The organism is Lentilactobacillus sunkii DSM 19904, assembly GCF_001435575.1.
Lineage (GTDB): Bacteria > Bacillota > Bacilli > Lactobacillales > Lactobacillaceae > Lentilactobacillus > Lentilactobacillus sunkii.
Map to the genome: position 1 here is coordinate 1 of NZ_AZEA01000019.1, position 43,123 is coordinate 43,123.

Genomic DNA, 43,123 nt, shown 5'->3' on the forward strand with positions numbered 1-43,123 from the left:
ATTGAAATGACAATTAGTAAATTTGTTCAAAAATTAAGAGCAACTTAGTTGAAACGCCACTCTATCGCCATTCTGTCGCCTTTTAATACAATTTTTTTAATTAGCTTTCTGACAACGTCTGTTCTTTCTTCATAGGATCCTGTCTTCATAATCGTTTTAGCAGACTCCAAAGTTTCTCTGATTGTGCTGATTGACTCCGTATTTGTTTCATCGGTAATTTTCTGAACTCGTTCCTGAAGATTGATACGCTCCTGAGTCAATTGGTTAGCTTTGGTGTTAATAACGTCCAGTGGAACTGAACCGGCAGTGTATAGCTCCATGATCCTACCTAATTCATTGCTGATATCTCGTATGCGACGTTTTAATGGGGTGGGGTCGTCAATTACATGCCCATTAGCATTAAGCAGTTTGTCGACTCGTTTGGGGTCATATGCGAGCTCCAAGATTTTTTTCATAACTTTATGCTCCAAATCACTTAATACATAAGTTTTAGAGCTACATCGTTCATCTGGATTCAAGCCCTCCTTAAGTAAAGCGCTTGGCTTACGATGATGGCAAGTATAGTATCGGTTCAGGACTGACCTGTCTTTATGAGCCTTGCTAATAGACACATCAAACCATGAACCGCACAGACCGCATCGCAGCAATCCCGAGAGCATGTATTTTGCTCGGAATGGCCTAGGATTATTAGTCAGTTTTGCATTCTTAATTTGTCTAACGGCGAGTTGTCGTTGAGTTTCATCAAACACAACCTCGTCGACAATTGGCTTCTGAATCCCTGGATACCATTTCTTTCCATAGGCTACTTCACCGATATAAGTGCGATTGGTCAGCAGATACCTGAGTACATGATAGCTCCATGGTAATTTCCGGCCAACGTGACCGGCTGAATCATATTTCATTTTCAGCTTGTCAACACTATATCCATGATTGTAATCATCGAATATTTCACGCACAATCGGTGCAGTGATTGGATTGGGTACAAGCCGACTATCAACATAGTCGTAGCCGTAGGGGACTTGTGAACCATTAAAAAGACCAGCTTTGGCACGTCCAACTCGTCCCATTTGCATCCTTTGAGTGATCTGTTCTCTTTCGAGTTGGGCAAATACTGAAAGGATACCAACCATCGCTTTGCCGAATGCCGTTGATGTGTCGAAATTTTCATTCAAGGAAATGAAAGAGCAATCATTTTTATTGAAAACATCTTCAATTAAAAAAAGGGTGTCTTTTTGTGATCGTGAGAGACGATCCAACTTGTAAACTAGAACCGTATTGATGCGATGCTCTTTTACATCATCCATCATTAGTTGCATTCCTGGCCGTTTGATGTTACTTCCAGAAAAGCCGGCGTCTTTGTATACTTTAGCTACTTGCCAATCCTTAACGTCACAGAATTTGGTCAGTTTGTCAACTTGTTCGTCAATCGAATATCCTTCTTCTGCCTGACCCGGGGTTGAAACCCGTACATATATACCAACAATTTGTTTATCCATTTCATATCCTCCCTCGAAACCGAAATTTACCTGATTATGATAAACCTTTGTACCCTTGTGACCGTTCATTTTCCCTTAGGACTTTTCTCAATTCATTTAATTCAGATTGTTGCGACTTTTGCTCGTCGGTTAGCTCGTTCTTATCTTTGTCTGAAATCGATATTACATACTTTACCAGTTTTACAGCTTCTTGATAGTCTTCTTCGTTTTCAGGAACTGGATAATCAAACATGAAGAAAGAGTCATCAACACCGGTATCTCGCTGCAAGGCTTTGTAGAAGCTCTCTAGGGTCATGTAACTGGTTGGTTCATACATATCTTCAGTAAATTCTCTTCTCAATTTTATTTCCTCCTATGAACGTATGTTCTTTTCACTGTTAAATAAAAGCCCAAAAAGGGCGATTATTGAATTGCCAATAAATTAGAAAAATCATGAATCGAAAACATTAAGACTCCGGTAATATGTGAGGTGTTGATGTCGGTATTTTTAATCAAAATTGGATCGATTTGGATGTTTCTTGAAAATGGATAAAGAACAATTTCAGTTTTGTATTGGCCTACTCTCAACAAAGCAATCTCAGTGTGGCCACTTATATTCAGTTCATATTTTACGATTGAGCCATCATGGATATATTTAGTCTTATCCATCTTGTCGAACGTATTAAATTCCAGAACACAGGCATAATCGCCATTCTTTAAAAACGGATTATCCTTTACCGTGTCAATCAAAGTCATATGATAATGCTCTTTATCTTGCAGTGCATCCAAGATGTTAGCGATTGAAATTTGCTCCATTGTCTACTATCTCATTTCATTAAACTTTATGGTACAAGTTAGGGAAAGGGGTACTTGAGGTTGACCTACTCCCATCTATATAAACCCTAATTAACCCATGTCCGACAAATTTTACAGTCATCCGACGATCAATGCCATAATCGCCAGGACAAGCACCATGAATTGAGTATGCGTGCCTGCCAACCTTCCGCCAATATGTACTTTTTAGGTACGTCGGGGCTGATTGAGTAAATCCGCAAATCACTGAGTGAGATTTGGCTTTAAAAAACGCATGAGCTGAGAAACCCAACGAAGAGGAATATACATTTCTTGTGTGCCAGGTTCCTCTGACTGCACTGGGTGTTCCGTCCCACCAGGTATGTGCTGAAACGTTGGATGTGGTGGCTAAGGTACCCACGGTTCCTAGTGATAATGCTGTAATAGCAAGTGCTAACGAATTCTTAAACTTCATGATTCCCTCCATTACATATTTTCTAATGCTTGTGTGGTTGCGCTCCGAGGTTCCCATAGTACCAGTACAATCCTACTCCAATAAGTATTGCAAAGATGATCATATACGGGTACGAGAAACTTGTCAGGATAATGCCGACGAGTAGAATACCCCAAAAGTATTTAAAGAAAACCGCAGTAGCCACTCCCATATACATAATAAATAAAATTAAAGCAACAATCCCCAAAATAATGATATTGATCACCCCTCCAATAATTTAATTTATAGATTTGAAATGGTACCCATACATGAGTCCCACGTGATGCAAATACTCTATTTGAATGCCGAGATCATCGGCAATCTCATAATCTTCATCAACGTGTTGGCGTTCAATCTCTTTAAGTTTTGCTTTGGATATGCAATGTTTCATTCCCCAATTTCGTGCTCTGTTCTCTTGTTGATAATTGTTTCCAGCCCAATAATCCGTGATATCCCCCGAGGATGTCAAAGCGTGTCCAATCTCTTCATATAACCATTGTAATTTCTCTTTATCGGACAATTCTTTGTTGATCATAATTTTCCCGTTTATCGTTAGGCCATCTAATCCATCGGGCATTTCCATGAATCGATAATCAAACTGAGGATACTGAGCCATTAATTGGTCGATACTATCCATAGGCATCAGTCCTTTTTATCTTGATGTTCTTTCAGGTAACGTGCTTTTTGAAATTCAATGAACTCCTGAATGCTTTTTTTCTGTTTATCTGTAAGGTTGTCATCCATATGAGCGGCAACCGTCAGATCATCATTTGTTTTGCGGCCAAGGAGATAATCAGTTGTTACATCAAAGATGTCAGCAAACTTATTTAGTTCTTCAGCAGAAACTCTGCGAGTTCCACTTTTGATTTTGCTAAATGCAGTCCTGTCCATTCCCATGCGACGAGCAATTTCCGCTTGAGAGAGATCCGACATATCCTGTAGATAGGATATTCTTTTTGCTAATTCTTGATCTATTGACGATGTCACATTCACACCTCCTTGTGCGCTAAACGCACTTTAAGAATAGCATATGTGCGATAAAAGAAAAATAAAATGTGCGAAATTGGCAAATTACCATTGACTTTGCGAATATCGCACGCTATACTTAGTTCATAAAGTTGCTAATATCGCACAGAGGAAGTGATACATTGGAAACCAAGGCAATTGAAAAACGGAGTATTAATTTGACATATGTACGAGAACTTCGACAAACAAACCATTATTCTCAAGCGAAGGTTGCAAAAGTATTGGGTTTGAATAGTCCTGACAAATATACTCGTAGGGAAAGTGGAGAGTACAACTTTCAGGCGGATGAAATCTTAGTTCTTTCAGAGTTATATAAAATTCCCATGGAGCGTTTTTTTAAATAAAATGTTGCTATAATCGCACAAGTTGAAAGGATGGTGTCTTAATGGAGCAAGAACTAATTGAGATCTTGATTGCTTTAAATGGCATTGACGTTTCGAAGAAAAAAGAAGCCAGTGAAGCTATGCTCGCTGGCGCGACCAGGCTAACTGAACTGGCACACAAGATAAGCAAATAGTTTCTGAATGATTCACATCGAAAGGAGGTGAGCAAATGAACTACGAGCAGAAGAAGCGATTAATTATTGATACATTGAATTTAACGCCGGAACAATTTGAAGCCATGACAATGCAGGATACCCGTAACGAGCGGTTAAACAAACTAACCAGTATGGCAATTAATCAATGTGACAAGGAATTAGAGCAGGAAACAATCGAACTTCAATATGAATTGCTCTAACTTTACTTTATCAATTTAGATGGAAAACGTTTGAACAAGAGTTTTCGAGGGGGTGATCAGAGTGAAAGATGAAAAATTTGCCAGGCAGCTGAGCGATAAGCTCCAAGGCATTAAAAAAATGAAGAGCTTTGCCCAGGCTGCCGATAATGTTCATCTTGCGAAGAGTTCCTTAAGTAATATCAAATCTGGTCGAAAGGGAACTAGCAAGGAAGTTCGGGAATCAATTGTAAAACGGCTCTGGTCGTTGAAGATGGCACTTTCCTCTGGCCGTGCTGATTACGGCATTCCGTCATTCTTAAATGATAAGAATATGCGTCTTAATCCATACGTGACGGCATACACACAACGTAAGGAGGAACAGGAAAGACGGAACGCTGAGATTAGTTATTTGCAGGCGATTTCAAAGATTCCTGAAAAACGAACAAGTGAGGATCTTCAAGCAATTGATACGTACTTCAAGGAGTATCTAGAGGAAATTGGTTCAGAAGAAACTGACTTTGATGTGAAGGCCAAAGATGCAGGGCTGACCGACCAGGAAGTCCAAGATATTGTTTCAGAGTATAACGACCAACTCGGTGGTTAAGAAAGATAGGAGTGATAGTAATGATTCAAGAAATCCACAGTTTTCGTCATAAAGTTCAGGGTAATGACCATTGGATGACCGATGAAGAGTTTCGTGAGTATAACCAGAAACATCCGATCGCAGATGAATCGATTCTGAAATTCATCATTGATCTTACAGCGAAACACAAGGAGAACCATGGGAAGAGGGATGCAGGATGATTACTTTTACAATCAGTGGCATTGTTTTTTATTCATTTTTCTTAGTGATTGCCTCAATTGTTTTCAGCAATCCAAAGAAGTATTTTGACGGCGGTTTATCGAAAGGAGATCTCAAAAATGGGATTAAGAAGTATTTTGAGCAGGTTAAAGCAGACATTCGAGAAATTCAAGGCAAATAAAAAGACAGTCATGAGCGGCCACTCACAACTGTCTAGGTTGAGCATTGAACAAAATATCTTTCAAGACAATTCTAGCGCGAGTTTGCGTCAGGTACAAGCACGAAATGGAGGTCATCAATTATGAAACAAATTAAACTGATCAGCATCTCTTATCACAATTTCAAGGGTATCCAAGATTTTCAAATCGAACCGGATGGTAAAAATGTCAACATCTCTGGTAAGAATGCCGTTGGGAAAACAACCTTGTTTGATGGCTTCTTATGGTTACTATTTGGAAAGAATAGCGCCGAATTATCCAAGTTCAATCCAAAGCCCTTAGATGACAGTGGCAGAGAAATCCTGGGATTAGAGCCAGAAGTGGAAGCAACCTTGGATATTGACGGTAAGACCACTACTTTACGCCGGAAACTAAGTGAGGTTTGGAGCAAGCCGCGTGGTCAAGCCGAAAAGATTCGTAAATCGGATAAGACCGAGCTGTATGTTGATGAAGTCCCTTACAAGCTGAAGGATTACACGACATTTGTAAATTCGATGATTGATGAGGATTCTTTCAAGCTTCTGACTAATCCCATGGCCTTCAACAATCTTAAATGGCAGGAACGTCGTGAGATTCTGCTGTCACTGATCAAAGACGTGAATGATGATGCGGTAATCAAAGAGACCAGCCATCCAGATGAATTGAAACAGATGCTTGGTGATCACACCGCTGAAGAACAACGCAAGATTATTGTCGCACAACGCCATAAGTTAAGAGCTGAAATTGATGGCATTCCTGCCCGGATCGATGAGGCTAACCGTGCCATTCCGGAGACCTCCAGCACTTCCAAAGAGATTCTCGAAGAGATGCTGAAGACTTATCACGAGCAGCTTAATGAAGAGCAGGCCAACTTACAAGCGCTCAGCACTTCAACCGGTTCACTGGATGCACGGAACAAAAAAGCCGAACTGGAAACTGAGTTAAATTCCAAACAGGCTTCTTATCAATCTGGATTCCGGTTAACTATTAATAGCTTGCATGATGATTTGTCAAAGCTGAAGATGCAACGGCATAATTTACAGTCCGAACTCAATATGAATCAGCAGGTTCTTGATCAGCTTGGCCAGACACAAGCACGTGACATGGACACCAAACAGAAGTTACTTGACGAATACCACGAAGTTAATGGTCAAACATTTGATGAAGAATCATTGACTTGCCCAACTTGTGGCCAAGCTTATCCAAAAGAGAAACAGGATGAGTTGCGCGAGAAGTTCAATACCAATCGTTCCGAGCAATTGGCGACCATTATTCAAAATGGTAAAGAGATTGCTAATCGGATTAAAGATGAATCGGCCAAAGCGACTGCCTTATCCAACCAAGTGGCAGACCAGGAGACTCAGCTAAAAACACTGACTGCCAAAGTTGACCAGGTCCAAGCCGAATACAACAAGCGCGAAAGTGCCATTGTCCCGTTTGAGCAAAGCAATATGTACAAGGAACTGCAGAAACAAATTGCTGAATGTGATCAACAGATTCAATCCGGATCAGGCTCCAATACTGAAGCTAAGCAAGTCGTCCAAGACAAGATTGATAAAGTCAACCAAGGAATTACCGACGTGACTAGTGAGATTGCTAAGTATGATACCGCTGACGCCCAACAGAAACGCATGACTGAACTCAAGGACGAAGAGAAGCTGCTCAAACAAACTTATTCAGAGCTTGATAAGAAGTCATTCATTCTTGACGAATACGTTCGTACAAAGGTTCAGGTACTTGAAAAACGCATCAATTCGATGTTTGGAATCGTGAACTTCAAGTTGTTTGAAACTCAAAAGAACGGCGAAATAAACGACGTCTGCGAGGCGATGGTCGATGGTGTGCCTTACAGTACCGACCTCAACAACGCGGCCCGTATCAACGCAGGATTGGATATTATCAATACCTTATCCAAGCACTATCAAGTAACTGCGCCAATCTTTATTGATAATGCTGAATCAGTGAACCAGATCATTCAGACGGATGCACAACAAATCAAATTGATCGTTTCAAATGATGAAAAATTAACCGCAAAAGTGGGGGAGTAAATCATGAAAAATGAAGTTAGTTTAAACGCCGTTAGTAATTATTTTGTACCACAGATTGAGAATCAACTTCGCAAGAGCGCCCTGGACATGACACCTTATCAGAAAATGTGTGTCACTGGTGCTATGCAGCAAATTTACCAGGTGATGATCGATAACGAGATGGACCCTAACGAGACTCGCAATAACATCTCTGATATCTTGCTAACTGTCGCTGCTTTACAGCTTAATGCCAATGCTGAACCCCGAGAAGTTTACTTTCAGACTCGTAACTTCAAGGATCGTCAAGGCAACTGGCACAAACAGATTGAAATGGGCATAGAGGGCGATGGTAATGATGCTTTGCTGAGTCGTTTTGGTCGCAACGTGGCCTATGTCCATCCATTCTGGCTGGTCCGTCAGGGTGACAACTTTGAATATCCCAAACATATGGGTATTAAATTAACACCACCGACGTGGGAACCAACCGGTGACACGGATAAGAAAGTCATTCGGGTCGTTTATCCCATTGATATGTATGTGGGTCCAGATTATGGCAATGACCAGGAACGTGAAACCACTACCGAATATTTCATTACTGAACGTGAGCAAGTCAAGAACAACCTATTAGCTCACATGAGTAACAACCTTATGCGTGAAAAAGACAAAGCTGAACGGCTCAAGCAGATTAAGGAATTTGCCAAAGATCACACATTAGACGAAATTCTCGACAGTGCCGAAATGATTAGACTAGGTAAGATTTCACCGGCTTGGAGAGAGCCTCAATCACGTGAAACCATGATTATCCGGAAGATGCGTAACAATATTGTTAAGAAGATTCCCAAGGACTTCAACAACGGTCTTGTTCAACTCAAGTATGAAGAAGCCACTAATGATTCGCTGAAACAAATGCGTCGTGACGTGACTGAAGAAGCCAACACGGAAGACTTTGACGAAGCAGTCCAGGACAAGCAGCAAACTGCTGACCAAAATGGCGAGATTGTTGACCATCCTAAACCGGCTAAAGTACCTGAGCAACCAGTAGAAACGCCGAAAACCCCAGAAGCTCCGGTAGCCCCTAAAGCGCCAGAACAGCCAACTGTACCAGGTCAACCCATGGACGAAGGTGATCCGTTTTGATCAAAGTTAAAGTCTTTGGATCAGGCAGCAGTGGCAATGGCTACCTGGTAGATGATGGACAGTCACAGTTGATGATTGAAGCCGGAATTCCATTTAAGAAAGTCGAACCAGAAATGAATTTTGATTTTTCTAAAGTGGAAGGCATGCTGATTTCTCATGAACACGGTGACCATACGAAGTATTTATCTCAGTTCGTTAAGCGGACATCGTTTCCAATCTATGCGACCAAAGGGACTTTCGATTCTTTAGACATGGCAGGAGCTCGTTATGAGGCCATGGACAAGCTCGAACCTGTTCGGATAGGTACTTGGACCGTGATTGCGTTTCCGGTCAAGCATGATGCTGCAGAGCCGGTTGGCTTCCTGATTATCAGTAGCATGGGAGAACGGCTATTGTATGTGACTGATACTTACTTCGTTAAGTACAAGTTCAACCACATTGATTACATGTTGGTTGAGATGAACTACAGCAATGAGATTGCGACCGAAAATGACCAAGAGGGATTGCTGAACCACGGGTTACATAACCGGATTCTTACCAGTCACTTTGAAATGAAGAACAGTTTGGACTTTATTAAGCACAATTTATCACCGTCACTCAAATGGGTGGAGCTAATCCATTTGAGTGACAACAACAGTAACGCTGAACTATTTAAGCACAAGACACAAGCATTAACTGGTGTGCCAGTGATGATTGCTCCCAAACGTTCCTGGTAAGGGGTAGCTAAAGGAATCATATGCCTGTGAGGGAAAGCAAATCGGATGTTGAAACAATTAAAACGATTGGAGCAAAAGGGGACTATGGCAAGACTAATCAAAAAAACTCGTGAAAACTATACGAATGTTAGCAACCAGTTGGTTCGTGATCAGCGTCTCAGCTGGAAAGCTCGTGGAATCTTTGTCTATTTGTGGAGCCAAGCAGATAATTGGCAATTCTATGTTGGCGAAGTTCAACAGCATGCCACTGATGGTAAAGATGCATTGCAATCTGGTTTGAAAGAATTGGAAAAGTTGGGTTACCTTCTGAGAAGAACGAAATTTACCGATAGCGGGAAAATCCGCGGAATCGACTGGATTTTGTCTGATTTACCCTCAAAGGGAAATTCCCTCCAAGGGGAAACACCTCCAAGGGAAAAGCCCGCACTAAGAACTAACAACAATAAGAATTATCAACAACAAGAAATAACAACTACAAGTAATAAAGAAGAACATAGTCCGGCTAAAGCCGAACGGAGTTTTCCTTGGGAATCGGTTATTGATTATTTGAATGAAAAAACAAACAAGAATTATCACCACACCGATGCCAACAAGCGTCTTTTACTTGCTCGACATAAAGAGGGCTTTACAACTGATGACATGCGTCGTGTGATTGACAACCAATGTTATGAGTGGTTGAACGATACGAGTATGAATCAATATTTAAGACCTTCCACACTGTTTAGAGCATCGAAATTTGAAGGTTACTTGAATAACCGTGCAACGGCAACACATAAGCCACAAACAAGGAAGGACTGGTTTGGATGATGAAACCCATTAATCTTAAATCTGATATTAACCGGATCATCACTGATAAGCATATAGACGTGAATCACTTACCAACCAAAGAACAACGTGACCAATGGTTCATTAAAATGGCTTTAAACAAATTGGCTTACCAAAAAGTTCACCAGTTCTATCGGGCTTCCGTTTGGTCAGGTAACAAGCCTTTAAGGTTTACCTTCAATGATTGGGATGTTACTAAGCAAGCCAATACCGCACAAGCTAAAGCCTTGGGGAATCACGCATATAAGCTCGCAAAACAGCTTCAAATTAACGACTTTAATGTTGTCTTAGCAGGTGACAGAGGCGTTGGTAAGACTTCACTAGCACTTGCAATGATGTCGCTTCTAATGGATGCGGGAAGAAGTGTGATGTTTGTATCAACTGCCGAATTGCTGCACCTTGTAAATGAAAAGTACAACGATGACGGCATCAAAATCCGCCTTCAGAGCATTACTGCCGCGATGAAAGAGGTTGAAATCCTGGTCCTTGATGATTTTGGAACCGAAGGTGGGATGACTGGAAATATCAAGCCTGTCCACAAGGATTTACAGAATATGATGTACCAGGTGTCGAACGCACGAGTGAATTTTGAAAAAAATAAATCTCGAGGTGCAACGATTATCACTACAAATAACAACAAGCAGGAGCTTAAACAGATGTACGAAAACAAATTAATTGATCGAGTTTATCCAAAGAATCCGAATCATCAATTGCTATTTGACAAAATGGAAGGAGTACGGAACGTATGAGTGAAAAATGTAAATTATGTGGTGGCACTGGTCGAGTATACGTGGACCTTGCCTTTGGATACACAGTTGAGGCATGCCCTAATTGTAACCAGAAATATCGACGAAGGATGGAGAAAAAATTCGGGGAAGCATTGTCTAATTGCACGAATGCTCACCATTCAGAAGAGTCCGACGCAAAGAAACAGGTTACTCAAGTTCAGAATCAATATTTGGTCGAGTAATCGGTCAGACTGAAAGAAAATACGATAATCAAAGAAGGATAAGGGAAATGTATAAAGCACTTGAATTAGGAACGGGCAAGCTGATTGCGATTGGGGAACATAAGAGCGACGTGTTCCGGCATCTTCAGGCCAATCACCCAAGCTTAAAGATTACGAAAAAGTACAGCCACAAGGGAAAAATCCAGAAGATTTATGACAACCCGATCAAGATCATTCAAGATCGGATGACTCCGGACGATGTGGCGTTGATAAGATACACGAATGCTAGGCATCCGGAACTTTTGGAGAAATAGGAGATGACTGATATGGATCAACTAATCAAGATTTTAAATCACAAAGGGAACATGGTCGTCAGTGGCCGGGACCTATACGACTTTCTGGGTATCAAGACACCGTATACGCAATGGATGGAACGAATGATCAGTTACGAATTTGAGGAAAACGTTGATTTTGCCGTGATTAACAAAAATGTGAAAGACGAGAGTGCCTTTGGTAATGTCCGTAAGATAACTGACCACGCCTTAACGTTGGACATGGCGAAAGAAATTGCCATGATCCAAAGAACTCATAAGGGTAAGCAAGCTCGTCAGTACTTTATTCAAGTTCAGAAAGCCTATCAACAACAAGCACGCTTACCTAAAACGCCGGATGAGAAGATTCATTTGCTGCTCGAAAACAGTGATCAGGTTAATAGGCAGGTTAAACAAATTGATACACGGGTTACCAAGCTTGAAGACGACCAACCAATTGCACCTGGTGAATACAGTTACATCGGTACACGCGTGAAGCATGCAGTTAACGAGTATGTAAGCGCCCATCACCTGGTTTTGAACAACAAACAGCGTAGCAAGTTGTATCAAGACATCAATCGAGGAGTCGCGGAAGTTACTGGTATCAAGACCAGGACACAACTCCGCAAGAAGGACTTTGATGTAGCTGACGAATTTATCACAAATTGGGTGCCTTCAACGGCCACGCTGCAAATCATTAAGCAGTTGAGCGGGGTTTCTGAAGGACAAACTGAACTGGTATGAAGGTGATCGTATGAGGCACAGAGATCGGGATCGAATTTTCAAAACATTTGTGCAATGGAAATTAGGCTATCCAACGCAGATTGATAAGATAGCAGCTGGTCAGTACATCGTGCAGACAGATGCTAATGTGGCAACATTCTTGTATGACGTTCATGGCGGCTCGATTCAAGTTGTTAAACGGGATGCCGTACGTCAATTGAGGTGATTAAATGTTCGGCAAGCTAACCGCAATTCGTGGAAATCAAATAACTATTCAACTGGACAATGAACTTAATCACTACAAGCTTGCGAAATGGGCAAATGGGAAGCAGCCAACGGTAGAACTGCATGTGGATGACAGTCGAATGATTAGTCCTGATCAACGGAGGAAGATATTCGCTATGCTCAACGATATGGCTCATTACTGTGGGTATGAGGCGCGAGACATGGAAGCCGAGATGAAGTTTCAATACTACATCAAGACTGGCTCAGAAGAGTTCTCAATGGCAAATTGCACCATGTCTCAAGCAAATGAATTTCTCACGTTCTTGCTCGATTTCTGCTTTCAATTTGGAATCCCGTTTAAGACGCGCACCTGGGATATGATTCCAGATACTTACCCGAAAGCGATGCAGTGTTTGCGTCACCGACAATGCGTTATCTGTGGGAAACTTCACAGTGATATCGACCACTTCACTCCAGTGGGAATTGGGTCACGGAAACTGGTAGACCATCGTAAATTGTACTTTGAGTGCCTCTGTCGTGAACACCACCAGGAAAGACATCAACTTGGAGCCAAGAGCTTCATCGCAAAGTATCATATCAAGCCTATCAGGCTATCTGAACAAGATTTAATCAATTTGCACATTATGACAAGGAAAAGAATGAATGAAATAGACGAAAGGATAGAACAAAATGAAGAACAGCAAACCAGAATTAGCATTAACAGGGATCCTATATAATTTTGAGCAAAAGTTTGGCAAACAGTACGACGTTCGTGACAGCCTGTTTGGCTTCTATTTGGCACAGGATGCCGTTGCACAACATTTGAGTAAAGAGTCATTTTTGAAGTTTATGGAAACACAATATAACGACGCTCTTGTGGGTCGAAAGGAGGATTTTCATGAAAAAGTATATTCAGATTAGATCAGATACCGATGAGGACCAGTTCATTGAGATTATTGGTGAAGACAAAGTGACTGGCAAACCTGTTTCGAGTGGCAATACCGTCTACATGCCAAGTGGAATGCACAAGCAAATCTTTGATATTCCATATCGTGCTATTACTGGCCGGTATTACAGCAAAGATGAACTTTGGGATAAGTACGAGGAGGAAGTCAGGCCATGAAATCAAAACAGGAAATTATAGATGGTTTGGTTGACGAGCAAGCACAACTGAATGTCAAATTCCTAAAACTAGCGATTGATATGAACACTATAGAGTTTGAAGATTTAGAGAGTCAGCAGAAGGTTTTACTTAACGCCCAAAAGAGCACTCTTGAAACTTACAGCATGATTCTAGTCGCTCGGCTTAATGATCTAACTAGGGAGGACTAACATGAGCAGAGAAATTAAGTTCCGTGCTTGGGAGAAAGAGACAACTGAGCCATTCCCTTGGAAGGGCGCTGAACAGGATGAATGCATTTTAAGCATTGATAACGATGGAACTATTGATGCAAAGTCGCTAGATGATGTTTGGGGTGACCATGGCGAGCATTCTGAATGGGTTGATCATGATGTGGAAGTTGAGCAATTCATTGGGCTACAAGACAAGAACGGCAAAGGCATCTATGAAGGCGACATCATCAGATTCACTGAAGAAGACACAGCTTCATTTGTCGGGCCAGTTGAGTACATGGCGGATGATGACTACCCGGCGTTTGATATTCCAGACAAATACATTCCTGAAGGATTCTATATTGAAAGCAACGTGATTTCGAACGGCGTTGCTCGAGGAATTCTTGAAGTCATTGGCAACGTTCACGAAAATCCGGATTTGTTGGAGGTAAAGAAATGACAAAACGCTACGCATTAACTTATGAGTTTAATTGGAATCAAGGATTCACAATGGCAAATGTTAATGTTTACGATTCTGGATCAGAAGCGTTGAGACAACTCCATGTTCTTTGTAGAAGAATGTTTCCAGAAACAAAAAATATGAAAGAGGTTTCTCGCATTCCAAAGGACGGTGAGGTAACTTGTGGATTCCCATTTAGAGGAATTGCCGCACGTTACTTAACTGATGCTGAGATTAAGATATACAAGCTTTATGGTAATCAGTCTCTAATTGATCAAAAACAAATGATGATTGTCTCGCCGGTTGAGGAGGCAGACAAATGAGTGAAAAGGTGAAGGTACCACAATGGTTCAGCGAATGGTATCTAGGAATTGATACTGAAGGGTTTGGTCTTAGTGCATCACGCCAGCAGATGGCTCTATACAAAATTGCTCGCCAAGATTTTGGTTACAATTTTTATGATTCAATATCAGACGAAGATGATGACATTGTCGTAACTTCGGTAGAAAAAGCAGTTGATTATGTTGAAAAACACCGAGTGGAACTTATTCGGGCAATCATTGATGGATATGAGGTTAAAGAGCCAAGGTATCTTATCAAGATTGTTCCAAATAGATTCTTGGCAATGTATTGGTCGCATGGCGAAGCAGTCTTATACACAACGGCACTTCCATATGCGGTTTCAAACCAACCGAGTCAAGATTATCGATTCAAATTCACGGAATCTGACTACCGGGAACTATGGAACCATAACATAACTTGGCAACCATTCCTGCCGCCGTTTGATGAAACTGATCCACATTTTGAGAAAGTGAGTGATGATAATGATTAAGGCTGAATTACCTATATATATCACTAATTGGATTGATGATTATTTTGACTTCTTCGTAAAAGGGCAAGGACAGTCAGAAAAGAAATTCTATTTAATGATGATCCGTAATGTTTGTCAGATTGCACTTGGTGAATCGGATAATCCTGAGCATGACAGAATTAATCGGGTTGGAAAATTCATCATTGCGCATCCTGATCAGTGCATTGACGAATTACTGTTCAAACTGTCGAAAGCGAGTGATGAAGATGGATGATAAAGAATATTTCAAATTTTTGCATTCGGCTCAAAAGTGCAAGGACAATGGATTTACCACCGATTATCAAATGGGTGAGACCTATGATGAGTTTCAGATCAGAATTAAAAATCGACAGCAGTTCTCAAGAATGGTTATCAAATTATTCTTGAATGAGTTCAATCGACGGCATCATTCACATATGACCGTTAGTGAATATTTAAAGTAAGGCAAATAAAAAGCTCCCGTTTCCGGAAGCTGGTGTTACATATTTAGCTCGACACTTAATTATATAACGCTATCAAACTGAAAATAAAGGGGCCTAGGGATGAAAACGAGAACGAAAAGAATAATCGAAGAATACTTACGAGAATATCCAGAAACGAACCGTTACCTCAAAGAACGTACCTTACAAATCATTTATCCATACAAAACGCCTGATGAAAACGTGGGCGGCGGAAAACCTCAGTACAAGTACGATGAGTCGGTGGTTTATACGGCAATTAGTTTGAAAGAAGACAAGATCCTCAATACCTTAAAGCATCACCGAGACATCATTGATGATTGTCTTGATGATTGTGGCGAGGATACTCAAATGATTATCTCCGAGCTGTACTTCAAGCGTCATCAACAATACACAATGGATGGCCTAATTGCGAATGAGCTGATTCACGTTAGTCGTACCCAAGCATTTCGATTGAGAGATAAGTTTATTCAAGAAGTTGCCGAAGGTTTGGATATCTATGATTTGTCTGATGTTGTGTAATTGGGATTAATTTGGGACTTTGAGGGGGTATAAGCGCTCTAAACTGGTAATGTGGGACTCATCGGATGATGGTTTCATTTTTTCTCCTTTAGGGGTGGTTGTAACGTACATACGAAGAGGGCGGCATCGCCGTGTTGGGTTCGATTCCCAACCAACCACTTTGTGCTTTGATTAGCACACCTTCAATGTTTAACTTCAAGCGGGCTGCAGTCTGGCGACGAGATATGGGTTCAATTCCCATTTGCAGCTTAACTCAAATGGCGGAATAAGTAGACGCTACTAATTGTGATGGGCAACTTGGTTGTTGTGGCTTCATAATTTGGAGGCTGGACATATAGCTCAGTTGGTAAGAGCGCATGCCTGATAAGCATGAGGTAACGGGTTCGAGTCCCGCTATGCCCACTAAGGCCATGTTGGGTGTAAATCCCAGCTTTGAGTATTGAATATTTTGTAAATAATGGGGGCATGTAACGTGGAAACTTTAATCAGCTTAATACTTATCCTGTTGCTGCCTTATTTATTTGCTGAGTACGGCCATAAGCAAGGGTGGTGGCACTAATGTCACCAATGCGTCGAACCGCTTATGGTTATGTCTGCACAACAGAAGAACAAATTGAACGCAAATTAGATCTTGAACTTAAGAAGCGTCGTGCTAAACAGCATGGCGCTTTTCGTTTACACAAAAAGGAGAAAAGACATGTTAAAAAACAACGATGAGGAACATTTGCGAAAGGATCAGGACTTCATACCGGTTTATCGCGCAGCAGAATCACGGTTATTCATTGATGGTCAGGAAATCAGTCACTTCTCACCGGATAAACCGATGTTTGGGATTAAGAATGGCCGATTGTTGATTACTTTGCTGATATTAAGATATCAAAATTGGGGAAAGATCATGCATGGCCATACTTTTAAAATTGTTTCTCCAGTCGATGATTCGAATGAACTTGTGATTTCTGGCAAGTACGATTCAGCCAAGGCATCAACTGATGGAGATATCATTTTTGATGGGACTGTTCCAGCGGTTACTATCTTGTTTGCCCTTGTTGGAGGATTCCAGGTAGATTTTGAACCAATTCCTACTAGGGATGTTATCTCATGACCAGCATATCTGGATTTGAACGTTTAAAAGTGGGACAAGCAAAGCCACTTAACTAAGGAGTTTGAGAGAAACATTGAGTAAACATAATAAACATACTAAAAGTCATAAGAAATCAAAAATCAAGGAGCGCAAGCGAAAAAGCTTAGCTGCTAGAAAATTGAATGAATTTAAACTAAAGGAGAAAAAGTTTAATGACATACGTTAGTTCAGTCAAAAGAGAAAGCTTCAATGGCCTTTTGGAAACCATTAACCATGGGGATGCACGTATTCAATTGCCACGACACTTCCAAAAGATCAATCTTTATAAAGATGATGATAGGTGGAGGAACTCCAAGGTCTATCAATTTAATAACGGTTTGTACCTTCAAGACGCCAATGCCGACGGAAAGATGTTATATGACCCATTGATTGATAGTTACAATAATTACCAACCTAACGCCCTACAGATTCATCTAAGTTCCCAACATCAACGTTATCTTGTAGAAGAACTGAATATTGCTAGTGGCCGAGATGGTTCTGAACTGGGGCGGATTATTGCTGATCAAAACATTAAGCGAAAGTATGTCACAATCAAGAATCTCAATCGTGGTTTCATCAAATCAATTAAGAAACACGAGAAGAACATCACCGTGATCAAAATGTACGACGGCTCAGAAGTGCGGTTGTTTACGTTGCCCTCTATGAATGGCATGGCACACATTGATGATGAGTTTTGGAGTTAACGACAAATAAAAAGGCTCCAACTAAGGGAGCCCCAGGCCAAGTGCCTATCTATTTGTCAGAATGCACAACGAAGCACATTCGGTGCTTAACACCTGTGATTTAATAATACTACAAAGGAGAAAAAATATGACAGAAAGAGAAAATTCGGATTATCAACGAATTGTTGATGAACTGGCTAAGCTTAAACCAGAAGTATCGAAGATGATTATGAGTGATAAGGTAACTACTTCGGCAATTACACAAGAATTAAAAGACGGGGACATTGATAAAGCTATTAGCAATCATGCACAAATCATGGCAAAAGCTTATGACCAATTCTCCAACATTCCTTTGATTGGTAGCAATTACGACTACCTGTTATTTATTATGTTGAAAGAAGTTTGGGGCGATATACCAGTACCATATGGTTCGAATAACTTCGTCCAATAAGTTTAACGGCTGTCTTTTACCGACAGTCATACATATTGAATTCTTAAGAGGTGAAATCACAAATGGCTAACACTGGAAAATCACATAAAAAATACTGGCTATCTGATGATGGAATTTCGATTATTGCATCAATGGCCCGCGACGGCATGACTAGCGAAGGAATTGCAAAGAAGATAGGTATTGCGTCTTCAACGTTTTACAAATGGCTTCACGAAAGCCCTGAATTATCGGAGGCGGTCATGGCAAACAAAGAGATGGCTGATAGGACTGTAGAAGCTGCCCTCTATCAATTGGCAACTGGCTTTAATTATTATGAAGACAAAGTCAGTGCCAGTGGCAAGCGTCTCAAACATGTTGAACAACACGAATCGCCAAACATCACTGCAATTAAAATGTGGCTGAACAATCGGCAACCAAAGAAGTGGCGTGATAAGCGAGAGATTGAGCTCTCAGGGCGGGTTGATTCATCATTCGATAACTTAGGCACGGATGAGTTAATCAAGCACCTGGAGAAGCTGGAAGGTGATAAGGATGGCTTGGAACCTGAATGATCCAAAAGAACAAGCAGAGTACGGCATTGAACTGGCTCTAGCCCGTCGACAGTACGAATATTATTTCACTTTATCGCACGAGAACCGTTATAAGCTTTATCCTCACGTTAAGTTGATTTGCTCTTATCTGCAGCGAATCATCAATGGGGAAAAGCTTTTTTTGTGCGTTGAGATGCCACCACGTCATGGTAAGTCAGCCAGTATCACTGAAACATTCCCAAGCTATTATTTGATGAAGAATCCGGATAAGGAAGTCATGATGGCCGCCTATTCAGAGGACTTATATACAAAGTTTGGCCGTAAGAATCGTGACAAGTTCCAGGTGTATGCCCCACAAATGTTTGGCTTGCAACTATCCCAGCAAACCAGTTCTGTTTCTGATTGGGGTATTAAAGGTCATAATGGCGGTATGTATTCGACTTCAATTCTTTCTGGTGCTACTGGTCGTGGTGCTGACCTGTTGATTATTGATGATCCAATTAAGAACGCGCAGGAAGCTATGTCAAAGACGATTCGTGACAAGATATGGGAAGAATGGCAGTCAACTTTCTCAACCCGATTACATGCTGATTCATCCTGCATTGTGATCATGACCAGATGGAGTGATGATGACCTAATTGGCCGTCTGCTTAAACAGAACGCTCGGCCATGGATTGAGCTTAAACTACCGGCTGTATGTACTGATGCTGATGATTTGTTAGGTCGAGAAATTGGCGACACACTGGCACCACAAGCACCACTTAGATACGACAAGGCATGGGCAGAACAGACCAAGAAAAGTGTGGGAACTCGTACTTGGGCAGCTTTATATCAGCAAAACCCTATCCCTGAAGGCGGTGGCGTCTTCAAACCGGACTGGTTGCGTTATTATGTGCCGAATGAACAGATGAAACATCAACTAGGGTTAGATGATAGTGTGGCAATCTTGCCACGCTTTTTTGATACTCAGGTACAGTCTTGGGATGCCACGTTCAAATCACGAGAGAATGATGATTACGTTGCCGGTCAGGTTTGGGCCTCACGTGGTGCTGATCGTTATCTACTACATCGAGAGCATGCCCGAATGGACTTCACACAGACGCTCAATGCCATCCGGCGAGTTACCAAAATGTATCCTAAAGCAACACGTAAGTTCATTGAAGATAAAGCTAACGGTCCAGCTATCATTAATACCCTACAGCACGAGATCGGTGGCATTATTCCGGTTGAGCCTCAAGGTGGCAAGGAAATTCGAGCATACGCAGTTACAGCACAGTTTGAGGCTGGTAACATTTATATTCCACATCCGAGCTGGCGCCCTGAAATTGGTGACTATATTACTGAATTAACCAGCTTCCCAACAGCCGCCCACGATGATGAAGTTGATAGTACAACCCAGGCTTTAACGTATATGGAGAAGTCTAATAACCTATTTGCCCGATATGGAATGTGAGGTGAGATTACTTGGCAAACAAACGAATGAAGAAAAAACAGAGCCGTCAAGATTCATTGGAAGCCAAAGTGAAGATTGCCGATAGTATGGCTGATGATCATAGCGCTTCACCAAAGAGTTACAGTAATTTGGTACCTAATGGGGTTACACGTCAATTAGACGACGCACAGATTCAAGCACTAGACCACGATAATCACATAGCTCATATGGTCATTACAATGCCAACCACTGACATGACGCGCAATGGCTGGGAGTTTACCTCAGATAACGAAGACTTGGATAGTATCATTAATCAGAAGCTTAAAGACTTAAACAGTCAGAATGTCTTTGCTCAGTTCTTAGCTGACAGGCTTAAGTGGGGCGACTCATTTATCGCAATCGGTGGCATTGAGGGGCAGAAGATCGATTCAGATCAACCACTAAATGAAGATAATCTACTTGACGTCCAATACATCCAGGCTTTTGACAGACGGATTGTTGGCAACATCATCACTGATAAGTGGCCGTTTAGTCCAACATACGGCAGAGAGGCCAATATTCAAGTTTCTGTCGGCAACTCTGCCTACGACATGGCAGCTAATAAACAAACTGATAACGGACTGATGAAGACCATTGATGCCTCACGGTACATGCATGCTGAGTATGGCAGGGATGAAAGCGACGACCAGGGTCATTCACTATTTGAGACTATCTTCGATGCCGTGAAGCTGGTTGATACAGCCAATTGGTCAGTTGGACAAATCATGAACGATTTGTCGTTCAAGACCTATTCATCCAACAGTGTTGATACAGCCAGTGCGGATCCAAAGCAGCTAGCCAAGTTAGCCGGTGTCATGAGTTATCAGTTCACAACTGAATCCCTGGCATTAATTGGTGAGAATGACCAGGTTGCAAAAGTCGGTACTCAATTATCTGGTGTTGATTCACTAATCAACTTTATGTGGGACAATCTATCAGCGGCAACTAATATTCCAAAGACCGTTCTACTAGGTCAGCAATCTGGTAAGGTATCTGGTACCCAAACCGATGTTCAGAACTACTATTCCTACATCAAGTCTCAACAAGAAAACGTCTTACGCCCATACTTAGAGCGTTTAGTGCGGTTACTGATTAAAGCTAAAAAGATTGGGAACACCGATCCTGACAGTCTTGATTGGCAATTAAATTTTAACCCGCTTTGGGAACAAGATTCATTGACGAATGCTCAAACTTCTCTGGCAAAAGCACAATCTTTAGCTCAACTTGTTCAGTGTGGTGCATTAGCCCCAGATGAGGCTCATGACGCGTTCCTGGATACCGACAAGGATAATGCCACCAATGCATTTACAGGTGACTCAGCAGACACTATAAAGCCATTCAAGGAGTTGACTGATGATGAAAAAAACGAGTTGGTCAACAAATACAATGGCGAGTCCAAAAAACATAAGAGTTGGTTCAAAAAGCTGTTCAAGTAGGTGATGTTATGGGTAAGTTAATCAAGATTCCTAAAGAGCTGTTGCCACGCATTGCACCTACTCGATTCTGTTATGGTTTAGAAGCCCGTTATCAGAAATATCTGGATAACATGCTGAAACAATGGTTCAAAAAGGCCGACCAGATTTGGAAGTATTCAATTATTCCAATCTACAAGCAAACTGCTATCTACCAAGATGATGATAGCAATGACAACGTGGCTGATCAGCTTAAGGCTTCAATGCAGTATCTTGAGGTTCAACTGGAATCTGGGATGAATGACATCGTGGTTGAAGCCTGGGTTAAGCAGTTCATTAAAGACGTTGATCAGTGGAGTTACAACGGGCTCAAAATTCAGATTGCTCCAAGAGGTATCGACCCAATCTCTACGGACCGCTTCTTACGCCAATACACCCAAAGCAAGATTGCTGAGAATGTCAGTCGAATTACCACTTTGCATGATCAATACGCCCAACAAGTCGAATCCACCATCTTTAATGGTGTAACCAAAGGCCAGGGCACTCATGAGATAGCACAGCAGATTTATAAGATTGATAGTGCCACTAGGGAGCATGCTGAATTAATTGCTCGTGATCAGACCGGCAGTATCCTTGGACAGATCAACGCTCATCGACAACAAGAAGCGGGTGCAGATTACTACATCTGGCAAACAATGGAAGATGCACGGGTTCGGGAAGCTCATCAGGAACTTGACCAGACCTTACAAAGATATGGTGATCCTGATGGTGGTGATGGAGGAATGGTTCCTGGCGAACCAATTCGTTGTCGTTGCGTCGCTTTACCTGTCTTTGAGGATGAGTTAGAAGAATACAGGAAACAAGGCTTATTAGCAGCATAAAGTGACTAATGCTCAGACACATGGTGGTGCAAGCCCACATAGTCACGTTACTAGGAATGGTTAGGCGTTCAGCGATGAACGCCTTTTTTCATGTCTCAAATTCCTAGCAAATATAGAAAAAGGGGATCTTAGTATGGCACAAGATAACAGTTCAACACCCAGTGTGGCTCCTGTTGATGAAGTCTATTCGAGTGATCTATCTCAACGTGCAAAGCAAGTGTCTCAACACTTTGGCAACTTGCAATTGACCAATCAACAGAAGAACTTCTGGATTGATCATCCGAATGACTGCACTTACTACGAAGACAAGGCATATCAAGTAAAGCCAGGAGAAATGCTTGCTGATGTAGCTAATCACTTCGTACGTGGCTCTGAGCAACTCCGTTGGTACAACGGCATTGCCCGATACCGGAATCTGAAGCCGGGTCAAACTATTTATGTTCCAGATCGCTACTTCATGGTTCCATTGGGCGAATAGGGGTGACAGCATTGAAAACTGTTACCAGATATGACCGAATGGCCATCATGGATTCGGCAATTGATGACGATGGTTTTCTCAATATTACTGCCTGTCCAATTGCCAAACCAGGTGTTTTTCCGTATCGCTTTTCTGACGGATCGGAGCTTATGGAAGCCAAACTACCGGATGATATTTTTTCACCCGGGACTGTCGAGTCGGCCAATTCAAAACCCATCACTAACGATCACCCTAATGAAACCGTAAAACCTTCTAACTACAAGAAATACGCCGTAGGGATGACTCATAATGACGCAACTAGCGATGGTCGACATTTAAAGGTATCAATGACAGTTGCTGATCAACATACACTTGATCAAATTAGGGATGGCAAACATGAGCTGTCCATTGGCTTTCTGGCTAATGTTGACGAAAATCCTGGTGAATTTCAAGGAACTCGTTATGACGCTTCTCAAAAGAATATCAAAATCAATCATATTGCCATTGTTGACTGTGGGCGTGCTGGACATGATGTCAATCTATTTGGTGATTCCGCTGAGATGGTGCAAGACGATAAGAAACAGAATGGAGGGAATCAAATGACTAAGTTAATGCTGGATTCAGGCGACGAAATCGAACTTGAATCTGAAGCTGCGAAAAAAGTTCAAGCCCAATTTAAGACATATAAGCAACAAATTACCGATGCCAAAGAACAAGCCAAGAAGAGCAAGCAAGAAGCCGAAGAATCTGACAAAAAAGCCAAAGCTGCTAAAGACGACAAGGACAAGGCCGAAAAAGAAGCCAACAAGTCTAAAGCTGAAGCTGACGCTGAAAAGGATAAGGCAAAGAAAGCCAAACAAGATGCTGCTGACAGCATCCAGAAGGCCGTTAAAGCGCGTCTATCCCTTGAAAAACAAGCTAAAAAGGTTCTTGGTGACTCTTACGACTTTGAGAGCAAGGACGATAAGCAAATTAAAGTTGATGCAATCAAGCAATTGAATGACAGTTTTGATGATAAAGGTAAGGACGATGTTTATATCAACACGTACTTTGACGCGATGCAAGATATTGCTGAGACTAAGGGCTTTGATAATGCTGGTGGCGAATTCCATAAGGATGGCGCCGACGTTAAAGAAAACAACTTGGATTTGTATGATAAGAAATTTGGAGGTGAAAAATAATGCCTAATTTCATTCCACAAGGAACTGGTTATGTATCTGGCCCACTTGGTGCCGGAACCATTGCCACCAACCAACCATATGTTGTGAACACGGACCACGCAGGTGATGTAACGCCATTTGGTGTGGCTGTTACGAAGTCTGGCAATGTCATTGCTCCAGCCGCTGATGGTAAGAACGTTTACGGTGTTACCTTAAACCGCTATTACATCCAAAGCTGGGACTCACGCGACACTGAACAATGGGATGCAAAGGACGAAATTCCAGTTATGCGTTCTGGTGCTGTCGCTGTTCAAATAAGCGCAGATGTTAAAGCTGGTGACCCAGCAACGGTTGGTGCAGGTGGTGTCTTTAAGACTGCTGCTGATGGTGATACGGTTGTTGGTCAATTCTTAGATGACGGCAAATTCAATGCTTCATCAGTTTCATCCACCGACTTTGGCCAGGTATCTACGGCCCCAGTTCAACTAAATTTGGGTGGTGCATATGCAATCACCACACCAGCGAGTAAGTGATGTCGTTGGTACCGCAACGGTCGGTAACGCGACTGCAAAATAGAAAGGAAGTTAACTAATCATGGCAATTGTTTGGAAGAATGGCGATGTGATTTCCGCCGACAAGCTCAATAATATGCAATTAATTTATTCAACGACTGATGTTAAGACCAACGATGCTACGGATTTGCCTGATGGTGCTGTAACTTTGGACCTTAATGGCGATCTGTATCAAGCAGCATCCGGTAAGCAAACTTTGTTAGGCTCATTTAAGGGCCCGCAAGGAGACAAGGGCGACAAGGGTGATACTGGCGACGCCGGAGCCGCAGGCCCTGCTGGTCCTAAAGGGGACACTGGTGCCGCTGGCCAAGATGGCCTAAGCGTCAAGTCTGGCACAATTAATGAAGATAAGAACGGTGCTGTTACTGGTGCTACTTTGAAAATGTCAGATGATTCAACCATCAACTTGACTCTTAACAAAGCGACTGCCTAGTTAGCAACCACAAATAGAAAGGAATGATAAAAGCATGGCTAATTCTCATGTAATGCTAGAGGCCAGAGATTTGAAGGCAATTGATAAGACTATTTATCAAGCACCTCAACAAACACTTTTAGCTCGTAGTTTAATTAAGCCTTATACGGATATTCCACAAGGCGCCACATCATACCGTTACTATGTTTCACGTAGTTTTGGTAAAGCAAAGTTGGCTGATGAACGCTCAAACGATATCCCAATGGTTGACACTGACTTAACACCGGTTGATCAATCACTGTTCCGGATCGAAGTTGGTGCAACTTGGACGGATGAAGAGCTCCAACAAGCTCATTTGGCTGGATTTACTCCTAACCTTACCAAGATTGCTACAGCGGCCCGTGCAATTGCGGAAAAAGAAAATCAGATTGTGTTCCTTGGCGATGACACTAAGGGCATTAAAGGGTTGTTTAATTCACCTGATGCCACAGTCACAACCAACGATGCTGGTCCATTTTCTAAAATCACTGATTCGGGAGCCATTGTTGAAGTAATCCGAAAGGCACGTAAGGCGTTGACCTTAATCAATGGATTTGCCAACATTAAGCCTGTTTTAGGACTTGCTCCTAATGCTTATGAAGAACTTAACCGTCGTTATTCAGACTACGATTCACGTTCGATCATGGCAGTTTTGCAAGCGAACGGCTGGTTCTCAGACATTGTTTCGATTCCTGAGTTAAAGGGTGCTGGTGATGGTGGCAAGGATTCGTTGGTCATCTTTGATAATCAACCGGATACGATGCAAGTCGCTATCGGAACTGAAATGACTCGCTCACAAGAAGAAATTGTGAACTTCTGGACCCACCGAATTGCTCTTTATGAACGGTTAGGCGGAATCATTTTGCGTCGTCCATACTTGGTTAACCGAGTTGACAACGTTTAGGAGGCACTACTTTGGTTAAAGTTGAAAACAAAACTCAGTTTAACCGAGTCATCAATGGCGTAATGGTTAAGCGGGGGCTCAATAACCTACTTTCTGCCGATGCCGACAGACTGAACCAAGGAATCAATGATCCATTAGTTCAAAGCCTGGTCAAAGCTGGACAATTGGTCATTGAATCAACCCAGCCACAACCAGCTCAAGCATCTGCTACATCTGCTAGTGTTACTGAGCCGGTTCAGGATCCTGACGTTGCCAATATGAACGTTGCTGATGCCACCAATGCCATTAACACTATTTCTGACAAGACTCTTCTAAAACAGTTACTGAGAGCCGAATCTGCCGGTGCTAACCGCAAAGGTGTTGTCGATGTTATCAACGCAAGATTGAAGTAAGGGGATGATCTGAATGGCAAGTAACTACACAACCGTTGAGGCTGTTAAGAATACAGTTCCGGATACATTTGAAGACGTTGCCGATGCTACCATTCAGCAATACATTTCTGATTCTCATCTCAAAGTGACTCATGATAGTTTCGCAACGAGCGATCCCGATATTCTGGAGCAAGCGGAACGGTACTTGACGATTCACAGGTACATCATTGGTACGTCGTCGACATTGGTATCCACTGAGAAAGTTGGCCCGATCCAAGTTAGTTACTTTAAGGCCGGTTCACAAGACTGGTTAAAGTGGCTGCAGTTAACTACTTGGGGTGCTGACTATTATCGCTTGTGGTCAATGTATGGTGATAACGGTATGCCACGGATTAGTTTGGCGGTGTTGCCTCAATGAGCTACAACAACCTGAAAAGAGGAATCCCAGAGTTACGTAAGCTCATGGGAAAGCAGTTGTTTGTCGGCGTACAGGGTAGCGAAGGAAAGATTGCTATGATTGCCCATGTTATGGAGTTTGGTGCTCATATCAAACCAATCAACGGCAAATATCTCACCATACCAAGTGAGAACGTACCGCATGGTCGGAGTGCCAGGGACTATAAGGATCTGCACTTTGTGACACGGGGAAATGGTAAAGGAATCCTAATCAATAAGGACGGACAAGTAATGTTCTACCTTGTACCAAGGGTAGACATTCCTGGCCGTCATTATTTTACCGAAACATACGATACGCATATTGTTGAATGGACGCAAAAATATCGAAAGCAGGTTCATGAGATTCTGATGGGAAGACAAACTGCTGATGGCTGTATGGAGTATATGGGGCAAGTTGTGGTTCGTGATATCCGAAAGGCCATTGTGGACTGGAAAGTGCCACATAACGCTCCAGCAACTGTTGCTCGTAAGCATGGTGTCGACAATCCTTTGGTAGATACAGGTCGATTGGTAGCATCGATTACTCACGAAGTAAGAAGGTCTTAGTATGCATTTGAAAATGGGTCGAATCATCAAGAAACAGGGAGTACCAGTTCAAATTTACAGCGCTGATAGTGATAAGGGAACGTCAGATGGCGGGTTCAGAACACCACAACTGATTGCTCAACGAACTCCTGATTTAGAAGCTAAATGGGTGCTGGTTCCCGCTGGAACGTATGGTGCAATGACCTTTCAGCGTAATGATGGTACTGATATTGATTACGACATGGAACTGGTTGGAACCAAGGCGTTTCCTGAGAACTCTGTGGTAATTGATGTCCGAACCGGCATTAAGTATTGGATTAAGCACATTGAGGACCTTCAAGGCTATTCAGATGTCATGATCTATGAACTGAAAGCGAGTGATAAAGATGAGCCAATCATTTAGCCACCTGGATTTCATGAATCATATTATTGGGGTTATCAAGGAGGCTACTGGATTAGAGACCACCTATGGTAATAGCAATGATAAACGGCCACCATTTCCGTACTTTGCAATCGTTCCGTTTAATTCACATCAGGCGTTGACCGTTGATGTTGTTGAGAATGAGTTGTTCTTAACAGGTGTTCAAATTGAATCACATGCACAGTCGCCTTATGAGGCTCAAGACAATCTTGAAGCCGTTCGTAAGGCGCTTTTTCGTCCGGACATATTAATTGAGTTTAGCAAGGCTAAAATGCGTCCGTACACGATGGATTCAATAGTCGACAACACCGTTTTGGCTGACCAAACTCAAGACTTCAATTTCCTGTTCACAATCACCTATATCGTTCGTGATAGCTATGTAGTGGCGGACCAATATAAACCACAAATTACTGAAACAAATATTAAAGAAAATAAGGAGCGTGATTAATAATGGCAACTTCTGTTGTGCCACAAATCGCCGATGTTGTTATCAACATTCAAGAAATCATTCCTGTACCAGCAATTGGCTACGGGAATTTATTAATTATGACTGAACAACCAACTGCATCTGCCACTGCTGGCAGTGCTGTCGCTGGTCAATCAACTGTTGCTACCAGTTCTGCACCAGATGATTCAATTGCATCTAGCACCGGCGGCAATTACAAGGAGTACACATCACTTGATGATGTTGCGGTTGATTATGATGAATCTTCAGCAACGTATATCAAGGCTAAAGGATACTTTGATCAATCGAATCACGGTAATTACCTGATGATTGTTCAATATCCAAAGAACAAGGCCTCAGACACATTAGCTGACTTCTTCTGGAATGGATGGTATTTTGCTGTTTTGGATAATTATGATGCTGACGTTGCGACTGAACTCGCCAATATGTTTGAAGCTAATGCCGGTAAGTTCTTATTACTTCAAGTTGAAGACTATAAGACACTACAAACCCTTGGTTCACAGAATTACACCATCGGATTACAGCACCCTGCAAACGAACCGCTGGATGCTGGGTTGGTTGGTTCCGTGGCCTCTTTAACTGTCGGGTCCCAAACCTGGAAGTTCAAGAACGTTGCTGGTGTCACACCACAGAAGTATAACAACACCGACTTTACAGCTATGAAGAAAGCCCACGTGATTGTGTACTTCACCACGACTGGTAGTTCCGTAGGTGAGACTTCTGAAGGTTTCACATTATCAGGCGAGTACATTGATAACCTGCATGGCGAGATCTGGATCAAGGTTGAAATGCGTAATCGAATTCAAGCGCGATTGCAGGATCCAACTACCGGCAAGATTTCATATGACAAAGTCGGTATTGACATTCTGGAACAAATTGTTCGAGATGTTTTAAGCGATGCTTGGAATAACAGCATTATCTTGACTGGAACTGACGGAAAAGGTGCTTACGATACTAGTTTTGGAACTCGTGAGCAGCAGTCAACCACTGATATCTTGGCCCGTGCCTATAACGGTGGAACATTCTGGTATACCCGTTCTGGCGCTATTCATGATGTCACTATCAACGGCTCAGTGATGAACTAGGAGGGAAACATAATGCAAAATAATGATAATTCAGGCTTGATGAGTATTTACAACGCCAAAAATGTCTCAATCATTGTTGACAGTACGTCCCTCTTTGGGTTCCAAGCTGGTGATATGGTTAGCTGGACTCAAGCGGAAGATAACGTCAACTTGGTAATTGATGCCCAAGGCACTGGTACCGGTTCAGAATCTAATGATAAGCACGGTACCGTAACCATTCATCTGTCTCAAGCATCACCAAAGATGAAGGACTTAAATGATTTGTTGGCAGCATCAAAGTACTTCTCATTCACTGCCAAATCTGACAACGAAATGATTGAATCAAAACATTCATGGGTAACTAAAGCGCCCGATGGTTCATTCTCAAACACTTTAACCGCTCGTGATTGGGGACTGACTTGTGTAAACCTCGGTTACACAGTACTGACAGCTTAATAATTTAGTTACTCAAAAAGGACTGCTATTTCGATAGCGGTCCTTTTGAGTACATACAAATATAAAAAATAAATGGAGGAATTCATCATGACAGAAACAAAGAAGACTACCGCAACTAACGACGTAAAGGTTCGTTTACGTCAACATAAATTCACATTTGAAAGTGCACCACTGAAAGCTGACGGAACCGTCGACGAAGCCAACAAGAAGGAAATTTCAGTTACTGAACAATTCCCAGGGCGTCGTGACGCCGTGGCCATTCTCGATGATGCCCGCGGTGCGGCGGGGATCGTTCGTGAAAGCAACTTCCTGGATGCTATTTTTGACAAGAAAAGCAACATTTTGATTGAACCTCAAACTCTGGGTTGGGAATATTTCGATACTCATACCGGCTTGGGTGACTTCTACGTCGAAACACTTTCCTTTCTTCAAGGCTAGTTTTGGGGAAGCCAATACGTTTCTGGCTGAAAAAATGGCTCAAGACGATGAGACCTATTGGTACATTCATGAAGCTTTGGGTGTGGAGTTAGATCAATTAGAGAACGCAACTGCAACTGAGTTAGCCTACTACATCAAGTTAGCAGATCTGCACTATAAGCGATTGCAAAACGTAACGGCCAGTGGAGTTAACACCGGCCTTTTTGGTAAGTAAGGGGTGAGAAGATGGCTGGCAATTTAATGCGGGATGAAGGAATCGGCATTCGTTTTGAGAGTGACCTCGCCCCTTTAATCAAAGCAAACGATTTAACTGACAAATTGGTTGATAAATGGGCAATTATCAACCGTGAACTCTCTAAATCAGGGGACACAACTAGTTTCAGTCGAGGGATGGCCCGTTCCAATGATCAAATCAAACGTAATATCGACTCCACTGGTCGGTTACGCTCTCAAATTAATGAAACTACCAGTGATATGCGGCGAATGGGCAACCAAGGCAGTAATGCAATGAACCAGGTTGCTCATGACGGATCAGCACTTGGCCGTACGTACTCTTCAGTAAAAGACAAAGCGTCTGGTATGTGGCGTAAGGTCAACGACAGTGAAGCGGCACGAAAGACCAATGCTGATCTTAACAAAGTTCAAGATAATTTATCACAAGTTGGAAATTCTGCGAAGAAGTCTAGCAATCGGGTGTCTGAATCGCAACGCAAGACTCGTAGTGAGACTGAACGGACTACAACAAGTTTCGGCCGATTAAGAAATGCCGGCAGTCGCCTGGCTAACATGGGTAATACAATTGCTTTAGCAATGCTGCCGGTTGCGGCTGCCTTCAAGAAATCAGCTGACGAAGCAACTGAGCTTGAAAACCGTTACAAGACAATTCAGAACTTACTCCACACCGGTGGTGAGTCAGCTGCGGCTTCTAAAGCACAGTCAAAGGCAATGGCCAAGGAGAATAATGGCTTTGCTTTGCAGTACGGTGTTTCGCCAACTGAAATGGCCAAAGGTGGCGAAGAACTTGTTCGTCGTGGTTATTCTGGCGCACAGGAACTGGCATCACATAAGTACTTCTTACAAGCTGCACGTGCATCTGGTGACTCATACAACTCTGTTGTGGGTTATGGTGCACCAGCACTTGAGCAGTTTGGATACAAGACAAAGGCTGGTAATTCTCGCAAGAAAATGGCAGCTTATACCAAGATGGTGTTGAACCAAATGGCATATGGTGCCGACCTTTCTGCCACCAACTTTAGCGGCATGGGTGAATCGTTAAAGTATGCGGGAGCTACTGCGAAGAGTGGTAATCAATCACTTGCCAGCACCATCTCTGATATTGGTGTGCTTTCCAACAATGGGCAAGACGGTTCAATTGCCGGAACCGGCTTAAAGAAAGTGATTAACTCTTTACTCGCTCCTTCAAGCGGTCCCAAAGGACAAGGTGCTCAAGCATTGAAATCCCTCGGGCTCACCCCGGATGATTTACGGGATTCCAAAGGCAACTTGATGTCGTTGGACAAAGAATTCCAGTTACTTAATAGTCATATGACCGGTATGAACGGGACTCAAAAAGCCACTATCTTCCACAAGTTATTTGGAGCAACTGGACAAGAGTCTGCTTTGATTTTGTCGGCAAATGTTAAACAAATGAAGGACTTGGATTCTCAAGTTGCCCGTGCTCCAAAGTATGGTAAAAATGGTTATATCCAGAATCTTGCACAAAAGAACATGTCATCATGGCAAAACCAAATTGATGTGTTTAAGCAACATCTGAATGTTATGGGCTTGGACTTTACCAAGACTGTTCTCCCGGGATTTACCAAGTTGCTTTCTGTTGGTAATAAGTTTTTAGGTGCCTTAATTAAAATGCCTGAACCAGTTAAGAAGTTGGTGGGGTATACGACTGCTGTTGCTAGTGGGCTAGCAGTTGCTTATACAACATCAAAATTGTTTAAGAAGGGATTCAACTGGTTAAACGGAACTTCCTCTGGGACCACTGTTGCCAACCGAGCAACCGACGTTGTGGAAGATGGTTTGGGAGAGGCTACTCGTACTGGAACAACTCATTATTCGGGTGGCAGTTTAGCCAACTTACCAAGCAAGTTGAATAATGCCACTTCTATACACACTGGTATTGGTAAGATGGCGGCGGTTGGAACTGGTTTAAGTATTGGTGTTAGTGCGGTATCGGCAATTCACGATGGACTTGATTCTAAAAAGGGTGGTCGAGAAATGTGGTCAGCCGGTGGTCAAGCTGCCGGAGCCGGAGTCGGCTTAGCACTTAGTGCTGGTAATCCGGTAGCTGCGGCAATTGGTGCATCGATTGGTGGGAGTATTGGTACTGCTTTTGCAGATTCCCCTGCAGTAAAGCAGCTGGGTACTTATCTAAAAAGCATTGATACGATTGAGTCGAGTAATCAATCTACGAGTGATCATGGTAATAATCACACTTATGGAAATCATACTCAGCAAGCTCAATATGGACAGAATGTTCAACATACTAAGTCGCGACGAGGATTGACTGATGTTTACAGTACTGGATTGACAACTGGCGGCAATACTCATAAATCTAAATCAGCCCCGCGCAAATTGACCTTGGCAGATAACATTGCTTCAATGCAGGCGGCAAGTAATGCCAACTTTAAGAAAATGGCTGGAGATTCCTGGGGCTTTATCAGCAAGTCACTTTCTCTTGAGAAAAAAGCGAATAGTGAATGGGCATCAAGTACCAGCAAGAGTTACAGCGCCGTCAGCAACACGTATCGACGGCTTGACACACTTGCTCAAAAGTATGCTGGTAAGCAGGAAGCCACGAACAAGAAGAACCTATCCTATCTTGAAAAGAATGGGTTACTAACTAAAGCACAAGCTCAAAATGATTACAAGACCACTAAAGGCTATTACAGCAAACGATTGTCAGCTTTGCATTCAAACATCAATAGTTTAATTAACGATGACAAGAGTGGTGGCAAGAAGCGAATAGCTGACATTCAAAGGGTCAACGCTGAAATTCTTTCGTTAACCGATAAAGGCGGACAGAAACAGAAAACGTTACTTTCACAGCTGAATAATCGTTCACGAAGACTAACTGTGGCCGGATATGGAAAGATTATCAGTGAGAGCGACCACGCCTATAAGAAGACGACTTCAAACGCCAAGAAACAATACAACACTGAAGTGAAGAGTGCCAACGATCGATACAAGAAGGCTGTTTCGATTGCAAGGAATACCAAAGGACTTTCGGCATCTCAACGGGCAACCATTATTTCCAATGCAAAAAAGCAGAAAAATTCATCGGTTGCTAATGCCAAGACTCAATACAGTGGCACATTGAAGTGGGCAAGGCAACAACGCAGAGATGTTGTTAAACAGGCTCAGATTGAAGCAGGATCAGCCAAGGATGCCTTCAGTAAAGCTGCCAAGGACGTTGGTAATAGTATTCCTGCCCTGATTACGCAGAATTTGAAGATTGGTTTGTCTACTGCAAACCCGAAATTTCATTCTGGTGACCTGACTAATAATATTGCTAAAAATAATGGTCGATCCAATGCTGGTTCAACTGGATCACCAAAACGTCCAAAGTCATATAAAGGCCCATACAACGGAGCTGACCTGACTAAGTTCGCTACTCACGCAAATGGTGGCAAGATTAGTCGTACACAGACGGCCCTTGTTGGTGAAGGTGGCCCTGAGTTGGCATATACAGTCCGCGGTAAGAATGCACGCCTATTGGGTGTCAATGGTCCTCAAATGGCTCGATTAAAGCCTGGGGAACATATCCTTAACGCCATGTCTACTAGACGGGTATTGGCTGGTAATTATGGTCAATCACTGCCTGGATATGCTCAAGGAACAAATGGCTTGAAAGCTTCGTCAGTGGGTAGAACCATGAGCAGGGCTTCGAATGACACGACCAAGTCAACTCACAAAATGAAGCGGAATACCCTTAAAGACTTTGATTCTATGCAAAAAGGAAGCACTGCTTCACTCTCAAAGCTTTCTAAGCATAACCGATCATCGTGGGGCGGTATTTCGTCCAAAACGGGTCACTACACCAATAACATCCGTAAGAGTTCTGTAAAAGATTTTGACTCGATGCAAAAAGGCGTACAAGGTCAAATGAATCAACTGCGTAAAGGTGTAACTAATGCTGCAGATGATACGGCGGTTGGCTTTGGCCACGCCCTGGGGCGGATGGACAATTACGCACATAAAGCGATGTCCAACACCATCAGCCAACTCAACAAAGGGATCAAAGGAATTGATAAGTCTCTTGGTCAATTTGGTGGTAATAACTCCGTCATTAATCCAATCCATTACGCGGCTGGATCAAACGGACAATTAACCGAAGACCAAATTGCAATGGTCAACGATGCCCCTTCTGGTCCACGACAAGAAGGAATTGTTCGCGGTGGGCAATTATATGCACCCAAGGGCAACAACCGTGTCCTTGGTCTTCAGCGCGGTGATGCTGTACTGAATGGTAGTCAGATGCAACGGCTGATGCGTTCAAATGGTATTACTCACTATGCCAAAGGTTCTGGCGTTTCTGATAGTGCACTACGTAGTATTGCTAAAACAAATGCCAAGAATCCAGCATCATTCTGGAATAAGAACTTCAATGTAAATGTTAAAGTTCAAGGCCCCGACTTGCAGAAAGGTATTACAAAGACCGCCAAGTCAGGGATGACCAAATATGGTGTTCCATGGGCAAATGCTGGGTGGAATGTCATAGAAGGACTCATTCAGAATACCGTGTCATCAAACGCTGGTATGGTTAAGGCCATGAAGAAGTATGGCGCTGGTCATCCATATGTTTGGGGTGGAAGTGGTCCTGACAATTTCGATTGTTCCGGACTGGTTATGTATGCTCTTAAACATGCTTATGGTATTTCTGTTCCTCACAATTCAGGCGCCCAATACAGTGACACTAGCGTTTTCAAGCACATTAGTCCAAGTAGTGCTGAACCTGGTGATGCTCTGTTCTGGGGTCCAGGAGAACACGTTGGAATTTATGAAGGCCATGGGAAATATTATTCAGCATTTAGTGACACACCGCCTCACGGTCATCCACAAATTGGGTCATACCCAGTTCATGGATACGGCGGAACTGGTCAGCTACTTGCAGCCAGAATCAAAGGTGTCCCAAGTGGTGCTTCAAATAAGAAGGCTTCCAAGGGAAATCCATTGGCTCGCCTTTTCAAGAAAGAAATTGGAAACAAGGCTTTAAAGTGGGTTGAAAACAACCTGGAAGTATCCGGTGGAAGCTTCGGTGGACAAATGGGCGGTAGTTCGATCACGAAAGCCATGATTGAAAAGGCTGAGCAAGTCATGAAGATTCCTCAAAGTATTCGTGGAAAGATTATGTCGAATATTCTGAAAGTTGCCATGTCTGAAACTGGGAATACCAATGAGATGCAAAAAATTCATGATATAAACTCTGCCAGTGGTAATCCTGCAGGTGGGCCATTGCAGTTTACTAAGTCAACTTTTAATACCTTTGCTGTACCTGGTCACAAGAACTGGGCTAGCCCTTATGATCAAGTACTCGCATATTTGAACAATAGTCAGTATCGCACTGCAGCGGGCATGACAACCATTAGAGGAACAACTAAATTCGATTGGTTAAATTCTGGGCCACATGGGCATCCACGTTTTGCAAAAGGTGGCATTCCAAAGACGAACCGGGCTTCATTAGTAGGCGAAAGAGGTGCTGAGCTATTTATGCCAAGCGTGTCAGGTCGTGTGTTTACGGCTAAAGATACCGCAAATATGGCATATAACATGGCGAAGGCTTCTTTAAATGTCATGAAGATGCTTCGAGAGCTTGATGCCGTAATCCGTAGGCCATCGACAGTTCCTACAAGAAATCGACGATCCATTCCGGCTGGTTCCGCTATCCATATTGAAACCCATGACAAATTCGAGTTCCACATTGGAAGCGGTACTGATTTGAATGAACGATCAGTAGCCAAGATGATTAAGGAAGCTGTCAAACGTGAGCGTCAAAGTATGGCTCGTCAGATCATTGAACAATTTGGAGGTGCCAAGTAATGGCGAAGAAAAAGAAATCCAAATATTTGACTGATAAACAGCTTAAAAGTGCAATCAAAAAAGACAGCACCCGTGTGCAGCATGAGAGTAATCAGATTGCGAGGTTGGATAAACACATTAAGGCCGATCAAAAGAAGTATGACAAGGCATCTGGTAGTGAAAAGACATCTTTAGGTAAGCGAATCAAGAAGTATGAGGGTTCAAAGAAAGCCCATACCGCCACAAAGAAGAAATATGCTACCAAACTCAAAACCGAAAAGGCAACTTTAGCCAAGAGAAATCTGAACGCCAAAGTTGAAGCTAACAAAAACAAGCTAGCCGGCAAGATTGCTGCCAACAAACCAAAGTTCAATGTTGGTCACATGATGCTTTATCGCACGGATAATCATAGCAGTGCCCTTGTCTTTATGTCTTCAGTTCCTGAGTCAGAAGACAATACGATCCAGGTGACACCCAACGCCTTACCAAAAGGTGAACCGACAGCCACTCATTCCCAACAGCAAGAGAAAGATATTTCAATTACTGCCCGAATTATGGGCACTGATGCCCAACAACGAACTGCCTACAACCAAATGCTTAAGTGGAAGGCAGAAGGGTGTGAGATGACGTATAAGGGGCGTATTTACTACAAACATTGCCTCTTTACAGCCCTTCACCGAGAGTATAACAAAGACGAAACTGCCTTGACGATTACTTTTGGTTTGCAGTTTATCGATTGGTCTGAGCTTAAGACAAGCGGTAAGAGTGCCAGCAGTGGTTCGAAGAATAAAACTGAGAATAAGTCGACCGGCGTTAAGTATGTGACAACTAAAGTTGGAACTACTTATGCCAGCCTTGCAAGTGACTACAACACAACTATCGCCAAGTTGGTTTCAATGAACCAATATAAGTCGTATGTGAATAACCTGCCAGCAGGTGTCAAAATTCGAGTTGCATAGGAGGTAATTATATGGCACTTCTAGATACTCTCGATGTAAGCCAAGAGGATTATGGTAAACCGTTTGATGTTATTCTAGGTGGCCGATTCTATGAGATGGAGATTGATCTAAACAAATTTGCAAACTTTCTGACGGCCTCTCTTTGGGATGCTGATGGCAACGCACTGGTAAACGGTGAGAAGTTGGTTATCAATCAACGTTTGTTTGCCTCGCTTAACTCAAACGATTTTCCGATTGAAGATATTGTTCCAATGGATGAATCTGATCAGGAGATAGAATGCAATGGTGACAATTTTAACGATACAGTCAAGCTAACCTTTGACGACCGGCCGGCTGATGGTAACGGATTTGATACACCGATTGCTGATAGTAATGAGACCAGTAATGCCGATTCGGATGATGAGACTGATATTGATCTGGCAGGTGATAGCGATGAGTAACAAGTTGCGATATCCAGTTCTTTATTGCACCATTGCCACTAAGACTGGTAAGAAGTTAGAGCTGGAGAACAACTTACGACCAGGTTCAGACTTACTGTTCACGTTTGATATCAACTTTAATATGGACGCAACCCCACCGGAATCAAGTGCTTCGTTCATTAATTCGAGTCAGCATATTCGTAACTACTTGAAAGCCAAGAATAAAGTTGCTTTCTACATCAAATACGAAGCGTTTGGTAAAACATTAATTGATGAGGGTGAGATCAAGTCTGTTGATCCCATTCAGTATGATGGTGTGACAACGACCGTTCCAATTACTTTCTCGTCTGGAAATGACTATAGCAGTATCCCTGCTAAGTCGATCCAGAAAGAAAAAAATAAGACGGAAGGCCATTACAAACGCGCCAAGGTGAAAGTGAAGGGCAAAACCGTTAAGCGACGTGTCCATTACTACACGGTTGAGGATGGCAAAAAAGTTGGCCACTACAAAGAAGGCCATGTCCACGTCGATGGTAAGACTGAAATTAAGCGGACGCGATACACAGTTAAGAAAAAGGTGTATACGAACTTATCTTTTAAAAAAGGCGTTAAGCCATCCGTTGCGATTAAGAAGATTGCCCACGAAGCTGGCATTAAGATTGCATCAATGAAACTTGCCCAAGATAAGCCTTTTAAAAAGGGGTACACCGTTTCAGGTAAGCCTTTAAGTGCCATCAACAAGCTGGTTAAACGATGCAAAAGCAAGATGTTCTATGAACGTGGGCAGCTAAAGATTGATGATCTTAAAAAGAGCAAAAAGACTCATATAATTCTCGACTATACGTCAGGATTGCTGAATGAACCATCTTATTCTGATGATTCGGAGTCTGGTGATGAGTTGTATGAGTCGACGTCATATCTATTGCCACAAATCACTGTACGAAGTACGTATGAGGTTCGTGGTGATTTCATTAAGAAGACGTTGATCGCTCAAAGCGGAACCTATAGTTTTGATGGCACGCAACCAACGATGACCGTTGACGGGTCACCGGCTAAATAGAGGTGTTCAATTTGGCAAAGATAACGAATCCATACAAAAAAGCTGCCCAAGCAATTGCTGAGGCAGCCTCACGGGACAATCATAATTGTCTCGTTGGTAAAATTGTGAAGTATGATAAAACTCATCATCTGGCCGATGTTCAACCATTAGTGGAGGACTTATCTGGTGACAAGATGGGAATTATCAATAACGTCACTGTCCCTTTTAGTATCTATTGGCTTGATGAAGTGTGGGAGCACATGGCTGATTATTTAACACCAGTTTGCCCTAAGGATGGGCAAGGCACAATGAAGATTACTCCACCGCCAAAAAAACTGGTGAAAGGTACCGAAGTCACTTTGATCATCCATGACTATTGCCTAGATGACTATGAGGTTGGCAAAGGTTATTTTGGTCGAGATGAAGACCCTCGTGAACATGATGTAAGTGACGCGATTATTGCAGCAATCAATTAAAGGGAGGTGTTCAAAATGCGTGATTTGATGATTACACCCTCTGGAGATACTGTTCAGGATGAATTAACTCATGATCTCACTGAAGTCTCTGGAACTGATGAACTAATGCAGTCAAGTGCTGAACTCCTCGGAATTGAGCAAGGTGAGATGGATGAACTCGCACCAGATTGTGGACTCCCACTGGATAATATTCTCGGGAAAGCCTATGACGACAACTATGCTGCCCAAGACATCTCCAACACGTTGATGAACCAAGAGCCTAGAATTGATGCAGTTGATGGCATTCAGATCACTCATGATTTGTCACAACGTAGGAGTACAATTGCTGTCAACATCCATTCATCTCAGATTCAGGATTCTGGCAATCAGTATGACGATCAGGGAAATTTAAAGATGACAGTAGGTGAGAATAGTGGCATTTGACGACACAGGTTATTACGTTGAAAGCTTTAATGAAGAAGTCAGTAAACAAACCGACGTTTTCAAAAAGTTTTTAGGGGATGATATTAATATTGACCCCCAATCGAACTATGGACGGATCATAAGAGCCGTAGCATACAACAACTGGAAAGAGAATCAAAAACAACAACAGGTTTGGTTGAATGGTTATGGCCAGTTTGCTGCTGGTGTGTCCCTCGATTACTTGGCATATAACCGAGGGATTTTCCGTAACCAGTCACAGCAAGCAACGGCAACTGTAAATATCACTGGGAGTAGTGCGGTTCTTCTTGAAGGTGGAACAACGGAGTTTATGACTGATGATGGTGTTTATTTTGTGCTTGTCGAAGATACCGTGCTTTCAGATGTTGATGGTGACGGAACTTTTACGGCAACTGCATCAGTTGTGAGTGAGGACTACTCCAGTGACACAAATGTTCAAGCCCATACAATTATTGAATTTGCAACTCCAGTTGATGGTGTTGATACCGTTGATAATCCGGATCCAGCAACAGGCGGAGCTGATGAAGAAACTGATGATTCATTAAGGCAACGGTATCTAGAAACGAATGTTGCCAACATTGGTTCAACAATTGATGGCATCTACACAGCATTGGATAGTGTCAACGGTATCCGAGATAAATATCTTGATAACAACACCAGCGCCACAACGGATGCCAATGGTACCCCTGCACATGCTCTTCAAATTGTGGCTTATGGTGGTCTTGACCAAGATATTGCTGATGCAATTCGTAAGGCAAAAGGTGCGGGGACTCAAACGTTTGGTAGTATTTCAAAGATTTCCTATGACATTGCAGGCAATCCCGAGACTATCAACTTTAATCGAGCAACTGAGGTTCCAATCTTCTTCTCCATTAATGTTAAAGCTAATAGTAACTGGAATGCTGACAGTGGAACTGATGACATTCTTAACGCCCTACAAAGTTATGTTAATAATCTCCATATGGGGCAACCAGTGTACATTAGTTCTGTATATGGATGCTTAGCTAAGGTGCCAGGAATTGACAGCTTTACAGTCCAAATGGGAACTGACAAGAAAAAGCTGGCTGCTACCGATGTGGTTTTGGGGATTACACAGGCACCTGTCGTTGACTCAGATGAAATAGAGGTGACGACCACCAATGGCTGATATTAAGCATGATGATAATTTAATTGAGATGGACGACACCCCAGCAATGCTGGGTAAGATGAGTCGCCTGACAAATCAGGAACCAGGCAGCGGATTCTATAAATTGATGGATGCGATCCTAGCACGTTCCCGAGATTATGACGCTGCTTTGGAAAAAATGAATGTCTTTCATTCACTCGAATATCTGAGTGGGAAGGCGTTAGATTACTTTGGTGAGCAGTTCAATGTGTATAGAGCTGGAGCAACAGATGATTATTTCAAATTCAAAATTCGTGCTGCAATTGTGGCTGCCACTGCAGATGGCACAACGGACTCAATTATTAAAGCTGTTTCGTACATCTTGGGTTGTGAATATTCTGATGTACGAATTGAACAGCCTTGGCAAACAGGTGGGGAAGCTCGGACAATTAATATTGCCGGTCTTCCCTTTAATTACGCCAATGATCCCAACGCGGTGAAGTTTCTAGCACAACAATTAACTCGCTCAGTTGAAGCGACAACCCGAATTGTCGGTATCGAGTTTAGCCATACTGATGAGCAAAGTCTTTATATTGGTTCAACTTCAATCGTTCAAGAACGTTACGTAATACAGAATCGGGGTGTGAATTAATGCCAGCTACATGGAGTAAAAATACGGTCACAAATCAGGCGATGACCATGATGAATCATGCATTAGGTGTGAGTGCGATTACGTTCACTAAAGCCGTTATGATCACTGATGATATTACCAAAGATACTGTCTCCCAATTACAGGCCTTAACGACCGTTAATTATAAGCAGACTAGAGTCCCCCGCGTCATCTCGACGGAAGATGATAGATCCCGTGTCGGTGTGACTATTGATAATAGTGATGTAAATGAAGATTACACCTACTATGGGGTTGCCTTATATGGCAAACAGAACAGTACGAATGAAGAGATTCTGTTCAGTGTTATCCCACTAACTACTGCGGCCACGATGGTTGCTAATGAGAATAATGTGGCGACATCCTCAATTTACCTGGATATCTATACCGATATTGTCCGTGGAACCCAAATCACGATCATGGTTTCAAACAGTGGCACACTCTCGCGTGAAGACGTGGAGCAAATGATCAAGACGGAAGGATACATCACTAAAGATGATTTGCCTGCCTTGATTGCCGATAATTTGCCAAAGGGGATTGTCACAGATGATGCTTCTAAAAATTGGCAGAAGCACAAAGTCACTGCTGATGATGGCACCCCGAAAGTTGTCATTGGATACGGTGACGATGCAAACGCAAAGATTAACGGTCTGGTTGGAACGGCCGATGCCGGAACAATTTCAATCGACATTGGTGCAACCAACAATGGTGCTGCGCATTCAGTTTTGGGCTATTACAGCAGCGCCAAAGACTGGGCCGTTATTTTGGCACAAACCAGTGACGGGACTGAATGGAGTATCAGCACTACTGGAACAACGGTTGTTTGGACACAAATCCCAAATAACGATTTGGTTAAACAAAAAGCAGATGACACTAAAGTTATCCATCGGGATCCAACGTCTGGCAAAGCAACGGACAAGACAGACTTTGCTGAAGGTGATTTGACTATCAACCAAAAGTCCGTCGGTGGCATGGAGCTTGAGACTGATGAAGCAACTGCCAAGAGTAAGTCACAAGCCGATCTTGGCAGTCTGTATATGTCTCCAGAAGAAAGCTAGGTGACTACTTATGGCAATGTATTTCAAAGGCCAAAAGGTAGCACCTTTTTTTAATGGCCAAAAAATTGATTCTGTTTACTACAAAGGTACCAAAGTGTTTGCCGGTTCAATTCCGGTCGGTACTGTTTTATGGAAGTCTTCAGATTCAAGAGGACAGGCATTTGGTGGTCAGATTACCAACACTTATGTTGATGTAGCAATTAAAAAGATGGTATCCAAGGAAACAACCATCACTGTTAAATATCCTGTTGAAAGATTGCCACACGGAATTCGTGTTCAAGGAATCAATTACATCAACGGAACAGGATGGATTGATCATATGAACACTGGTAGCAATCCTGATGTTTATGGGACTGACTTCAAGATTCCCAAAGAAAAGTTAAATGACTTCTCAACGGTTTCTTCAAAAAGTCCTGGCAATGAATTTCAAATCAAATATACAAATAATGTAATCGACTTTGGAAGTATGGGAACTCTAGTTGCTGCAACAAAGAATAATGATAACGACGACAAACAATGGTCACTTATTCAGTCGATCACAGCATATTAGGAGGAACACTATGACACAATCATTTAACCTCATGTTCAGCCTGGGGGGGG

General features: G+C 42.5%; 60 protein-coding genes and 1 tRNA gene. 56 read left to right on the forward strand and 5 right to left on the reverse strand.

Annotation, left to right across the window (positions count from 1 at the left end):
- Positions 1-44 precede the first annotated feature (44 nt).
- The 5 genes from FD17_RS09695 to FD17_RS09725 all read right to left on the reverse strand — a co-directional run bounded on the left by FD17_RS09695 (position 45) and on the right by FD17_RS09725 (position 3,747).
- Positions 45-1,496, reverse strand: a complete 1,452-nt coding sequence (locus tag FD17_RS09695) for a recombinase family protein (protein WP_057825991.1) — start codon at positions 1,494-1,496, stop codon at positions 45-47.
- A 34-nt stretch (positions 1,497-1,530) separates the two neighbouring features.
- Entirely contained in the window at positions 1,531-1,836 is a 306-nt protein-coding gene (locus tag FD17_RS09700; protein ID WP_057825992.1) for a hypothetical protein, read from the reverse strand.
- A gap of 62 nt (positions 1,837-1,898) precedes the next feature.
- Positions 1,899-2,291, reverse strand: coding sequence for a hypothetical protein (locus FD17_RS09705; protein ID WP_057825993.1), 393 nt, complete (start codon positions 2,289-2,291; stop codon positions 1,899-1,901).
- 707 nt (positions 2,292-2,998) lie between these two features.
- Positions 2,999-3,397, reverse strand: a complete 399-nt coding sequence (locus FD17_RS09720; RefSeq protein WP_162256777.1) for an ImmA/IrrE family metallo-endopeptidase — start codon at positions 3,395-3,397, stop codon at positions 2,999-3,001.
- Positions 3,398-3,402: 5 nt separating this feature from the next.
- Entirely contained in the window at positions 3,403-3,747 is a 345-nt protein-coding gene (locus FD17_RS09725) for a helix-turn-helix domain-containing protein (protein ID WP_057825997.1), read from the reverse strand.
- A gap of 161 nt (positions 3,748-3,908) precedes the next feature.
- Between FD17_RS09725 and FD17_RS09730 the strand changes: the two genes are divergently transcribed.
- The 56 genes from FD17_RS09730 (at position 3,909) to FD17_RS10005 (ending at position 43,073) form a co-directional block, all read left to right on the forward strand.
- A complete protein-coding gene (locus FD17_RS09730) occupies positions 3,909-4,130 on the forward strand; it encodes a helix-turn-helix domain-containing protein (RefSeq protein WP_235803208.1) in 222 nt (73 codons plus the stop codon).
- Positions 4,131-4,171: 41 nt separating this feature from the next.
- Positions 4,172-4,303 carry a hypothetical protein gene (locus tag FD17_RS13515; protein ID WP_268872141.1) on the forward strand — a complete coding sequence of 44 codons (132 nt, stop codon included), beginning with the start codon at positions 4,172-4,174 and terminating at the stop codon, positions 4,301-4,303.
- A gap of 35 nt (positions 4,304-4,338) precedes the next feature.
- A complete protein-coding gene (locus tag FD17_RS09735; protein WP_057825998.1) occupies positions 4,339-4,524 on the forward strand; it encodes a hypothetical protein in 186 nt (61 codons plus the stop codon).
- Positions 4,525-4,585: 61 nt separating this feature from the next.
- Positions 4,586-5,107, forward strand: a complete 522-nt coding sequence (locus FD17_RS09740; protein WP_057825999.1) for a hypothetical protein — start codon at positions 4,586-4,588, stop codon at positions 5,105-5,107.
- A gap of 20 nt (positions 5,108-5,127) precedes the next feature.
- Entirely contained in the window at positions 5,128-5,307 is a 180-nt protein-coding gene (locus tag FD17_RS09745; RefSeq protein ID WP_057826000.1) for a hypothetical protein, read from the forward strand.
- Positions 5,304-5,486, forward strand: coding sequence for a hypothetical protein (locus FD17_RS09750; RefSeq protein ID WP_057826001.1), 183 nt, complete (start codon positions 5,304-5,306; stop codon positions 5,484-5,486). Before FD17_RS09745 ends, FD17_RS09750 begins: the two co-directional genes overlap by 4 nt.
- A gap of 120 nt (positions 5,487-5,606) precedes the next feature.
- The gene (locus FD17_RS09755) at positions 5,607-7,550 is read left to right on the forward strand and encodes an ATP-binding protein (RefSeq protein ID WP_057826002.1); all 1,944 of its coding nucleotides are present in this window, start codon (positions 5,607-5,609) and stop codon (positions 7,548-7,550) included.
- Positions 7,551-7,553: 3 nt separating this feature from the next.
- Positions 7,554-8,666 carry a hypothetical protein gene (locus tag FD17_RS09760; RefSeq protein WP_057826003.1) on the forward strand — a complete coding sequence of 371 codons (1,113 nt, stop codon included), beginning with the start codon at positions 7,554-7,556 and terminating at the stop codon, positions 8,664-8,666.
- On the forward strand, positions 8,663-9,382 hold the full coding sequence (locus FD17_RS09765; protein ID WP_057826004.1) for an MBL fold metallo-hydrolase: 720 nt from the start codon (positions 8,663-8,665) through the stop codon (positions 9,380-9,382). The genes FD17_RS09760 and FD17_RS09765 overlap by 4 nt, the downstream gene beginning before the upstream one ends.
- Positions 9,383-9,427: 45 nt before the next feature.
- Positions 9,428-10,189 carry a conserved phage C-terminal domain-containing protein gene (locus FD17_RS09770; RefSeq protein WP_057826005.1) on the forward strand — a complete coding sequence of 254 codons (762 nt, stop codon included), beginning with the start codon at positions 9,428-9,430 and terminating at the stop codon, positions 10,187-10,189.
- Positions 10,186-10,956: an ATP-binding protein gene (locus FD17_RS09775; protein ID WP_057826006.1), complete on the forward strand. Its 771-nt coding sequence runs from the start codon at positions 10,186-10,188 to the stop codon at positions 10,954-10,956. The genes FD17_RS09770 and FD17_RS09775 overlap by 4 nt, the downstream gene beginning before the upstream one ends.
- A gap of 268 nt (positions 10,957-11,224) precedes the next feature.
- A complete protein-coding gene (locus FD17_RS09785; protein WP_057826008.1) occupies positions 11,225-11,470 on the forward strand; it encodes a hypothetical protein in 246 nt (81 codons plus the stop codon).
- Positions 11,471-11,482: 12 nt separating this feature from the next.
- Entirely contained in the window at positions 11,483-12,211 is a 729-nt protein-coding gene (locus FD17_RS09790) for an antA/AntB antirepressor family protein (protein ID WP_057826051.1), read from the forward strand.
- 10 nt (positions 12,212-12,221) lie between these two features.
- A complete protein-coding gene (locus tag FD17_RS09795; protein WP_057826009.1) occupies positions 12,222-12,416 on the forward strand; it encodes a hypothetical protein in 195 nt (64 codons plus the stop codon).
- Between the two features lie 4 nt (positions 12,417-12,420).
- Positions 12,421-13,152, forward strand: a complete 732-nt coding sequence (locus tag FD17_RS09800; protein ID WP_057826010.1) for a putative HNHc nuclease — start codon at positions 12,421-12,423, stop codon at positions 13,150-13,152.
- Positions 13,106-13,336 carry a hypothetical protein gene (locus tag FD17_RS09805; RefSeq protein WP_057826011.1) on the forward strand — a complete coding sequence of 77 codons (231 nt, stop codon included), beginning with the start codon at positions 13,106-13,108 and terminating at the stop codon, positions 13,334-13,336. The genes FD17_RS09800 and FD17_RS09805 overlap by 47 nt, the downstream gene beginning before the upstream one ends.
- Positions 13,314-13,538, forward strand: a complete 225-nt coding sequence (locus tag FD17_RS09810; RefSeq protein WP_057826012.1) for a hypothetical protein — start codon at positions 13,314-13,316, stop codon at positions 13,536-13,538. The genes FD17_RS09805 and FD17_RS09810 overlap by 23 nt, the downstream gene beginning before the upstream one ends.
- Positions 13,535-13,747, forward strand: coding sequence for a crAss001_48 related protein (locus FD17_RS09815; protein ID WP_057826013.1), 213 nt, complete (start codon positions 13,535-13,537; stop codon positions 13,745-13,747). Before FD17_RS09810 ends, FD17_RS09815 begins: the two co-directional genes overlap by 4 nt.
- 1 nt (position 13,748) lies before the next feature.
- A complete protein-coding gene (locus FD17_RS09820; RefSeq protein ID WP_057826014.1) occupies positions 13,749-14,207 on the forward strand; it encodes a YopX family protein in 459 nt (152 codons plus the stop codon).
- On the forward strand, positions 14,204-14,530 hold the full coding sequence (locus tag FD17_RS09825; protein ID WP_057826015.1) for a hypothetical protein: 327 nt from the start codon (positions 14,204-14,206) through the stop codon (positions 14,528-14,530). The genes FD17_RS09820 and FD17_RS09825 overlap by 4 nt, the downstream gene beginning before the upstream one ends.
- Complete coding sequence (locus tag FD17_RS09830) at positions 14,527-15,039, forward strand: DUF1642 domain-containing protein (RefSeq protein WP_057826016.1); 513 nt, start codon at positions 14,527-14,529, stop codon at positions 15,037-15,039. The genes FD17_RS09825 and FD17_RS09830 overlap by 4 nt, the downstream gene beginning before the upstream one ends.
- On the forward strand, positions 15,032-15,292 hold the full coding sequence (locus tag FD17_RS09835) for a hypothetical protein (protein WP_057826017.1): 261 nt from the start codon (positions 15,032-15,034) through the stop codon (positions 15,290-15,292). The genes FD17_RS09830 and FD17_RS09835 overlap by 8 nt, the downstream gene beginning before the upstream one ends.
- Positions 15,285-15,500, forward strand: coding sequence for a hypothetical protein (locus FD17_RS09840; protein WP_057826018.1), 216 nt, complete (start codon positions 15,285-15,287; stop codon positions 15,498-15,500). The genes FD17_RS09835 and FD17_RS09840 overlap by 8 nt, the downstream gene beginning before the upstream one ends.
- 99 nt (positions 15,501-15,599) lie before the next feature.
- Entirely contained in the window at positions 15,600-16,037 is a 438-nt protein-coding gene (locus FD17_RS09845; protein WP_057826019.1) for a transcriptional regulator, read from the forward strand.
- A 328-nt stretch (positions 16,038-16,365) separates the two neighbouring features.
- Positions 16,366-16,439: transfer RNA gene (locus tag FD17_RS09850), tRNA-Ile, on the forward strand.
- 295 nt (positions 16,440-16,734) lie between these two features.
- Entirely contained in the window at positions 16,735-17,139 is a 405-nt protein-coding gene (locus FD17_RS09855; RefSeq protein WP_057826020.1) for a hypothetical protein, read from the forward strand.
- Between the two features lie 191 nt (positions 17,140-17,330).
- Positions 17,331-17,861, forward strand: a complete 531-nt coding sequence (locus tag FD17_RS09860) for a hypothetical protein (protein ID WP_057826021.1) — start codon at positions 17,331-17,333, stop codon at positions 17,859-17,861.
- 127 nt (positions 17,862-17,988) lie between these two features.
- Positions 17,989-18,291 carry a hypothetical protein gene (locus FD17_RS09865; protein WP_057826022.1) on the forward strand — a complete coding sequence of 101 codons (303 nt, stop codon included), beginning with the start codon at positions 17,989-17,991 and terminating at the stop codon, positions 18,289-18,291.
- Between the two features lie 62 nt (positions 18,292-18,353).
- A complete protein-coding gene (locus tag FD17_RS09870; RefSeq protein ID WP_057826023.1) occupies positions 18,354-18,842 on the forward strand; it encodes a hypothetical protein in 489 nt (162 codons plus the stop codon).
- A complete protein-coding gene (gene terL / locus FD17_RS09875; RefSeq protein WP_057826024.1) occupies positions 18,823-20,274 on the forward strand; it encodes a phage terminase large subunit in 1,452 nt (483 codons plus the stop codon). Before FD17_RS09870 ends, terL begins: the two co-directional genes overlap by 20 nt.
- 11 nt (positions 20,275-20,285) lie before the next feature.
- Positions 20,286-21,728: an anti-CBASS protein Acb1 family protein gene (locus FD17_RS09880; RefSeq protein WP_057826025.1), complete on the forward strand. Its 1,443-nt coding sequence runs from the start codon at positions 20,286-20,288 to the stop codon at positions 21,726-21,728.
- 8 nt (positions 21,729-21,736) lie between these two features.
- A complete protein-coding gene (locus FD17_RS09885; protein ID WP_057826026.1) occupies positions 21,737-22,585 on the forward strand; it encodes a phage minor head protein in 849 nt (282 codons plus the stop codon).
- A gap of 133 nt (positions 22,586-22,718) precedes the next feature.
- Positions 22,719-23,063: a LysM peptidoglycan-binding domain-containing protein gene (locus FD17_RS09890; RefSeq protein WP_057826027.1), complete on the forward strand. Its 345-nt coding sequence runs from the start codon at positions 22,719-22,721 to the stop codon at positions 23,061-23,063.
- Positions 23,064-23,074: 11 nt separating this feature from the next.
- On the forward strand, positions 23,075-24,223 hold the full coding sequence (locus FD17_RS09895) for a DUF2213 domain-containing protein (protein WP_057826028.1): 1,149 nt from the start codon (positions 23,075-23,077) through the stop codon (positions 24,221-24,223).
- The gene (locus tag FD17_RS09900; protein ID WP_057826029.1) at positions 24,223-24,735 is read left to right on the forward strand and encodes a structural cement protein Gp24; all 513 of its coding nucleotides are present in this window, start codon (positions 24,223-24,225) and stop codon (positions 24,733-24,735) included. Before FD17_RS09895 ends, FD17_RS09900 begins: the two co-directional genes overlap by 1 nt.
- A gap of 61 nt (positions 24,736-24,796) precedes the next feature.
- The gene (locus FD17_RS13200) at positions 24,797-25,207 is read left to right on the forward strand and encodes a hypothetical protein (RefSeq protein ID WP_057826030.1); all 411 of its coding nucleotides are present in this window, start codon (positions 24,797-24,799) and stop codon (positions 25,205-25,207) included.
- A gap of 34 nt (positions 25,208-25,241) precedes the next feature.
- On the forward strand, positions 25,242-26,129 hold the full coding sequence (locus FD17_RS09910; protein ID WP_082617190.1) for an encapsulin: 888 nt from the start codon (positions 25,242-25,244) through the stop codon (positions 26,127-26,129).
- An 11-nt stretch (positions 26,130-26,140) separates the two neighbouring features.
- Positions 26,141-26,521, forward strand: coding sequence for a hypothetical protein (locus FD17_RS09915; RefSeq protein WP_057826032.1), 381 nt, complete (start codon positions 26,141-26,143; stop codon positions 26,519-26,521).
- Between the two features lie 13 nt (positions 26,522-26,534).
- Positions 26,535-26,918 (forward strand): DUF4054 domain-containing protein, encoded by a 384-nt coding sequence (locus tag FD17_RS09920; RefSeq protein WP_057826033.1) that lies wholly within the window; start codon positions 26,535-26,537, stop codon positions 26,916-26,918.
- Positions 26,915-27,502, forward strand: a complete 588-nt coding sequence (locus FD17_RS09925) for a hypothetical protein (protein ID WP_057826034.1) — start codon at positions 26,915-26,917, stop codon at positions 27,500-27,502. Before FD17_RS09920 ends, FD17_RS09925 begins: the two co-directional genes overlap by 4 nt.
- A 1-nt stretch (position 27,503) precedes the next feature.
- Complete coding sequence (locus tag FD17_RS09930; protein WP_057826035.1) at positions 27,504-27,884, forward strand: hypothetical protein; 381 nt, start codon at positions 27,504-27,506, stop codon at positions 27,882-27,884.
- On the forward strand, positions 27,868-28,350 hold the full coding sequence (locus FD17_RS09935) for a phage neck terminator protein (RefSeq protein WP_057826036.1): 483 nt from the start codon (positions 27,868-27,870) through the stop codon (positions 28,348-28,350). Before FD17_RS09930 ends, FD17_RS09935 begins: the two co-directional genes overlap by 17 nt.
- Before the next feature lie 2 nt (positions 28,351-28,352).
- Positions 28,353-29,453 carry a DUF3383 family protein gene (locus tag FD17_RS09940; RefSeq protein WP_082617191.1) on the forward strand — a complete coding sequence of 367 codons (1,101 nt, stop codon included), beginning with the start codon at positions 28,353-28,355 and terminating at the stop codon, positions 29,451-29,453.
- A 12-nt stretch (positions 29,454-29,465) separates the two neighbouring features.
- Positions 29,466-29,888: a phage structural protein gene (locus FD17_RS09945; protein WP_057826037.1), complete on the forward strand. Its 423-nt coding sequence runs from the start codon at positions 29,466-29,468 to the stop codon at positions 29,886-29,888.
- Positions 29,889-29,975: 87 nt separating this feature from the next.
- Complete coding sequence (locus tag FD17_RS09950) at positions 29,976-30,326, forward strand: hypothetical protein (protein WP_057826038.1); 351 nt, start codon at positions 29,976-29,978, stop codon at positions 30,324-30,326.
- Positions 30,327-30,360: 34 nt separating this feature from the next.
- A complete protein-coding gene (locus tag FD17_RS09955; RefSeq protein ID WP_057826039.1) occupies positions 30,361-30,540 on the forward strand; it encodes a hypothetical protein in 180 nt (59 codons plus the stop codon).
- An 11-nt stretch (positions 30,541-30,551) separates the two neighbouring features.
- Positions 30,552-36,380 carry a phage tail tape measure protein gene (locus tag FD17_RS13530; protein ID WP_057826040.1) on the forward strand — a complete coding sequence of 1,943 codons (5,829 nt, stop codon included), beginning with the start codon at positions 30,552-30,554 and terminating at the stop codon, positions 36,378-36,380.
- Positions 36,380-37,318: a phage baseplate protein gene (locus tag FD17_RS09965; protein ID WP_057826041.1), complete on the forward strand. Its 939-nt coding sequence runs from the start codon at positions 36,380-36,382 to the stop codon at positions 37,316-37,318. Before FD17_RS13530 ends, FD17_RS09965 begins: the two co-directional genes overlap by 1 nt.
- A gap of 11 nt (positions 37,319-37,329) precedes the next feature.
- Entirely contained in the window at positions 37,330-37,758 is a 429-nt protein-coding gene (locus FD17_RS09970) for a phage baseplate plug family protein (protein ID WP_057826042.1), read from the forward strand.
- Positions 37,751-38,797: a hypothetical protein gene (locus tag FD17_RS09975; RefSeq protein WP_057826043.1), complete on the forward strand. Its 1,047-nt coding sequence runs from the start codon at positions 37,751-37,753 to the stop codon at positions 38,795-38,797. The genes FD17_RS09970 and FD17_RS09975 overlap by 8 nt, the downstream gene beginning before the upstream one ends.
- 11 nt (positions 38,798-38,808) lie before the next feature.
- Positions 38,809-39,252: a hypothetical protein gene (locus FD17_RS09980; protein WP_057826044.1), complete on the forward strand. Its 444-nt coding sequence runs from the start codon at positions 38,809-38,811 to the stop codon at positions 39,250-39,252.
- 15 nt (positions 39,253-39,267) lie between these two features.
- Positions 39,268-39,675 (forward strand): hypothetical protein, encoded by a 408-nt coding sequence (locus tag FD17_RS09985; RefSeq protein ID WP_057826045.1) that lies wholly within the window; start codon positions 39,268-39,270, stop codon positions 39,673-39,675.
- Positions 39,665-40,840 carry a baseplate J/gp47 family protein gene (locus FD17_RS09990; protein ID WP_057826046.1) on the forward strand — a complete coding sequence of 392 codons (1,176 nt, stop codon included), beginning with the start codon at positions 39,665-39,667 and terminating at the stop codon, positions 40,838-40,840. The genes FD17_RS09985 and FD17_RS09990 overlap by 11 nt, the downstream gene beginning before the upstream one ends.
- Positions 40,833-41,450 (forward strand): hypothetical protein, encoded by a 618-nt coding sequence (locus tag FD17_RS09995; RefSeq protein ID WP_057826047.1) that lies wholly within the window; start codon positions 40,833-40,835, stop codon positions 41,448-41,450. Before FD17_RS09990 ends, FD17_RS09995 begins: the two co-directional genes overlap by 8 nt.
- Entirely contained in the window at positions 41,450-42,523 is a 1,074-nt protein-coding gene (locus FD17_RS10000) for a hypothetical protein (RefSeq protein WP_057826048.1), read from the forward strand. Before FD17_RS09995 ends, FD17_RS10000 begins: the two co-directional genes overlap by 1 nt.
- A gap of 10 nt (positions 42,524-42,533) precedes the next feature.
- The gene (locus FD17_RS10005; protein ID WP_057826049.1) at positions 42,534-43,073 is read left to right on the forward strand and encodes a hypothetical protein; all 540 of its coding nucleotides are present in this window, start codon (positions 42,534-42,536) and stop codon (positions 43,071-43,073) included.
- Positions 43,074-43,123: the final 50 nt, after the last annotated feature.

Coding starts and splice junctions, on each gene's coding strand:
- FD17_RS09695 (WP_057825991.1), bottom strand. CDS start 1,496: ATGGATAAACAAATTGTTGGTATATATGTACGGGTTTCAACCCCGGGT.
- FD17_RS09705 (WP_057825993.1), bottom strand. CDS start 2,291: ATGGAGCAAATTTCAATCGCTAACATCTTGGATGCACTGCAAGATAAA.
- FD17_RS09720 (WP_162256777.1), bottom strand. CDS start 3,397: ATGGATAGTATCGACCAATTAATGGCTCAGTATCCTCAGTTTGATTAT.
- FD17_RS13515 (WP_268872141.1), top strand. CDS start 4,172: ATGGAGCAAGAACTAATTGAGATCTTGATTGCTTTAAATGGCATTGAC.
- FD17_RS09735 (WP_057825998.1), top strand. CDS start 4,339: ATGAACTACGAGCAGAAGAAGCGATTAATTATTGATACATTGAATTTA.
- FD17_RS09745 (WP_057826000.1), top strand. CDS start 5,128: ATGATTCAAGAAATCCACAGTTTTCGTCATAAAGTTCAGGGTAATGAC.
- FD17_RS09750 (WP_057826001.1), top strand. CDS start 5,304: ATGATTACTTTTACAATCAGTGGCATTGTTTTTTATTCATTTTTCTTA.
- FD17_RS09755 (WP_057826002.1), top strand. CDS start 5,607: ATGAAACAAATTAAACTGATCAGCATCTCTTATCACAATTTCAAGGGT.
- FD17_RS09760 (WP_057826003.1), top strand. CDS start 7,554: ATGAAAAATGAAGTTAGTTTAAACGCCGTTAGTAATTATTTTGTACCA.
- FD17_RS09770 (WP_057826005.1), top strand. CDS start 9,428: ATGTTGAAACAATTAAAACGATTGGAGCAAAAGGGGACTATGGCAAGA.
- FD17_RS09775 (WP_057826006.1), top strand. CDS start 10,186: ATGATGAAACCCATTAATCTTAAATCTGATATTAACCGGATCATCACT.
- FD17_RS09785 (WP_057826008.1), top strand. CDS start 11,225: ATGTATAAAGCACTTGAATTAGGAACGGGCAAGCTGATTGCGATTGGG.
- FD17_RS09790 (WP_057826051.1), top strand. CDS start 11,483: ATGGATCAACTAATCAAGATTTTAAATCACAAAGGGAACATGGTCGTC.
- FD17_RS09795 (WP_057826009.1), top strand. CDS start 12,222: ATGAGGCACAGAGATCGGGATCGAATTTTCAAAACATTTGTGCAATGG.
- FD17_RS09800 (WP_057826010.1), top strand. CDS start 12,421: ATGTTCGGCAAGCTAACCGCAATTCGTGGAAATCAAATAACTATTCAA.
- FD17_RS09805 (WP_057826011.1), top strand. CDS start 13,106: ATGAAGAACAGCAAACCAGAATTAGCATTAACAGGGATCCTATATAAT.
- FD17_RS09810 (WP_057826012.1), top strand. CDS start 13,314: ATGAAAAAGTATATTCAGATTAGATCAGATACCGATGAGGACCAGTTC.
- FD17_RS09815 (WP_057826013.1), top strand. CDS start 13,535: ATGAAATCAAAACAGGAAATTATAGATGGTTTGGTTGACGAGCAAGCA.
- FD17_RS09820 (WP_057826014.1), top strand. CDS start 13,749: ATGAGCAGAGAAATTAAGTTCCGTGCTTGGGAGAAAGAGACAACTGAG.
- FD17_RS09825 (WP_057826015.1), top strand. CDS start 14,204: ATGACAAAACGCTACGCATTAACTTATGAGTTTAATTGGAATCAAGGA.
- FD17_RS09830 (WP_057826016.1), top strand. CDS start 14,527: ATGAGTGAAAAGGTGAAGGTACCACAATGGTTCAGCGAATGGTATCTA.
- FD17_RS09835 (WP_057826017.1), top strand. CDS start 15,032: ATGATTAAGGCTGAATTACCTATATATATCACTAATTGGATTGATGAT.
- FD17_RS09840 (WP_057826018.1), top strand. CDS start 15,285: ATGGATGATAAAGAATATTTCAAATTTTTGCATTCGGCTCAAAAGTGC.
- FD17_RS09845 (WP_057826019.1), top strand. CDS start 15,600: ATGAAAACGAGAACGAAAAGAATAATCGAAGAATACTTACGAGAATAT.
- FD17_RS09855 (WP_057826020.1), top strand. CDS start 16,735: ATGTTAAAAAACAACGATGAGGAACATTTGCGAAAGGATCAGGACTTC.
- FD17_RS09860 (WP_057826021.1), top strand. CDS start 17,331: ATGACATACGTTAGTTCAGTCAAAAGAGAAAGCTTCAATGGCCTTTTG.
- FD17_RS09865 (WP_057826022.1), top strand. CDS start 17,989: ATGACAGAAAGAGAAAATTCGGATTATCAACGAATTGTTGATGAACTG.
- FD17_RS09870 (WP_057826023.1), top strand. CDS start 18,354: ATGGCTAACACTGGAAAATCACATAAAAAATACTGGCTATCTGATGAT.
- terL (WP_057826024.1), top strand. CDS start 18,823: ATGGCTTGGAACCTGAATGATCCAAAAGAACAAGCAGAGTACGGCATT.
- FD17_RS09885 (WP_057826026.1), top strand. CDS start 21,737: ATGGGTAAGTTAATCAAGATTCCTAAAGAGCTGTTGCCACGCATTGCA.
- FD17_RS09890 (WP_057826027.1), top strand. CDS start 22,719: ATGGCACAAGATAACAGTTCAACACCCAGTGTGGCTCCTGTTGATGAA.
- FD17_RS09900 (WP_057826029.1), top strand. CDS start 24,223: ATGCCTAATTTCATTCCACAAGGAACTGGTTATGTATCTGGCCCACTT.
- FD17_RS13200 (WP_057826030.1), top strand. CDS start 24,797: ATGGCAATTGTTTGGAAGAATGGCGATGTGATTTCCGCCGACAAGCTC.
- FD17_RS09910 (WP_082617190.1), top strand. CDS start 25,242: ATGGCTAATTCTCATGTAATGCTAGAGGCCAGAGATTTGAAGGCAATT.
- FD17_RS09920 (WP_057826033.1), top strand. CDS start 26,535: ATGGCAAGTAACTACACAACCGTTGAGGCTGTTAAGAATACAGTTCCG.
- FD17_RS09925 (WP_057826034.1), top strand. CDS start 26,915: ATGAGCTACAACAACCTGAAAAGAGGAATCCCAGAGTTACGTAAGCTC.
- FD17_RS09930 (WP_057826035.1), top strand. CDS start 27,504: ATGCATTTGAAAATGGGTCGAATCATCAAGAAACAGGGAGTACCAGTT.
- FD17_RS09935 (WP_057826036.1), top strand. CDS start 27,868: ATGAGCCAATCATTTAGCCACCTGGATTTCATGAATCATATTATTGGG.
- FD17_RS09940 (WP_082617191.1), top strand. CDS start 28,353: ATGGCAACTTCTGTTGTGCCACAAATCGCCGATGTTGTTATCAACATT.
- FD17_RS09945 (WP_057826037.1), top strand. CDS start 29,466: ATGCAAAATAATGATAATTCAGGCTTGATGAGTATTTACAACGCCAAA.
- FD17_RS09950 (WP_057826038.1), top strand. CDS start 29,976: ATGACAGAAACAAAGAAGACTACCGCAACTAACGACGTAAAGGTTCGT.
- FD17_RS09955 (WP_057826039.1), top strand. CDS start 30,361: ATGGCTCAAGACGATGAGACCTATTGGTACATTCATGAAGCTTTGGGT.
- FD17_RS13530 (WP_057826040.1), top strand. CDS start 30,552: ATGGCTGGCAATTTAATGCGGGATGAAGGAATCGGCATTCGTTTTGAG.
- FD17_RS09965 (WP_057826041.1), top strand. CDS start 36,380: ATGGCGAAGAAAAAGAAATCCAAATATTTGACTGATAAACAGCTTAAA.
- FD17_RS09970 (WP_057826042.1), top strand. CDS start 37,330: ATGGCACTTCTAGATACTCTCGATGTAAGCCAAGAGGATTATGGTAAA.
- FD17_RS09975 (WP_057826043.1), top strand. CDS start 37,751: ATGAGTAACAAGTTGCGATATCCAGTTCTTTATTGCACCATTGCCACT.
- FD17_RS09985 (WP_057826045.1), top strand. CDS start 39,268: ATGCGTGATTTGATGATTACACCCTCTGGAGATACTGTTCAGGATGAA.
- FD17_RS09995 (WP_057826047.1), top strand. CDS start 40,833: ATGGCTGATATTAAGCATGATGATAATTTAATTGAGATGGACGACACC.
- FD17_RS10000 (WP_057826048.1), top strand. CDS start 41,450: ATGCCAGCTACATGGAGTAAAAATACGGTCACAAATCAGGCGATGACC.
- FD17_RS10005 (WP_057826049.1), top strand. CDS start 42,534: ATGGCAATGTATTTCAAAGGCCAAAAGGTAGCACCTTTTTTTAATGGC.